This is a genomic window from Paracoccus alkenifer, from assembly GCF_900108405.1.
GTDB classification, from domain to species: Bacteria; Pseudomonadota; Alphaproteobacteria; order Rhodobacterales; family Rhodobacteraceae; genus Paracoccus; species Paracoccus alkenifer.
This window is the reverse complement of sequence record NZ_FNXG01000006.1, coordinates 56,930-110,567: the sequence shown is the minus strand read 5'-3', so window position 1 is coordinate 110,567 and position 53,638 is coordinate 56,930. Positions and strand designations below refer to the sequence as shown.

General features: G+C 65.4%; 62 protein-coding genes and 1 tRNA gene (2 of these 63 cut by a window edge). 20 read left to right on the top strand and 43 right to left on the bottom strand.

Going from position 1 to position 53,638, the window contains the following annotated elements; translation table 11 throughout:
* On the bottom strand, positions 1–1,112 hold the beginning of the coding sequence (gene rbbA / locus BLW83_RS13750) for a ribosome-associated ATPase/putative transporter RbbA (RefSeq protein WP_090848813.1). 1,660 nt of this gene lie to the left of the window's left edge; the window shows 1,112 of its 2,772 coding nt (coding positions 1–1,112); it begins with the start codon at positions 1,110–1,112; its stop codon lies off the left edge, out of view.
* Positions 1,109–2,170, bottom strand: a complete 1,062-nt coding sequence (locus tag BLW83_RS13745; RefSeq protein ID WP_090848850.1) for an HlyD family secretion protein — start codon at positions 2,168–2,170, stop codon at positions 1,109–1,111. Before BLW83_RS13745 ends, rbbA begins: the two co-directional genes overlap by 4 nt.
* 154 nt (positions 2,171–2,324) lie before the next feature.
* Here BLW83_RS13745 and BLW83_RS13740 point away from each other — a divergent pair, with 154 nt between their 5' ends.
* Together BLW83_RS13740 and BLW83_RS13735 are read left to right on the top strand one after the other, a co-directional pair.
* Complete coding sequence (locus tag BLW83_RS13740) at positions 2,325–2,789, top strand: GNAT family N-acetyltransferase (protein WP_090848812.1); 465 nt, start codon at positions 2,325–2,327, stop codon at positions 2,787–2,789.
* A gap of 178 nt (positions 2,790–2,967) precedes the next feature.
* Positions 2,968–3,044, top strand: a tRNA-Arg gene (locus tag BLW83_RS13735).
* Between the two features lie 167 nt (positions 3,045–3,211).
* Here the strand turns inward: BLW83_RS13735 and BLW83_RS15970 are convergent.
* From BLW83_RS15970 to BLW83_RS13720, 3 genes are all read right to left on the bottom strand, one after another.
* A complete protein-coding gene (locus BLW83_RS15970; protein ID WP_245728890.1) occupies positions 3,212–3,733 on the bottom strand; it encodes a hypothetical protein in 522 nt (173 codons plus the stop codon).
* A gap of 130 nt (positions 3,734–3,863) precedes the next feature.
* The gene (locus tag BLW83_RS13725; RefSeq protein ID WP_090848811.1) at positions 3,864–4,607 is read right to left on the bottom strand and encodes a Bax inhibitor-1/YccA family protein; all 744 of its coding nucleotides are present in this window, start codon (positions 4,605–4,607) and stop codon (positions 3,864–3,866) included.
* Between the two features lie 199 nt (positions 4,608–4,806).
* Positions 4,807–5,802 (bottom strand): NADPH:quinone oxidoreductase family protein, encoded by a 996-nt coding sequence (locus BLW83_RS13720; protein ID WP_090848810.1) that lies wholly within the window; start codon positions 5,800–5,802, stop codon positions 4,807–4,809.
* Positions 5,803–5,971: 169 nt separating this feature from the next.
* Between BLW83_RS13720 and BLW83_RS13715 the strand changes: the two genes are divergently transcribed.
* From BLW83_RS13715 to BLW83_RS13680, 8 genes are all read left to right on the top strand, one after another.
* A complete protein-coding gene (locus BLW83_RS13715) occupies positions 5,972–6,325 on the top strand; it encodes a helix-turn-helix domain-containing protein (RefSeq protein ID WP_090848809.1) in 354 nt (117 codons plus the stop codon).
* Between the two features lie 108 nt (positions 6,326–6,433).
* Entirely contained in the window at positions 6,434–7,270 is an 837-nt protein-coding gene (locus BLW83_RS13710) for an inositol monophosphatase family protein (RefSeq protein WP_090848808.1), read from the top strand.
* A 130-nt stretch (positions 7,271–7,400) separates the two neighbouring features.
* Positions 7,401–8,783 carry a magnesium transporter gene (gene mgtE, locus BLW83_RS13705; protein ID WP_090848807.1) on the top strand — a complete coding sequence of 461 codons (1,383 nt, stop codon included), beginning with the start codon at positions 7,401–7,403 and terminating at the stop codon, positions 8,781–8,783.
* Positions 8,780–9,370 carry a 5-formyltetrahydrofolate cyclo-ligase gene (locus BLW83_RS13700; protein ID WP_245728889.1) on the top strand — a complete coding sequence of 197 codons (591 nt, stop codon included), beginning with the start codon at positions 8,780–8,782 and terminating at the stop codon, positions 9,368–9,370. The genes mgtE and BLW83_RS13700 overlap by 4 nt, the downstream gene beginning before the upstream one ends.
* Positions 9,371–9,797: 427 nt before the next feature.
* Positions 9,798–13,442, top strand: coding sequence for a vitamin B12-dependent ribonucleotide reductase (locus BLW83_RS13695; protein WP_090848805.1), 3,645 nt, complete (start codon positions 9,798–9,800; stop codon positions 13,440–13,442).
* A gap of 218 nt (positions 13,443–13,660) precedes the next feature.
* On the top strand, positions 13,661–15,322 hold the full coding sequence (locus BLW83_RS13690; RefSeq protein WP_090848804.1) for a formate--tetrahydrofolate ligase: 1,662 nt from the start codon (positions 13,661–13,663) through the stop codon (positions 15,320–15,322).
* Positions 15,323–15,325: 3 nt separating this feature from the next.
* Complete coding sequence (locus BLW83_RS13685) at positions 15,326–15,682, top strand: YigZ family protein (protein WP_090848803.1); 357 nt, start codon at positions 15,326–15,328, stop codon at positions 15,680–15,682.
* A gap of 140 nt (positions 15,683–15,822) precedes the next feature.
* Complete coding sequence (locus BLW83_RS13680; protein ID WP_090848802.1) at positions 15,823–16,596, top strand: hypothetical protein; 774 nt, start codon at positions 15,823–15,825, stop codon at positions 16,594–16,596.
* Positions 16,597–16,827: 231 nt separating this feature from the next.
* Here the strand turns inward: BLW83_RS13680 and BLW83_RS13675 are convergent, their stop codons facing one another.
* From BLW83_RS13675 to BLW83_RS13640, 8 genes are all read right to left on the bottom strand, one after another.
* Positions 16,828–17,304, bottom strand: a complete 477-nt coding sequence (locus tag BLW83_RS13675; RefSeq protein WP_143042856.1) for a hypothetical protein — start codon at positions 17,302–17,304, stop codon at positions 16,828–16,830.
* 276 nt (positions 17,305–17,580) lie between these two features.
* Positions 17,581–19,203, bottom strand: coding sequence for an anti-phage dCTP deaminase (locus BLW83_RS13670; protein WP_090848800.1), 1,623 nt, complete (start codon positions 19,201–19,203; stop codon positions 17,581–17,583).
* A 1,060-nt stretch (positions 19,204–20,263) separates the two neighbouring features.
* The gene (locus tag BLW83_RS13665; RefSeq protein WP_090848799.1) at positions 20,264–20,677 is read right to left on the bottom strand and encodes a hypothetical protein; all 414 of its coding nucleotides are present in this window, start codon (positions 20,675–20,677) and stop codon (positions 20,264–20,266) included.
* Position 20,678: 1 nt separating this feature from the next.
* The gene (locus BLW83_RS13660; RefSeq protein ID WP_090848798.1) at positions 20,679–21,356 is read right to left on the bottom strand and encodes a lysozyme family protein; all 678 of its coding nucleotides are present in this window, start codon (positions 21,354–21,356) and stop codon (positions 20,679–20,681) included.
* Between the two features lie 66 nt (positions 21,357–21,422).
* Positions 21,423–21,695: a hypothetical protein gene (locus BLW83_RS15770; RefSeq protein ID WP_090848797.1), complete on the bottom strand. Its 273-nt coding sequence runs from the start codon at positions 21,693–21,695 to the stop codon at positions 21,423–21,425.
* Positions 21,695–21,994 carry a hypothetical protein gene (locus BLW83_RS13650; protein ID WP_090848796.1) on the bottom strand — a complete coding sequence of 100 codons (300 nt, stop codon included), beginning with the start codon at positions 21,992–21,994 and terminating at the stop codon, positions 21,695–21,697. The genes BLW83_RS15770 and BLW83_RS13650 overlap by 1 nt, the downstream gene beginning before the upstream one ends.
* 1 nt (position 21,995) lies before the next feature.
* On the bottom strand, positions 21,996–23,831 hold the full coding sequence (locus tag BLW83_RS13645) for a hypothetical protein (RefSeq protein ID WP_090848795.1): 1,836 nt from the start codon (positions 23,829–23,831) through the stop codon (positions 21,996–21,998).
* A 4-nt stretch (positions 23,832–23,835) separates the two neighbouring features.
* Positions 23,836–24,201, bottom strand: a complete 366-nt coding sequence (locus tag BLW83_RS13640) for a hypothetical protein (protein WP_090848794.1) — start codon at positions 24,199–24,201, stop codon at positions 23,836–23,838.
* Between the two features lie 128 nt (positions 24,202–24,329).
* Here BLW83_RS13640 and BLW83_RS13635 point away from each other — a divergent pair, with 128 nt between their 5' ends.
* Positions 24,330–24,512 (top strand): type II toxin-antitoxin system HicA family toxin, encoded by a 183-nt coding sequence (locus BLW83_RS13635; RefSeq protein ID WP_090848793.1) that lies wholly within the window; start codon positions 24,330–24,332, stop codon positions 24,510–24,512.
* Between the two features lie 49 nt (positions 24,513–24,561).
* Positions 24,562–24,960, top strand: a complete 399-nt coding sequence (locus BLW83_RS13630) for a type II toxin-antitoxin system HicB family antitoxin (protein WP_090848848.1) — start codon at positions 24,562–24,564, stop codon at positions 24,958–24,960.
* Between the two features lie 17 nt (positions 24,961–24,977).
* On the opposite strand, the gene BLW83_RS13625 is transcribed toward BLW83_RS13630, so the two are convergent.
* From BLW83_RS13625 to BLW83_RS13585, 10 genes are all read right to left on the bottom strand, one after another.
* Positions 24,978–25,205, bottom strand: a complete 228-nt coding sequence (locus BLW83_RS13625) for a hypothetical protein (protein WP_090848792.1) — start codon at positions 25,203–25,205, stop codon at positions 24,978–24,980.
* Positions 25,205–25,360: a hypothetical protein gene (locus BLW83_RS15765; RefSeq protein ID WP_177172576.1), complete on the bottom strand. Its 156-nt coding sequence runs from the start codon at positions 25,358–25,360 to the stop codon at positions 25,205–25,207. Before BLW83_RS15765 ends, BLW83_RS13625 begins: the two co-directional genes overlap by 1 nt.
* 126 nt (positions 25,361–25,486) lie before the next feature.
* Positions 25,487–26,170: a hypothetical protein gene (locus BLW83_RS15560; protein ID WP_143042854.1), complete on the bottom strand. Its 684-nt coding sequence runs from the start codon at positions 26,168–26,170 to the stop codon at positions 25,487–25,489.
* A complete protein-coding gene (locus BLW83_RS13615; RefSeq protein WP_090848790.1) occupies positions 26,167–26,466 on the bottom strand; it encodes a hypothetical protein in 300 nt (99 codons plus the stop codon). Before BLW83_RS13615 ends, BLW83_RS15560 begins: the two co-directional genes overlap by 4 nt.
* Positions 26,463–29,417 (bottom strand): phage head spike fiber domain-containing protein, encoded by a 2,955-nt coding sequence (locus BLW83_RS13610; RefSeq protein WP_090848789.1) that lies wholly within the window; start codon positions 29,415–29,417, stop codon positions 26,463–26,465. The genes BLW83_RS13615 and BLW83_RS13610 overlap by 4 nt, the downstream gene beginning before the upstream one ends.
* A 2-nt stretch (positions 29,418–29,419) precedes the next feature.
* Positions 29,420–29,851 (bottom strand): DUF6950 family protein, encoded by a 432-nt coding sequence (locus tag BLW83_RS13605; protein ID WP_090848788.1) that lies wholly within the window; start codon positions 29,849–29,851, stop codon positions 29,420–29,422.
* Positions 29,836–30,450 carry a hypothetical protein gene (locus BLW83_RS13600; RefSeq protein WP_090848787.1) on the bottom strand — a complete coding sequence of 205 codons (615 nt, stop codon included), beginning with the start codon at positions 30,448–30,450 and terminating at the stop codon, positions 29,836–29,838. The genes BLW83_RS13605 and BLW83_RS13600 overlap by 16 nt, the downstream gene beginning before the upstream one ends.
* Positions 30,447–31,091 (bottom strand): hypothetical protein, encoded by a 645-nt coding sequence (locus BLW83_RS13595; protein ID WP_143042853.1) that lies wholly within the window; start codon positions 31,089–31,091, stop codon positions 30,447–30,449. Before BLW83_RS13595 ends, BLW83_RS13600 begins: the two co-directional genes overlap by 4 nt.
* A 355-nt stretch (positions 31,092–31,446) precedes the next feature.
* Complete coding sequence (locus tag BLW83_RS13590) at positions 31,447–31,776, bottom strand: hypothetical protein (protein ID WP_090848785.1); 330 nt, start codon at positions 31,774–31,776, stop codon at positions 31,447–31,449.
* Complete coding sequence (locus BLW83_RS13585; protein ID WP_143042852.1) at positions 31,773–34,271, bottom strand: tape measure protein; 2,499 nt, start codon at positions 34,269–34,271, stop codon at positions 31,773–31,775. Before BLW83_RS13585 ends, BLW83_RS13590 begins: the two co-directional genes overlap by 4 nt.
* Before the next feature lie 26 nt (positions 34,272–34,297).
* Between BLW83_RS13585 and BLW83_RS13580 the strand changes: the two genes are divergently transcribed.
* Positions 34,298–34,771, top strand: coding sequence for a hypothetical protein (locus BLW83_RS13580; RefSeq protein WP_090848783.1), 474 nt, complete (start codon positions 34,298–34,300; stop codon positions 34,769–34,771).
* Positions 34,772–35,082: 311 nt separating this feature from the next.
* On the opposite strand, the gene BLW83_RS13570 is transcribed toward BLW83_RS13580, so the two are convergent.
* The 15 genes from BLW83_RS13570 to BLW83_RS13500 form a co-directional block, all read right to left on the bottom strand.
* Entirely contained in the window at positions 35,083–35,436 is a 354-nt protein-coding gene (locus tag BLW83_RS13570; protein ID WP_090848781.1) for a gene transfer agent family protein, read from the bottom strand.
* The gene (locus BLW83_RS13565) at positions 35,436–36,128 is read right to left on the bottom strand and encodes a phage tail tube protein (RefSeq protein WP_143042851.1); all 693 of its coding nucleotides are present in this window, start codon (positions 36,126–36,128) and stop codon (positions 35,436–35,438) included. The genes BLW83_RS13570 and BLW83_RS13565 overlap by 1 nt, the downstream gene beginning before the upstream one ends.
* Positions 36,129–36,167: 39 nt before the next feature.
* Positions 36,168–36,590 carry a hypothetical protein gene (locus BLW83_RS13560; RefSeq protein WP_090848779.1) on the bottom strand — a complete coding sequence of 141 codons (423 nt, stop codon included), beginning with the start codon at positions 36,588–36,590 and terminating at the stop codon, positions 36,168–36,170.
* The gene (locus tag BLW83_RS13555; protein WP_090848778.1) at positions 36,590–36,922 is read right to left on the bottom strand and encodes a head-tail joining protein; all 333 of its coding nucleotides are present in this window, start codon (positions 36,920–36,922) and stop codon (positions 36,590–36,592) included. The genes BLW83_RS13560 and BLW83_RS13555 overlap by 1 nt, the downstream gene beginning before the upstream one ends.
* Complete coding sequence (locus BLW83_RS13550; protein ID WP_090848777.1) at positions 36,922–37,272, bottom strand: DUF2190 family protein; 351 nt, start codon at positions 37,270–37,272, stop codon at positions 36,922–36,924. Before BLW83_RS13550 ends, BLW83_RS13555 begins: the two co-directional genes overlap by 1 nt.
* A 78-nt stretch (positions 37,273–37,350) precedes the next feature.
* Positions 37,351–39,450 carry a head maturation protease, ClpP-related gene (locus BLW83_RS13545; RefSeq protein WP_090848776.1) on the bottom strand — a complete coding sequence of 700 codons (2,100 nt, stop codon included), beginning with the start codon at positions 39,448–39,450 and terminating at the stop codon, positions 37,351–37,353.
* Positions 39,447–40,997 carry a phage portal protein gene (locus tag BLW83_RS13540; RefSeq protein ID WP_090848775.1) on the bottom strand — a complete coding sequence of 517 codons (1,551 nt, stop codon included), beginning with the start codon at positions 40,995–40,997 and terminating at the stop codon, positions 39,447–39,449. Before BLW83_RS13540 ends, BLW83_RS13545 begins: the two co-directional genes overlap by 4 nt.
* 4 nt (positions 40,998–41,001) lie before the next feature.
* Positions 41,002–41,202, bottom strand: a complete 201-nt coding sequence (locus BLW83_RS13535) for a phage head-tail joining protein (RefSeq protein WP_090848774.1) — start codon at positions 41,200–41,202, stop codon at positions 41,002–41,004.
* Entirely contained in the window at positions 41,199–43,232 is a 2,034-nt protein-coding gene (locus tag BLW83_RS13530; protein WP_090848773.1) for a phage terminase large subunit family protein, read from the bottom strand. The genes BLW83_RS13535 and BLW83_RS13530 overlap by 4 nt, the downstream gene beginning before the upstream one ends.
* Positions 43,232–43,864 carry a hypothetical protein gene (locus BLW83_RS13525; protein ID WP_090848772.1) on the bottom strand — a complete coding sequence of 211 codons (633 nt, stop codon included), beginning with the start codon at positions 43,862–43,864 and terminating at the stop codon, positions 43,232–43,234. The genes BLW83_RS13530 and BLW83_RS13525 overlap by 1 nt, the downstream gene beginning before the upstream one ends.
* Before the next feature lie 119 nt (positions 43,865–43,983).
* Complete coding sequence (locus BLW83_RS13520) at positions 43,984–44,703, bottom strand: hypothetical protein (protein WP_090848771.1); 720 nt, start codon at positions 44,701–44,703, stop codon at positions 43,984–43,986.
* 98 nt (positions 44,704–44,801) lie between these two features.
* The gene (locus tag BLW83_RS13515) at positions 44,802–45,548 is read right to left on the bottom strand and encodes a hypothetical protein (RefSeq protein ID WP_090848770.1); all 747 of its coding nucleotides are present in this window, start codon (positions 45,546–45,548) and stop codon (positions 44,802–44,804) included.
* Positions 45,545–46,108, bottom strand: a complete 564-nt coding sequence (locus BLW83_RS13510) for a hypothetical protein (protein ID WP_143042850.1) — start codon at positions 46,106–46,108, stop codon at positions 45,545–45,547. Before BLW83_RS13510 ends, BLW83_RS13515 begins: the two co-directional genes overlap by 4 nt.
* Before the next feature lie 255 nt (positions 46,109–46,363).
* Positions 46,364–46,990: a hypothetical protein gene (locus BLW83_RS13505; RefSeq protein WP_143042849.1), complete on the bottom strand. Its 627-nt coding sequence runs from the start codon at positions 46,988–46,990 to the stop codon at positions 46,364–46,366.
* Positions 46,987–47,271 carry a DUF6378 domain-containing protein gene (locus tag BLW83_RS13500; protein ID WP_090848767.1) on the bottom strand — a complete coding sequence of 95 codons (285 nt, stop codon included), beginning with the start codon at positions 47,269–47,271 and terminating at the stop codon, positions 46,987–46,989. Before BLW83_RS13500 ends, BLW83_RS13505 begins: the two co-directional genes overlap by 4 nt.
* 215 nt (positions 47,272–47,486) lie before the next feature.
* Here BLW83_RS13500 and BLW83_RS13495 point away from each other — a divergent pair, with 215 nt between their 5' ends.
* Complete coding sequence (locus BLW83_RS13495; RefSeq protein ID WP_245728888.1) at positions 47,487–47,720, top strand: hypothetical protein; 234 nt, start codon at positions 47,487–47,489, stop codon at positions 47,718–47,720.
* A gap of 188 nt (positions 47,721–47,908) precedes the next feature.
* Here BLW83_RS13495 and BLW83_RS13490 read toward each other — a convergent pair whose 3' ends face one another.
* Positions 47,909–48,421, bottom strand: a complete 513-nt coding sequence (locus BLW83_RS13490; protein ID WP_090848766.1) for an NUMOD1 domain-containing DNA-binding protein — start codon at positions 48,419–48,421, stop codon at positions 47,909–47,911.
* A gap of 365 nt (positions 48,422–48,786) precedes the next feature.
* Between BLW83_RS13490 and BLW83_RS15555 the strand changes: the two genes are divergently transcribed.
* A complete protein-coding gene (locus BLW83_RS15555; RefSeq protein WP_143042847.1) occupies positions 48,787–49,011 on the top strand; it encodes a hypothetical protein in 225 nt (74 codons plus the stop codon).
* A gap of 287 nt (positions 49,012–49,298) precedes the next feature.
* Here BLW83_RS15555 and BLW83_RS13485 read toward each other — a convergent pair whose 3' ends face one another.
* Both BLW83_RS13485 and BLW83_RS13480 read right to left on the bottom strand, forming a co-directional pair.
* Positions 49,299–49,616 (bottom strand): hypothetical protein, encoded by a 318-nt coding sequence (locus tag BLW83_RS13485; protein WP_090848765.1) that lies wholly within the window; start codon positions 49,614–49,616, stop codon positions 49,299–49,301.
* On the bottom strand, positions 49,606–49,860 hold the full coding sequence (locus BLW83_RS13480; RefSeq protein WP_177172575.1) for a hypothetical protein: 255 nt from the start codon (positions 49,858–49,860) through the stop codon (positions 49,606–49,608). Before BLW83_RS13480 ends, BLW83_RS13485 begins: the two co-directional genes overlap by 11 nt.
* An 86-nt stretch (positions 49,861–49,946) precedes the next feature.
* Here BLW83_RS13480 and BLW83_RS13475 point away from each other — a divergent pair, with 86 nt between their 5' ends.
* Positions 49,947–50,321, top strand: coding sequence for a hypothetical protein (locus BLW83_RS13475; protein ID WP_090848764.1), 375 nt, complete (start codon positions 49,947–49,949; stop codon positions 50,319–50,321).
* Positions 50,322–50,676: 355 nt separating this feature from the next.
* On the opposite strand, the gene BLW83_RS13470 is transcribed toward BLW83_RS13475, so the two are convergent.
* Together BLW83_RS13470 and BLW83_RS13465 are read right to left on the bottom strand one after the other, a co-directional pair.
* A complete protein-coding gene (locus BLW83_RS13470; protein ID WP_090848763.1) occupies positions 50,677–51,282 on the bottom strand; it encodes a hypothetical protein in 606 nt (201 codons plus the stop codon).
* A 113-nt stretch (positions 51,283–51,395) separates the two neighbouring features.
* On the bottom strand, positions 51,396–51,848 hold the full coding sequence (locus tag BLW83_RS13465) for a DUF2513 domain-containing protein (RefSeq protein WP_090848762.1): 453 nt from the start codon (positions 51,846–51,848) through the stop codon (positions 51,396–51,398).
* Between the two features lie 199 nt (positions 51,849–52,047).
* Here BLW83_RS13465 and BLW83_RS13460 point away from each other — a divergent pair, with 199 nt between their 5' ends.
* The 4 genes from BLW83_RS13460 to BLW83_RS13445 all read left to right on the top strand — a co-directional run.
* The gene (locus BLW83_RS13460) at positions 52,048–52,374 is read left to right on the top strand and encodes a hypothetical protein (RefSeq protein ID WP_143042846.1); all 327 of its coding nucleotides are present in this window, start codon (positions 52,048–52,050) and stop codon (positions 52,372–52,374) included.
* Between the two features lie 112 nt (positions 52,375–52,486).
* Positions 52,487–52,675, top strand: a complete 189-nt coding sequence (locus BLW83_RS13455; protein ID WP_245728885.1) for a hypothetical protein — start codon at positions 52,487–52,489, stop codon at positions 52,673–52,675.
* 3 nt (positions 52,676–52,678) lie between these two features.
* Positions 52,679–53,005 carry a hypothetical protein gene (locus tag BLW83_RS13450; RefSeq protein ID WP_090848759.1) on the top strand — a complete coding sequence of 109 codons (327 nt, stop codon included), beginning with the start codon at positions 52,679–52,681 and terminating at the stop codon, positions 53,003–53,005.
* A gap of 25 nt (positions 53,006–53,030) precedes the next feature.
* On the top strand, positions 53,031–53,638 hold the 5' portion of the coding sequence (locus BLW83_RS13445) for a DUF2303 family protein (protein ID WP_090848758.1). Its footprint extends 244 nt past the window's final position; 608 of the gene's 852 nt are visible here — the first part of the coding sequence; the start codon lies at positions 53,031–53,033; its stop codon lies beyond the right edge, outside the window.

The following is a 53,638-nucleotide window of genomic DNA, read 5'->3' as shown; positions in this document are numbered from 1 at the left end:
TGGCGCACCGTCAGTTCGGAATACAGCGAGAACGACTGGCTCATGAAGCCCACGCGCCGGCGCAGCGCCATGTCGTCGTGGTCGAGTTCCTGCCCGAACAGCCGTGCCGTGCCCTCGCTGGGTTCCAGCAGCCCGGTCAGCATCTTCATCACCGTGGTCTTGCCGCAGCCGTTCGAGCCGAGAAACCCGAAGATCTCGCCCTTGCCGATGCGAAAGCTGACGTCGTGGACGGCGGTGAAATCGCCAAAGCGCTTGGTCAGGTGCTGCGCCTCGATGGCGATTTCGGCGCTGACGGGGCGCGGCGGGATCGCCACCGGCTGATGGCCGCGGCGCGCGGTGTCCGGCAGCAGCGCGACAAAGGCCGCGTCAAGGTCGGGGGCAACGGTGCGCGCCAGCAGCTGGGCGGGGGTGCCGGTCGCCAGCACGCGCCCGGCCTCCATCGCGACCAGCCAGTCAAAGCCGGCGGCTTCCTCCATATAGGCGGTGGCGGTGATCACGCTCATCCCCGGACGGTCGCGGCGGATGCGGTCGATCAGTTCCCAGAACTGGCGGCGCGACAGCGGGTCGACGCCGGTGGTCGGCTCGTCGAGGATCAGCAGTTCGGGGTCGTGGATCAGCGCGCAGCACAGCCCCAGCTTCTGCTTCATCCCGCCCGACAGCTTCGCGGCCGGGCGGTCGCGGAACGGCGACATGCCCGTGGCCGCCAGCAGCGTGTCGATGCGGCGCTCGCGTTCGGCCGTGCCGTGGCCGAACAGCCGGCCGAAGAAATGCAGGTTTTCCGCCACCGACAGCGTGGGATAAAGGTTCCGCCCCAGCCCCTGCGGCATATAGGCGATCTGCGGGCAGACACGCGCCCGGTGCGCAGCCGCGCCCATGTCGCCGCCCAGCACCGCGACGCGCCCGGTCTGCAACCGCCGCGCGCCGGCGATCAGCGACAGCAGCGTGGATTTGCCCACCCCGTCCGGGCCGATCAGCCCCACCATCCGCCCGGCCGGAATTTCCAGCGAGACCCCGGCCAGCGCCTCGGTCCGGCCATAGCGCTGCGAGACCGCCTCGATCCGCGCGACCGGAGCAAGGTCGGGGCGGGGGCGATCCTGCGTCGTCTCGCTCATTGCACCAGATTCGACAGCGATTCCGGCCAGTCGACCGCGGGGTCGATGCGGACATGGGCCACGCCCGGCAGCCCGGTCTTGACGTAACTGGCGTATTTCTGCAGCAGCGCCGCATCGACGCGGGCGCGCACCCGGAACATCAGTTTTTCGCGTTCCTCGGCGGTTTCCACGGTGCGCGGGGTGAATTGCGCCACATCGGCGACATAGGACACCTGCGCCGGGATCACATGGTCGGGGGCGGCGTCCATCACCAGCCGCACCTCGGTCCCGACCTCGACCAGCCCGGCCTGCGAGGTGGGCAGGAAAAACGTCATGTAGACATCGCCCAGATCGACCAGATTCAGGATCCGCCCGCCGGGGGCCACGATCTCGCCTTCTTGCGCGATGCGGTATTGCACCCGCCCGTCGCGGGGCGAACTCAGCGTGGCATCTGCGATCATCACCTCGATCAGGTCGATGGCAGCACCGGCGGCGTCCACCGCGGCTTCGGCATCGACCACCTGCGCCCGGGCGGTGCCGATCGCGGCTGCCGCCGCCGCCAGCCCCGCCTCGGCCGAGGCCAGGGCTGCCTGCGTCTCGCGCGCGGCGGCGCGCACATCGTCCAGCACCTGCTGCGAGGCGACGTTGCTGCGCGCAAGGCTTTCAGTGCGCCCCAACCGCGCCTCGGCCGCATCCGCGCCGGCGCGGGCCTGTTCGACCATGGCGGCGGCGGCCTTGTGCTGGGCCTCGGCCTGCACGACCATGCTTTCGGCGGTCTCGACCCCGATCCGCGCCCGGCGCAGCTGCGCCTCGGCCTGCAGCTTCTGCGCGTCGAGCTGGCGCAGGTCCATCTGCACCAGCGGCTGCCCTCTGGTCACGAATTCGCCCTCGGCCACGCGGATGCTGGCGATGCGCCCGGCAGAAAGCGCCGAGATGTCCACCTCGGTCGCCTCGATCCGCCCGTTGCCCGAGGCGATCCCCGCCGCCTGCCCGTCGCCCGCCAGATTCTGCACCGCAAGGATGCCGACAATGGCCAGCATCGCCAGCGCCGCCGCCACGCCCCACCAGGACCGGGTCATCTTCATGCAACCTCCGAATCGTAATGCGCGATGATTCTAGCCGCTGCGGCGGCGGAATACCCGCTGCATAACGCCACGGGACAGGGGGTTGTCCCTTGACCCCACCTGCGCAGGCCGCGATGAGACAGGCCGCAACCAGCCCCGCGGACCCATCATGACCCTGACCGTCGCCCTCGAAAGCCCCCTTGGCCCCGATCTGGACCTGCTGTTCGCCCGCCATGTCGAGGCGATGCATTCCGACACGCCCCCCGAATCGATCCACATGCTGCCGCGCGAGGATCTGGCCGTGCCGGGCATCGACTTTCTGGTGCTGCGCGACGGGCAGGGGACCGCGGTTGCCATGGGTGCGATCAAGCGCATCGACGCCACCCATGCAGAGCTGAAGTCCATGCATGTGCTGGCCGAGCGCCGGGGTGAGGGGCTGTCGCGCGCGATGCTGTCGGCACTGGTCGCGCAGGCGCGGACACGGGGGTTCGCGCGGCTGTCGCTGGAAACCGGCGTGCAGGACAGTTTCCGGGCGGCGCGGGCGCTTTACGCGGGCTGGGGCTTCACCGAATGCGGCCCGTTTCAGGGCTACGGCCCCGACCCCAACAGCCTGTTCATGACGCTGGCGCTATAGGTTGCCGCTTTGCCGCATGACTGCCGCGACATGCCACGGCGGCGGCCCGGCAGCTCGACCGGATAGGGCAGGAATTCCGAACCAAGGGTCTGGGGCTGAAAATAGCAGCGGAAACAAGCGGGTAGGAAAACGGGAAACACTTGCGAACCGGTTTCCGAACCGTTATCAGAAGGATCATGGCCCCGTAGCTCAACTGGATAGAGCACCTGACTTCTAATCAGGATGTTGGGCGTTCGAGTCGTCCCGGGGTCGCCAATAAATCAATTGCTTGACGGGATCGTCAGACCTTTGCTCCTTGCGCGCTGATCCGGTTCAGTCCGCTCGCAACGGCAGAGGAGGCGCGCGCAGTTCTCGCCCCAACGACAAAACCCCCGCCCTGCATTCGCGACAGGCGGGGGCTTTCCGATTCCCGTGGTCTCGCGTCAGGAGGCCTCGGCGCGCTTCAGCGCCTCCTGACAGGCGGCCTCGTCGCCGGCTTCCAGCGCGGCGCGGGCGTCGCGCAGCGCCGTGGCCCGGTCGTCGGTGCCGCTTTCAGCCTCGGCCTGTCCGGCGGCGGTCGCCCGGCCCTCTTGCTGCGCCTGCGCGTCTTGGCCCGACATTGCCACATCCGCGCCGCTGTCGCCGGCGCTTTCCAGCGGCGCGGTGCTGCCGTCCTTGGCGATCTGGTTGTCACCGCCCGACGAGCCGTCGCCGGTGGCCGTTGTGCCTGGGGTCGTCGTTTCTGCGGTTGTCGCCGCTTCTGGGGTCGTCACGGCTTGCGTCGTCGTATCGACCGACGCCTCGCCCTGCAGCGGCGCCAGCGAGCCGTCCTTTGCGATCCCCTCTGTCGCTGCAGTCGCTGCGCCTGCCTCGAACCGGGCCAGATCGGCGGCGCAATCCGCATGGGCGGCGCCGGCGGCGACCAGTGTCAGGCCCGCGACCAGTAGTTTCAAAGATGCGGTCATGTTGTTTCCTCCCCTGCGCCGGATCGGCGCCAGTTGGTAAACCAGCGCCGACCGGGGATGTTCCAGACGGCAGCGCAAATGAAAAAGGCCGGCGCAACCGCCGGCCTTGTCCATCGCGATGCAGAGCGGGTTATTCCCGCTGCCCCATGAAGCTGAGCAGGAACATGAACAGGTTCAGGAAATCCAGATACAGCGTCAGCGCGCCCATGATCGCCGACTTGCCCAGGAAATCCGGGTCGGAATTGGCCAGTTCCAGATAGGTGTTCTTGATGTTCTGGGTGTCATAGGCGGTCAGCCCGGCAAAGATCAGCACCCCGATCGCCGAAATGGCCAGCTGCACCACCCCCGAGCCGACGAACAGGTTGACGATCATCGCCACGATCAGCCCGACCAGGCCGATCATCAGAAAGCGCCCCATCGCCGACAGGTCGCGGCCGGTGGTGTAGCCGTAAAGCGACAGCGCGGCGAACCCCGCGGCGGTGGCGACAAAGGTCATCGCGATCGAGCCGCCGGTATAGCGCAGGAAGATCGAGCTGATCGAGGCCCCCATCACCGCCGCGAACGCATAGAACAGCATGGTGACCGCCTGCGTCGACAGCCGCTGGATCGCGGCGCCAAAGGCAAAGACCATCACCAGCGGCAGGAACAGGATCACCCAGCGCAGCGGGGTGGTATAGACCACGCGCCCGAATTCGGTCCAGGCGCCGGGGCCGCCGGCCATCTGCGCAAAGCTCCAGGCCACGACGGCGGTGACCAGCATGCCTACGGTCATCAGCCCGTAGACCTTGTTCATATAGGCCCGCAGGCCCTCGTCATAGACCGCAGCACGCTGGGCCGTCGTGGCCGGGCGGCGGATCGTGTTGAAATCGGTCATCGTATTCCCTCTTGGACCGGCCCGCTGCCAGAGGCGGGCTCACATGGTCGGAAATATCGTGGCTTCGGCCCGGATTATCAACCGCTTCGGCCGCGGCAGAGCGCATTTTTTCGACCCGCTGACAGGTTCTTGACCGGCTCGCGCCGCGAGCGGACGCACCCTTGCGGACTATTGCGCGCCCTGCGGCCTGTTGCGCGGCCTATTGCGGCGCCGCAGCCTCGTCGGTCATGGTCAGGATCACCTTGCCCACCGCCTTGCGGCTGCGCAGCAGCGCGTAGGCGTCGGCCGCGCGGTCCAGCGGCAGCACCGCGGCGGCGGTGGGGCGCAGCTTGCCCTCGTCATACATCCGCAACAGCCCGGCCATGCTTTCGTGCAGCGCCGCGGGGTTCAGGCGGCGGTATCCGCCCCAGTAGAAACCGTGGATCGAGATGTTCTTGACCAGCGCGTGGTTCAGCGGCAGCGCCGGCGGCCGCCCGGCGGCAAAGCCGATCAGCAGGTGCCGCCCGCCCGGTTTCAGCGCGCCGAAAGCCGCGGCGCCGGGGGCGTCGCCAAGCGCGTCATAAACCACATCCACCCCGCCCAAGCCGCGCAGGGCGCTGCGCAGGTCGTCGGTGGTGGCGCTGTCGATGGTCTCGGCCGCGCCGGCGGCGCGTGCGGCCGCCAGCTTGTCCTCGCCCCTGGCAACGGCGATCACCCGGGCGCCCAGCGCCGCGCCGATCTCGACCGCGGTCAGCCCGACGCCGCCGCCCGCACCCAGCACCGCCAGCGTCTGACCCGAGGCCAGCCGCGCCGGGCCGGTCAGGGCAAGGTGGCTGGTGCCATAGGCGATCTGGAACCCGGCGGCATCGCGCCACGACATGCGGTCGGGAATGGGGGTGCAGCTGTCGGCCGGGAACAGCCCGCGGTCGGCCAAGGTGCCCTGCGCGGAAACCGCGACCCTCGTGCCGGGGGCCAGCGTGACGCCGGGACCGGCGGCCTCGACCACCCCCGCGCCTTCGAGCCCGGCGACAAAGGGAAAGGGCGGCGTGTCCTGATAGCGCCCCTCGGCCATCAGCAGATCGGCGAAATTCAGCGCCGCGGCGTGCAGGCGGACCCGCAGCTCGCCCGGGCCCGGCGGTGCCAGCGGCTGCGCCTTGGGCCTGTGGGCCAGCCGCGGCCCGGCCGCCGTTTCGTCGATGGAGATGATTCGGTCCATGGTTGTCCTTGTTCTTCGCCTGCCCGCCGCTTGTTCTGCGCCAAATGCCCCACAGCCGTCAATTTGACCTGTCTTTTTGGTCAGAAACGGCTGTTTTAACCATGTTTCTTCTCGCTGATGGTGTGGGGCCGCGCTAATGCCCCGTCAGGTTGTGTGTAAGGGGTTTACGATGAAACATCATGTCGATGTGCACGTCGGGCAACGTATCCGTCAGCGGCGTTGGGCGATCGGCATGACGCAGCAACAGCTGGCCGATGCGGTCGGAATCAAGTTCCAGCAGATCCAGAAATACGAGACCGGGATGAACCGGGTCTCGGCCTCGCGGCTGTGGGATATCGCCGTCGCGATGGAGGTGCCGGTCGCGCATTTCTTCGAGGGGCTGGACGGGCAGGCACAGGCGGCCGAGACCGACCCGCTGGCCGCGAAAGAGGCGTTGCAGCTGGTGCGCGCCTATTACACCATCCCCGAGGCGCAGCGCCGCCAGCTGTTCGAACTGGCCCGCGTGCTGTCCGAGGCCGTCTGACCGGGCCTCATCCGCATCCGCACCCTGCTGCCACCCGCCGCGAACGGCTGGCTCCCCGGTGGCGGCGGCGCTAGTCTGGCCCCAGACGCGTTGCAGCAGGGTCCGACCATGCAGATTTCCCAGCCCGCTTTGCCGGCATCGCCTCAGGGTGCTGCCGCCCCCCCGGACATCGGGGCGATCCGCGCCACCGCTGCGGCGCTGGCCGATGCCGCGCGGGCTGAAACCCTGCGCCATTTCCGTCGCCGCGATCTGCCTGCCGACAACAAGGCCGGCGCGGGTTTCGACCCCGTGACCGAGGCCGACCGCAGCGCCGAACGGATCATGCGCGAGATCCTGGCCCGGCAACGGCCCGACGACGCCATCCTGGGCGAGGAATACGGCCTGCGGCAAGGGCGCAGCGGGCTGACCTGGGTGCTTGACCCGGTGGACGGCACGCGGTCCTTCATGTGCGGTGCGCCGACCTGGGGGGTGCTGATCGGGGTGACGGACGCGCGCGGCCCGATTTACGGGCTGATCGACCAACCCTGGACCGGCGAGCGGTTCGAGGGCGGCGCCGGCCTTGCCCGGCTGAGCGCACCGCAGGGCGACAGCCCGCTTGCGGTGCGCCGCAACCGGCCGCTGGCCGAGGCCACGCTGCTGACCACCTATCCCGATCTGGGCACCGCCCCGGAAACCGCCGCCTTTGGCCGCCTGTCCGCACAGGTGCGGCTGACCCGCTATGGGCTGGACTGCTATGCCTATGCGCTGCTGGCGCTGGGGCAGGTCGATCTGGTGGTCGAGGCGGGGTTGCGGCCCCACGACATCGTGGCCCCGATCGCGGTGATCCGGGCCGCGGGCGGCATCGTCACCGACTGGCAGGGCGGTCCCGCCCATCACGGCGGGCAGGTGATCGCCGCCGCCACGCCCGCGCTGCACCGCGCGGCGCTGGCGCTGCTGGCGGGCTAGGCGGCCGGCCTTGGCGCGGCGGTTGCGCGCTTAACGTCCGCTTGCGGTTGCCGTGTCCCGACGCCGGGCATAATGTCGCGATTCGACAACAAGGTGCCGCAGTGCGGCCGACAAGCAAGGCAGGTGACTCATGTCCGAAATCCGCACCGACCCCGAGGGAACCCAGGACGAATTGGTTCCCGGCCATGGTCTGGTTGCGGAAATCGCCGAAGCGGTCGATGCCGATGACGCGCAGCGGGTGAACGCGCTGCTGGAACCCGTCCACGGTGCCGACATCGCCGACCTGATCGAGCAGCTGACCCCGCAGCGCCGCGCCCGCTTCGTTCGGCTGTATTCCGGGGAATTCGACGCCGAAATCCTGGCCGAGATCGACGAATCGATCCGCGAGCAGGTGATCGAGCAGCTGCCCGCCGAGGTGCTGGCCGAGGCCGTCCGCGACATGGACAGCGACGATGTCGTCGATCTGGTCGAGGATCTCGAAGGCCCGGAACGCGAAGTCGTGCTGGCCGCGCTGGACGAATCGGACCGGATCGCGGTCGAGCAATCGCTGAATTATCCCGAACACTCGGCCGGGCGGCTGATGCAGTCCGAGGTGGTGACCGCCCCCGAACACTGGACCGTGGGCGAGACCATCGACTTTCTGCGCGCCGAGGACTGGCTGCCCGACCAGTTCTATCACGTGGTGCTGGTCGATCCCAAGCGCCATCCGGTCGGCCATGTCACGCTGGGGCGGCTGCTGTCGTCGCAGCGCGAAACAAAGCTGGCCGACATCACCGAGGACAGTTTCCGCACCATCGGCGTGCTCGAGGACGAAGGCGACGTGGCCTATGTCTTCAACCAGTATCACATCATCTCGACCCCGGTGGTGGACGCCGACGGGCGGCTGGTCGGCGTCATCACCATCGACGACGCCATGAACGTGCTGGACGAGGAACACGAAGAGGACGTGCTGCGCCTGGCCGGCGTCGGCGAGGACAGCCACGTCAGCGACACCGCCATGCAGACCGCGCGCCAGCGCCTGCCGTGGCTGGTGGCCAACCTGTTCACCGCCTCGCTGTCGGCCATGGTGATCTCGCTGTTTGAAAACACCATCGCGGCGCTGGTGACGCTGGCGGCGCTGATGCCGATCGTCGCCTCGACCGGGGGCATCGCCGGCACGCAGTCGCTGGCGGTGGCGGTGCGGGGGCTGGCGACGCGCGACCTGAACAAGGGCAACGCGCGCCGCGTGGTGGTGCGCGAGCTGTTTGCCGGGTTGCTGAACGGGCTGGGGCTGGCGGCGCTGCTGTTTGCGGGCGGCTTTGTGCTGTTCGGCGACCCGCTGCTGGGCATGGTGCTGGCCGGGGCCATGATGATGAACCAGATCGTCGCGGCGCTGGCGGGGGTGCTGATCCCGCTGCTGCTGCGCCGGCTGGGGCTGGACCCGGCGCTGGCCTCGGGCACTTTCGTCACCACGCTGACCGATGTGATGGGGTTTTTCGTGTTCCTGGGCCTGGCCACATGGGTGCTGCTGTGAGCGGGTCCGGGTCCGGGTCCGGGTCCGGCTCGTCCGAAACCGAACGCGCCGCCGCCAAGGCCGCGCTGCGGCGCGCGGCGCTGGCGGCGCGGGCGGCGGGCGGCGATCAGGCGGCGCTGGAACGCAACCTGCGGGCGGCGCTGGCCTCGCATGCCGGGCAGGTGCTGGCGGGGTATTGGTCGATGCAGGGCGAACCCGATCCCCGCCCGGCGATGCAGGTCCACGACGGCCCCTTGTGCCTGCCGGTGGTGCCGGGACGCGACGTGCCGCTGATCTTTCGCCGGTGGCGCGGCGAGGCGCTGGCGCCCGGCCCGCTGGGGACCAGCCAGCCCCCCGATTCGCTGCCCGAGATCCTGCCCGAGGTGCTGATCGTGCCGATGCTGGCCTTTGATTCGGGGCTGCACCGGCTGGGCTATGGCGGCGGCTATTACGACCGCACCCTGGAAATGCTGCGCGCCATCGGCCCCGTGACCGCCATCGGCCTGGCCTGGCAGGTCCAGCGCGTCGATTCCCTGCCGGTCGGCCCTTTCGATCAAAGACTGGACCTGCTGGTCACCGATACCGAAATCCTGCGCCCCGCGGTGTGACAAGCCTGCGACAGCGGTCTTGCGGGTCGGGCGGGGCGCAAGGGCGCGCGACTCTGGGGACAGGCTGTGGAAAACCCGTGAGCAGGGCGCCGCAACCGCCCGCCTCCGTTGCAGAATCCAGCCCTGGACCGGGTTTCGTTAACCTTTTTTAAGATGCGGTCGCGGCCTGAGGCCGGATCAACCCGGCTGATTTTGTCAACCGCAAGCTGCGCCGGTCAGAAAAATAAAATGCTTGAAACCGAACCGCGCACGCCGCAGTTAGTGTAAGCCCGGCGGGACGACCACTAGATATGGTGGAACGCCACGGCAACAACCTAAGAACATCGCGCCGGGCAGATCGTTCTGCCCGCCCTCGGGGTGATCCCTCGGGCAATGGCGCACGGGATCGCGGCATTTCGGCCGCAGCAGAAAAAACGGGGCAGGGACCATGAAGATCGAACGGCGCTTCACCACGGCGGAAGACGGGGCCTACGGCGGGATTTCCTTTGCCACCACCACCTCGGAAATCCGCAACCCGGATGGGACCGTGGTGTTCCGCAACGACAACGTGGAAGTCCCCGAAAGCTGGAGCCAGGTCGCATCCGACGTGATCGCGCAGAAATATTTCCGCAAGGCCGGGGTGCCGGCGCGGCTCAAGCCGGTCAAGGAAAAGGGCGTGCCGGAATTCCTGTGGCGCTCGGTCCCCGACGAGGCCGCACTGGCCAAACTGCCCGAGGCCGAGCGTTTCGTGGGCGAGACCTCGGCCCGGCAGGTGTTCGACCGTCTGGCCGGCGCCTGGGCCTATTGGGGCTGGAAGGGCGGCTATTTCACCGCCGAATCCGACGCCAGCGCCTATTTCGACGAAATGCGCCACATGCTGGCCCGGCAGATGGGGGCGCCGAACAGCCCGCAGTGGTTCAACACCGGGCTGCACTGGGCCTACGGCATCGACGGGCCCAGCCAGGGGCATTTCTATGTCGATTACCAGACCGGCAAGCTGGTCAAGTCCGACAGCGCCTATGAACACCCCCAGCCGCACGCGTGCTTCATCCAGTCCGTCGCCGACGATCTGGTGAACGAGGGCGGGATCATGGACCTGTGGGTGCGCGAGGCGCGGCTGTTCAAATACGGCTCGGGCACCGGCACCAATTTTTCCAGCCTGCGGGGCGAGGGCGAAAACCTCTCGGGCGGGGGGCGTTCCAGCGGGCTGATGGGGTTCCTCAAGATCGGCGACCGCGCGGCGGGGTCGATCAAGTCGGGCGGCACCACGCGGCGGGCCGCCAAGATGGTGATCTGCGACATGGATCACCCCGATATCGAGCAGTTCATCAACTGGAAGGTGATCGAGGAACAAAAGGTCGCCAGCCTCGTCGCCGGCTCGAAACAGCACGAAGCCAAGCTGAACGAGATCTTTGCCGCGATCCGGCAGTGGGATGGTCTGGCTGAGGGCGCGACCGACCCCGCGCAGAACCCGGCGCTGAAAACCGCGATCCGCAGCGCCAAGCGCGCGATGATCCCGGAAACCTATATCAACCGGGTTCTGCAATACGCCCGACAAGGCTTTGATTCCATCGAGTTTCCGACCTACGACACCGATTGGGATTCCGAGGCTTACGCCAGCGTCTCGGGTCAGAACTCGAACAACTCGGTCCGTGTCACCGACGCCTTTCTGCGCGCCGTGCGCGAGGATGCCGATTGGGAACTGATCCGCCGCACCGACGGCAAGGTGGCGAAAACCGTCAAGGCGCGCGAGCTGTGGGACCAGATCGGCCACGCCGCATGGGCCTGCGCCGACCCCGGCATCCAGTTCCACGACACGGTGAACGCGTGGCACACCTGCCCGGCGGACGGGCCGATCCGCGGCTCGAACCCGTGTTCGGAATACATGTTCCTGGACGACACCGCCTGCAACCTCGCGTCGATGAACCTGCTGACCTTTCTGTCGGGGGACCGTTTCGATGCGGAATCCTATGTCCACGCCACGCGGCTGTGGACCGTCACGCTGGAAATCAGCGTGCTGATGGCGCAGTTCCCCAGCAAGGAAATCGCGCAGCGGTCCTATGACTTCCGTACGCTGGGACTGGGCTACGCCAATATCGGCGGGCTGCTGATGAACCTGGGCCTGCCCTATGACAGCGACAAGGGCCGGGCGCTGTGCGGGGCGCTGACCGCGCTGATGACCGGCGTCTCCTATGCGACCTCGGCCGAGATGGCGGGCGAGCTGGGGCCGTTCCCCGGCTACGAGCGCAACGCCGACGCCATGCTGCGGGTGATCCGCAACCACCGCGCCGCCGCCCACGGCACCGGCGCATATGAATCGGTGAACGTCGATCCGGTGGCGCTGGATGTGGCGAACTGCCCCGACATCCGCCTTGCGCAGATGGCGCAGGCCGCCTGGGACGAGGCGCTTTCGCTGGGGCAGGACCACGGGTTCCGCAACGCGCAGGTCTCGGTCATCGCGCCGACGGGCACCATCGGGCTGGTGATGGATTGCGACACCACCGGGATCGAACCGGATTTCGCGCTGGTCAAGTTCAAGAAACTGGCGGGTGGCGGCTATTTCAAGATCATCAACCAGTCGGTCCCCGCGGCGTTGGACACGCTGGGTTATTCCAGCAGCCAGATTCAGGAAATCGTCGCTTACGCCGTCGGCCACGCCAGTCTTGGCAACTGCCCCGGCATCAACCACGCAGCGCTGGTCGGCCACGGCTTCGGCCCGCGCGAACTGGAAAAGGTGGATGCGGCGCTGGCCTCGGCCTTTGACATCCGCTTTGTCTTCAACCAGTGGACGCTGGGCGAGGAATTCTGCAAGGGCACGCTGGGCATCCCGGCCGAGAAACTGGCCGATCCCGGTTTCGACCTGCTGCGCCACCTGGGCTTTACCCGCGCCCAGATCGACGCGGCCAACGACCACGTCTGCGGCAGCATGACGCTGGAGGGCGCGCCCTTTCTGCGGCCCGAACATTACGCGGTGTTCGACTGCGCCAATGCCTGCGGGAAAAAAGGCACGCGCTATCTGTCGGTGGAAAGCCATATCCGCATGATGGCGGCGGCGCAGTCGTTCATCTCGGGGGCGATTTCCAAGACGATCAACATGCCGAACTCGGCCTCGATCGCGGAAACGCTGGCGGCCTACGAGCTGTCCTGGTCGCTGGGGATCAAGGCCAACGCGCTGTACCGCGACGGCTCGAAGCTCAGCCAGCCGCTGGCCGCCGCGTTGGTCGAGGACGACGACGAGGCCGCCGAGGTTCTGGAAACCGGCAACACCCATGAAAAAGCCGCGGTGCTGGCCGAAAAGATCGTCGAGCGCATCATCGTCAAAGAGGCCGTGCGCTCGCACCGCGAAAAACTGCCCTCGCGCCGCAAGGGCTATACGCAAAAGGCGCTGATCGGCGGCCACAAGGTCTATCTGCGCACCGGCGAATACGACGACGGGTCTTTGGGCGAGATCTTCATCGACATGCACAAGGAGGGCGCGGGCTTTCGCGCCATGATGAACAATTTCGCCATCGCGGTGTCGGTCGGCCTGCAATACGGCGTCCCGCTGGAGGAATTCGTCGACGCCTTTACCTTTACCCGCTTTGAACCGGCGGGGATGGTGCAGGGCAACGACTCGATCAAGAACGCCACCTCGATCCTCGACTATATCTTCCGCGAGCTGGCGGTGTCCTATCTGGACCGCACCGATCTTGCGCATGTGAAACCCAATGGCGCCAGCTTTGACACGCTGGGCGGGGGCGTGGCCGAGGGCCGGCCCGAACTGTCGCCCGCGCCCGAGGGCGTGGCCTCGAAATCGGTGGAGCTGCTGCGCCAGATCAGCTCGACCGGTTATCTGCGCAAGCGCCTGCCGCAGGAACTGATGGTGCTGCAAGGGGGGGCCTCGACCGTGGCGGTGGCCTCGGGCATGGCGGAAACGCAGGCCAGCTTTGAAATCGGCGTCGCCAGCGCCACCGTGACGCTGGACGCCCGCGCCAAGGCAAGGATGCAGGGATATGAGGGCGACCCCTGCGGCGAATGCGGCAATTACACGCTGGTGCGCAACGGCACCTGCATGAAATGCAACACCTGCGGCGGCACCAGCGGCTGTAGCTGACACTGAAAGCAGGCCGGGCCACGCGCCCGGCCTAGTCGTCTCTGGACCCCGAGGGGCGGGGAAACTGTCGAAGCAGATGATAACGCGCGGTGAAATCGCGGGAAAATCCAGGTAGCCGTCCGGGTTTCCGGGCGGCGACGGCTTTTGCGCCCGCGCGGCTGCGGCTAGGGTCGGGGGGAAAACAGCGACAGGGCCGACAAACCGGCCGGGGGACAGCAATGAACACCGACATCGAGATCGCCCGCGCCGCGCATAAGCGCCCGATTGCGGAAATCGCCGCCAAGCTGGGGATCGGCGCGCAGGACATCCTGCCTTACGGCCATGACAAGGCCAAGATTTCCCGCGACTTCATCGCCGGGCTGGCCGGCCGGCCGCAGGGCAGGCTGATCCTTGTCACCGCGATCAACCCGACCCCGGCGGGCGAGGGCAAGACCACCACCACCGTGGGTCTGGGCGATGCGCTGAACCGTCTGGGGGCAAAGGCCACGATCTGCATCCGCGAGGCCAGCCTTGGTCCCAATTTCGGGATGAAGGGCGGCGCGGCGGGCGGCGGCCGTGCGCAGGTGATCCCGATGGAGGACATGAACCTGCATTTCACCGGCGATTTCCACGCCATCACCAGCGCCCACAACCTGCTGTCGGCGATGCTGGACAATCACCTGCACTGGGGCAACGCGCTGGACATCGACCCGCGCCGGATCACCTGGCGGCGGGTGCTGGACATGAACGACCGGGTGCTGCGCGACGTGGTGCTGGGGCTGGGGCCGGGCAACGGGGTGCCGCGGGAATCGGGTTTCGACATCACCGTCGCGTCCGAGGTGATGGCGATCCTGTGCCTGTCGCGCGATCTGGACGACTTGCAGGACCGGCTGGGCCGCATCGTGGTGGCGCAGACCCGCGACGGCCGCCCCGTCACCGCCCGCGATCTACAGGCTGACGGCGCGATGACCGTGCTGCTGCGCGATGCGTTGCAGCCGAATCTGGTGCAGACGTTGGAAAACAACCCGGCGCTGGTCCACGGCGGCCCGTTTGCCAATATCGCGCATGGCTGCAACTCGGTCATCGCCACCACCACCGCGCTGCACCTGTCTGATTATGTGGTGACCGAGGCCGGTTTCGGCGCTGATCTGGGGGCGGAAAAATTCCTCAACATCAAATGCCGCAAGGCCGGGCTGACGCCCGCCGCGGTGGTGCTGGTGGCGACAGTGCGGGCGCTGAAGATGAACGGAGGCGTGGCGCGTTCCGATCTGGCGGTGGAAAACATCGGCGCGGTGCAGGCGGGGGCGGCGAACCTCAGCCGCCATATCCGCAACCTGCGCAAACACGGGCTGCCGCTGGTGGTCGCGATCAACCATTTCGCCACCGACACGCGGGCCGAAATCGCCGCGATCGAGGCCGCCGCCCGCGCGCTGGGGGTGCAGGCGATCACCGCCCGCCACTGGGAAATGGGCGGGGCAGGGGCCGAGGATCTGGCGCGCGAGGTGATGCGGCTGGCCGCTCAACCCCATGATTTCCGCCTGACCTATCCCGACGACATGCCCCTGCGCGACAAGATCGAAACCATCTGCACCCGCATCTACGGCGCCGAGGGCGCGCAATTCCCGCCCGCCGTGCTGGCCCGGCTGGAGGCATGGCAGGCGGAATACGGCAGTCTTCCGGTCTGCATGGCCAAGACCCAATACAGTTTTTCCGCCAACCCCGACTGGCTCGGCGCGCCCGAGGGGTTCACCATCCCCGTGCGCGAGGTGCGGCTGGCCGCGGGCGCCGGCTTTGTCGTGGCGATCTGCGGCGACATCATGACCATGCCCGGCCTGCCCCGCGACCCCGCCGCCAACCGCATCCGGCTGGGCGCAGGGGGCCATGTCGAGGGGCTGTTCTAGGCCATGCTGACAACCTTTGATCGCATCATCTCGGACCGCGGCTCGGTCTATGCGGTCTCGGGCGGGCCGGTGGCCGACCGCGCCGCCATCGACGCCGCGCTGGCGCAGCTGAAATCGGCGCGCCGCTTTGCCAAGGCCACCCACAACAGCTGGGCCGCGCTTGTGGCGGGCGAGGGGCTGAAATCCGACGACGGCGAATCCGGCGCGGGCGCAATCATCCTGCGGATGCTGGAAACCGAAGCGCTGGACAACCACCTGATCGTGGTCACCCGCTGGTATGGCGGCAAGCACCTGGGCGGCGACCGCTTTCGCCACGTCATCGGCGCGGTGCGCCATTATCTGGCGCATCGCCCGGGCTGACCGCCCGCCGGTCCCGCCGAGTTCCCGCACGCCGCGCATATCGCTCTGGACCTTGCAGTGCTTGTGGCCGCAGTATCGCCCGACAACAAGCGCGGCCTTGCGGTTTTCAGCACCGGCTGCGGTAACCAAGATGGACTCTGATGCGCTTTCTGGATTTTTCAAGCTGGCAGACCATCCTGACCTCGATCCTCGGCATCCTGCTGTTCAGCCTGATCGCCATGGGCATCAGGGTCATGATGATGCTGACCATCCAGCAGCGCCAGCAGCGGATGAACCGCCAGATCAACGAGCGCCTGCGTGTCCTGATCGCCGCCTACAAGGTGCTGGGCGGCTCGTTCACCGGGCGGCTGACCGTCGATCCCGCTCATCTGGGGCGCAGCCGCCGCCGCGCTGACCCCGACCCCGACGCTGCCTCGGCCGCCGCTGGTGACGTCCCGCAGGGGGAACCCGCGCCCGAAGACCTTGCCCTGATCGCGGTAGAGACCGGGGGCGGCACGGACCCCTCGGCGCCCCCGACCTTTGTTCTGGAACGCCGCGTGCAGATCCGCGACGCGGTCGAGGCCGCGCTGGCCGACATCCTGCTACTGGGCACCGAAACCCAGGTCGAGCTTGCCGCGCGGGCGGCCTCTGACATGGCTGCCGGAAGACCCATCCACACCGCCGAGCTGGTCGCGTCGCTGCGCGACTATATCCGCAAGGCGCTCGATCTGGAAAAAATCCCCGCGCGGGTCGCGATTCCCGCGCAAGGCCCGACACGGCCGGGATCCTCGGGCGGCCGCGGCGCGCGCAGCACCGGCGCAGGCGCCAGCAGCAGGGGCGCAGGCGGCGCAGGCGGCGGAGCGGGCATGGGAATGGGCATGGGCATGGGCATGGGGGCCGGACGCCGCCCCGACGATCCCCCTCCCTCGGCCTGAAACCGGGCATCCCCGCAAACCCGCCATCTATCACCGAAATTCCCGGATGATCGCGCGGTTCTGGTAGGCCCGGAGGGTGTGCGGTAGTCGAGGAATATCAGCAGCTTGCGCGGTAAACCGGCACTTGGGTGGTTTGAGTGTTTTCAATGGGTTACAGCCGGAATTGTAAACGCCGCCACCCCCCTTATCAGCCACGGCTGCACCGATGACATTGATGGACGTAGGACGAGATTAGCTGATTCCGAGATGGTGCTTTTGTGCCTCTCGCACCGTATCGACAAACACCTCCACAGCCTGAAGCAGCGCCTCCACAGCCTCAGCCAACTCAACTGGGCTGACGCTCCCAGAGATTATCGCGTCCCGATGTCGATAGATCAGCCCCCCAAGGATGATCGAGAGATCCCGCGCGGCCTGTCGTTCAACATCCGGGGCGTAGAGGTGGATTTTCTGGTAGAGCAGCCTAGCCTCTGCGGCCAGCGGGTGCGTCCGCCACATATCCACCTCATGCTCTTTCACCGTCGCGGCCTGCACATGCTCGGACAGATGCAAAACGACGCGCACAAAGTTCGCGTATGTTTCGCGCAAATATCTCCGGTGCTCGGTTTGCCGGTCCTCGCGCTTTTGCCGACGACTGAATGAGGTGGCGACAAGGATTGCCGTCAGCGCCGCCACAATCGACGGACCAATGGATTTCGCTAGATCCAGCATCGAGGTTCCTTAAACAACTTAAAATACCCACCTTTTATGCCCCAGAGCTTGGCAGTCAATCCTCGCCGATCACGTCACACCGCCGCGATGCAGAGGTCGGCGAGGCAAGTGATCATTGCGGCCACTGTAACAGGGGAACGCTAAAGTTGAAAATGGATGAATGCCGCCACAATAACCACGCAGAATAATAGCATAGTTCATGGGTTTTATCCAGTTTGAATAGCTGTGATGGCGTAAGAGCGTGTGTAAAGGCGATAGATGCGGAAAACAGCTGCGCTAGCTTATGATGTCATCTTCTTCTTCTGGAAAACAGCTGCTTATCGCGTGGCGCTCTGTTAGCCAGTAGTTATGAACTAGTGGCCCCACTCTCGGAATGCATTTTTCCTGGTACCATTCGTGCACTTCCCCGGACTTGTCCCGCCTTCTTCCTTTCTCAAAAATGTCTCTATACCTGCGAGGCGAAATGCCCTCAAAGTGATGAAGCTCAACTTTTTTAGTGCCGTCTTCGTTCCTGGCGCCTATGGCGTCAGGGTACAGAAGCTCTGCTCGACTCTTTGGGTATGGTTCAATAAAAACAATTCTGTTTATTCCAGATGAAATTATGTGCTTGGCGCAGTTGTGGCAAGGATATGTGGTGACAAATAACGTTGCGCCCTTCACGCTACGGCCTAGGCGTGCTGCATCTGTTATGGCGGCCATTTCTGCGTGAACCATTCTCCCATACTCTGTAATTTCTCCAATTAAAGATTTCAGGATTGCATTCTTTGTATCAGGGTCTGCTAATATATTTTCAGGTGTCAGGCCTTCCCGGAGGGCGCCTTCTCTTTTAAGAGTGCGTAGGAAGTCGAATATTATTCTGTTGGTCTCTTCCTTATTAGCCTCGCCTTTGCGGTCGATGTCGCGACTCTTTTGGGCGTCCTCATCCCAGTAAATTCCGCCCTCAGGTTTCGGGACATCGTTGCACCCTACAGAAATGATGTCTCCCTCCTTTGTTAGGAGAGCTGCGCCTACCTGCCGAGACAGGTCCACAGATCGAAGAGACGCCGCTTTCGCCATATATGTACCAAACTCGTCCTTCGTCGGGGAAATATTGTTTTTCCCGAACAGCGCGTCAATAAATCTATGACACATGGCCACGGCAGAGTTCTCACTTTCGGAGTTTATAAATACATCTCCAAGGTGAAATATTTCCGTTAGTTTTTGCCCGTAATCATTGTCGCCTTGTTCGTGAGAAGGCAGGGCGTCTTGTTCATTTTCGTCAATTTGAATTAGCTGCCGTGCCTCTGCTTCACACTCGTCGTTTGATTTTCCATGAATTTCGCGGCGAATGCGGTCGGCTAATAATTTAAGGCGACCTGCCCTGCTGTGGGTAATTGAAATTTGAATAAATAGATGCCCATAGGTTTTGCGCAAAAGTTCTACTTCTTCCGGCCTCTTTAGTTGTCTGACAATATATGCGGTCCCATCGACAGGGACTTCATACACACCGCCATCAACAGGGGTTTCTTCCGGCGCTGCAATGTTTTCCGAGGTTTTGCTGGTTACATTTTTTCGATGTTGCCTTATTTGCCTAATAATCTCACCGGCAAATACTGAATTATTTCCATAAAGCTTGCGAACTGAGTTCCCCGCCTCGATTTTTTCTTGAAGCGAAGTGGGGGCGGTAATTGACTTGCCCTTCAGTTCAAGAAGCGCTGGCATTGCATCGGAAACACGGATGTTCACAGGTTGGTAGTCAACCCTTTTCAGTGCTCGTGAAAGCGCATTCTCTACGGCGATTATATCGCAGCCAATGGGGCCAACTAGGCCAAAAATCAACTCGGGCTTTAATGGACTCGATGTTGGCAAAGCGGGCCTCGCTAGTGTAGGAAGCGCGTCGAATCGCCGACCGGGACACATGTGACTTGCTTCGATTCAGCAGTTGATTCACAGTAACATAAACTCTAGCGGAGGATTGACGATGGAGGGTGATGTGGTCAAGACCGTCCAGCAGGCGCCACAGCAGGTGTCGACGAGGGTGGCGAACGAGCAAGATATCAAGCAGCAGCTAAGATTGGTTCGCGAGAGCATCCGGAACGAACCTAAAGGTACAAGTGCGTACCTTGCGGGGCACTTTATCCACGCAAGATGATGGACTTATCGCCTTAATTTGATTTGGTGTCGCGGGTTAAGCAGTTCGCTCATATACATCACTCACAACCCGCGCGAAGCTGATCCAGCACCAGCAGCCCCGCCCGCTGCGCCTGCGGGCCGCCATCGGTCGGCAGCGCGGCAGCCAGCCCAGCCATGGACTTCGAGTCCCCACACAGCCACAAGTGATTTGCCCGAACGGAAGCCGGGCCGTGCCGTTGCAGGAATCCCTTTGACCGCTCAGCGCCGCCACGCTTTGAACCAGACTGTCAGGGTGCTCTTCACCCTGCTGTTGGTGCTTGGCTTCACGCTCTGCAGCGCTCATCGACCAGTAGATGGCTTCCTGGACGGCCCGCGCTCGATCTCTGCGTTCAGTTACAGCAGCCCGGCAGGATTGCGGAACCAGGCCGAAGCGCCAGCATCGGCGCACCCCCAGGATATAGGGCTGCCGCCCGGACAGCGGCACGCGATCGCTCGCCCCTCGGCAGCCGCCCAGGTGCTGGTCGCGACGGTTTGGACGCCGCCTGGATCTGAGCGCCACCATAGCAACCGACAGGCGCGCGGACCGCCGCTGCTCTGACCATGGAAGCCTCTGCACGTCTCGCGACATCGCGAGCGTCGTGAAATCTTTCATCTCAGGGACACGACATGAAGCCTGACGAAGATCAGCCGCCTCGGGGCGCGCGAAAGAGTGATTCCAAGAAGGTCCTCCTGAACTGGATCGCCTTGATAGCTGGAATACTGGCCGTAGCTGGCCTTGCCGCGCTGCTTTAAGCAGACCGGCATCTGCCGTCGTCGAGGTCGGCAACCCGACCTCGACTGCCGACGGCTATCCCTGCACGGTGACCGCCTCCAGCCCCAGTCGGCGCAGCTCCTCAGCCAGCCGATCCCGACCGAGTGCCGCGTCCAGCCGCTCTTGGAGCCGGGCGCGGATCATGTCCTCGATGGCGGCCTGCGTTGGCGCCAGGCGTCGGACCACCCCCGGCATCTTGTCCAGCACCCCGCGCGCTGCACCCGAGATAGCCGCATCGGTCACGGCGGCTGCGGGGTTGCGGCGGACAGCGGCGAACAGCAGCGTCGCCACGGTATCGACGGCGTGATAGACCGCCTGCCGGTCCACCGCCTCGACGCGGCGGCGCAGGAAGCCGGGCAGGCCGGAGGCGATGACGCCGATGACCGAGACGACACCCCAAACCAGCAGGTCCACGATGATCGGCTGAAGGATGCTCTGGATGATGGTCATGTCAGCCTCCGAAAAAGATGATTGCGATGATTGCGAGGGCGATCCCAACCGCGACGATGGCGCCTGCGGCGACGGGTTTGGCCGGTGCCGGGGGCTGCCCGGGCGACGGGCGCGGGCCGACGGGGGCGGGGGTGGCGGCCGCATCATGGCGGGCCTTGGCTTGCGCCAGCGCAGCGCGGACCTCTGCCACCGTGGCGTGGGCCTTGTTCAACCCGTCGCCGGCGTAATAGGACTGCCCGGCGAGGATCTGTCGCGACGCGCCCCTCATGGCGCTTGGCACCGGCAGGCTGGCCCATTCCTTGGCCAGCGACAGCACCATCGCATCCTGCGTGATCGCGCCGTCCAGATAGCCCTTGATGCCGCGGCCGCGCAGCAGGTGCATGGCCAGCTCGTCCTGCGTCGCCCGGTCATACAGGCGCGCGGTGTTCATGCGCAGCGCCGAAACCGAGGCCTCGAGCGTCTTGCGAATGATCTGGTATTTCCCCGCGGCCGAGGATGCGGCGCCCGCCGCGACGACCTGCTTTTGCCAGGCGATCACCTGCGCGATGGTCATGGCGGTCAGCTTGACCGGGCGTTGCGCCTTGGGGATGCCGCCATAGACGACATCGTAATCGCCGCGGCTCTCGTATTTGCCGATCAGGTCGAGGATCGGCTGCATGTGATGGATGGTGATGTCCATGTGTCCCTCGAAAATGCAAAAGCCCCGCGCGATGGCGGGGCGAATGTTAGACGGATGTTAGACGGGTCAGCGGCCGGTGCGGGTCTCGCTGACCTCGGCATAGATCCGGTCCAGCGTCAGCTTGATGCCGGATAGCGTCTCGTCGATGCGCGCAAACTGCACCGCGTGCGCGTGCGCGTTGGCCTCGATGTCGCGCAGCCGGGCCTCGTGCCGGTCCAAGTGGGCGCTGTGATCCTTGCTGCGCAGGTCGAGCCATCGCGACCACCAGATGATCGCGACGATGGCCATGATCTGGGTCCAGCCGTTGCGGATCAGCTGGGCCAGGTCGAAATCGGTCATCAGCCCAGATCCTCGGTGATCTGCACCAGCAGATAGCCGGCGTTCGGGAACGTCTCGACTGCGCCGTCCAAGTGGGTCACCTCGAATTCCGCCCGCCGCAGACCAGTGCGGTCCGTGTCACCCGGTTGCCAGTCGTATTGCACCACGGGCGGGCTGGGGCTGATGATCTGCGCCGGCAGTCGCGCGCCGCCGTCCATGACCAGCACCACGCTGGCCCCGGTCAGGTCCACGGTTTCGGGCAGCAGCGCATAGCGCAGGGCCGGGGCGGTATCGCCCCGCTTGATGGTAAATGTCGCCATGTCAGGGCCTCTGGATAGTGCCGGATCGGATGGATGGTGCCAGGGTGCCGCCCTGCGGATCGCCGGGATAGGCGTAGCGCGATGTCTGCGACCACAGCCGCATGATGATGCTGGCCATGTCTGGCGCGTCGCTGGCAGACAGCGTTGCACCGATGCGGACGGCAACCGACAGGCGCGCGCTGTCCGGGGCGTCACCCGCGGCAAGCCCTGCGCGGATCGGCACGGCGGCTTGGATCGCGGCCTGATCCGGCGCGTCCGATGCCGCCACGCGCGCCATGATTGCGGGCCAGCCGGTGCCGGCGATGATCCGGGCGATGTCGGGCGCGTCGCTGGCAGACAGCGTTGCACCGATGCGGACGGCCAGCGACATGGCGGCGGTGTCCGGGGCGTCGGATGCAGCGATGCGGGCCATGATGGCGGGCCAGCCGACGGTTGCCCTGATCGCCGGACGGTCCGGCGCATCCGCCGCGGCGAGGCTCGCCCGGACGGGCACCGTGGCGCTGATGCTGGCGCTGTCTGGCGCATCTGCGGCCGCCATGGACGCAGCGATGGCCGGCCAGCGGACCGAGGCGGTGATGCGCGCGGTATCGGGCGCGTCGGAGGCAGCAAGCGCCATCGTGATCGGCGGATCGCCCTGCGACTGCACCCTTTCGGCCGCATAGACTTCGAGCGCCGCGACCTCCTGTGGCGTAAAATCCGCGCCGATCTTGATCACCACGTCGCGCCAGCGCAGACCGCCGGGCGCCAGATTGCTGCCGCCGCCGATGATGAAATTTGTCCCGGACCGGGCCGCATTGCGACTTGGATCAGTTAACGCTGCGCCGCCCAGATCGACGCCGTTGTGGCGCAGCGAATATCCGGAGATTGCCGTCGTGCCGGCTGCCGCAGTCCAGCAAAATGTCTCTGGCCCGGCCGCTGCCGGAACAGGCCAGGTGGCAGTGCGGGTGGTGTTATTCGTGGTGCGGAACAGGCCGTCGCCGTGGAAGTTGAGGTGCTGATTATCGTTCAGGACAGCCGAGGCAACGCCGTTGTAAATGGCAGTGCCAGCCGGACGCGACCCGTCCGCGAGCACCCAGACAGCAAGCCCGGCCGAGGCCGACCACGCCGAGTGGGTGCCGCTGAGCACGCCCGCCGCGCAGTCCATCCACTCGACACCGGCAACAGTAGCCCTCGCCAGCGCCCCGGTCAGGTCCAGCGGCATCGACAGGCCGTGCGCTGTGTCCACGCCTGCCGTGGTCACATCCTCTTGGCGGTAATGCCAGAAATCTCCGGCGACGAGCGGGAAGCCGCCATTTACCCACGTCGCCAACAGCGCGCGCTCGGCCTCGGTCGGGACGCGGTCGTAAAAGGCCATCCGATGAATGGTCCCGGTCGCCCGATCCATCGGGGTGCCGTCATTGAGGCGATACCCGATGAACAGATGCGAGGATGCGGCAACGTCTTGGTTTGGCAGATCGTTGTTAACAAACCCGAACGGCTGGTGGTCGATAAAATCGGTCCCGGCAGTGCTGAACCAGAACTCCCAGAGGTGGTTGGCCGTTGCGCTGATAGCCGGGGCCTCGCCAATGACCTGATTCGGCCAGCCCGGTGCCGCCATCAGGCCGTAGAGCCCGTCCCAGCGCTCCGCCTGGAACGTGTTTTGCTCGTGGAAATTGTCGTCGGGATTGCCGACCCGGAAAATCACCCCCTCGCTGCCCGCTGTCTGCGCGGACACCACGCAATAAAGCGGTCCCGCTGCCCGAGGCATCGGGATTGCCGGCACAATGGGGCCGGACGCCGCAAAATCAATCGCGACGTCCGTTGACCACAGCAACCCGGCCGTGATGGGCGGCGACATCGGATCAGCCGTCCGTCAGCGTGGCGTTGGAGATAACGATGTCCTGGCCGGCGTTGATGTTGGTGTTTTGCAGCTCGACATCCGCGCCGCTGTCGCCCAGCCCCACGGTCATGCCGGTTGCCACGTCCGCATCGCTGCTGTTGCGGATGCGGGCGGCCGCCGCGGTGCCGCTGGCGGTGGCCGCTGCGGTGGCATTCGTAAACCCCAGCGTCCAGACGCCATCTGCCACGGTGCCCCCGGTCGCCGAAAGCGTATGGCTGGACAGCACGACGCCGCCCGCGTCCAGCAGTTGCAGCGCGCCGCCGGCACAGGCGTCACGGGTGGCGGTCATCCGGGTGGTGCGCAGCGCGCTGGTGTAGTTCACGGCCATGATGGGCCTCCATTGCAAAAAGCCCGGCGGATTGCCGGGCGAGGATGCACATTTATTTGTGCGCTGGTGATTGACGATCAGGATGCTTATGTGTATATAAATACACATACAGCAGAGGGGCGACAGGGTTGGAAACGAATTCCCGAAAGCTCCTGAAGGTTCTGAAAGACGCAGGTTTCGAAGAGGTGTCCAAGCGCGGATCGCACCTCAAGCTTCGGAAAGGGGATCGTGTCGTGATCCTGCCGCACCCGAAAAAAGACCTGCCTGCCGGAACCGTCAGGAGCATCTATCAGCAGGCCGGGCTGCTTTAGCCCGCTCACGCTCGCCTCTCTGCAACCACGTGAAGCCAGGATGTGCATCATGCGTTACTACACCGCAGTCGTTCACAAGGATGAAGACAGCGCCTATGGCCTGACCTTCCCCGATCTTCCCGGCTGCTTTGCCGCAGCCGACAGCTGGAATGACATTCCCGTCGCGGCCGCCGAGGCGCTCGACCTCTGGTTCGAGGATCAGCCGGATGTGGAGCCGTCACCCTTGGATGCCGTCCGCAAACAGCCGGAGGTGGCCGTGGCGATCGGGCAGGGGGCGGTCCTGATGTCGGTGCCGTATATTCCGGCGGATACCGCACTGGCCCGGGTCAACATCTCGATCGAACGCGGGTTGCTGCGCGCGATTGATGAGACCGCGCGCGCCCGGGGCATGACCCGGTCATCGTTCCTCGCCTCGTCCGCCCGTCGGGAGCTGACCGGCAGCGTTTGACACCGGGCTGTTGAGCGTCAGGCGGCGCTGATCTGAATCGTGGTTGCCGACCGCATGCGCGCGGAACAGTCCGGGCAGAAGCAGAGCGGCGACTGCCGCTGCTCGGACAGGCTGACGTCAAGCCAGAGGTGGCCGGTCATCCATCCCGCGACAGCAACGCCATCGGCGCGGTCTGTCGCCTCGGTTACGCCGCAGCGGTCGCAGGCGCAGATGGTCTGATGGGATTCGTTGTCGAGATAGATCATCACGCCCCGCTCGGGCAGAATTGCGCCCAGAATTTGACCAGCTTTTCGGCCTCGATCCGCGACACGCCATAGGGGCCGGATAGCGATTTTCCCCGCATGTCACGATAATGCGCCTCGGACGCCGCCAGGTAATCACAAGCCTGCTGTTCGGTCACTTCCTGCCCGGCATAGGGGTAAAGAGATTTGGTCGGGTATTTGGGCGCATCCGTTCCAGAAGAGCCACAGGCCGCAAGGGCAGCGATTGCAAAAAGTGCGAGAACCTTTCTCACTGACATTGTCCTCTAATTGGAAAAACGTGCGGTCACGATGAAGTTATCCGCAGGCGGAAAGGCCGGCAAGCCATCCTCGGCATAAGGATCGAAAACGCGCTCGCTGAATGTGGCTGACCAGACACCCCCGCTTTGCGACAGCGACACACCGGTTTCGCAGTATCGGCTTGTAATTCCCCCAGCGGGATATTGCGAGGTGCTGCCAACCACCGCGATATGCGTGGCGTCCGCGGGCAGGACCAACGGCTGTGCGCCCTTGGCCTGCGTGTCCACGCTCTTGATTGCCATAAGCGTATCGTCTGCCGTGAAAAGCCGCACCCCGTCTGGTCCGTAAACCTCCATGCCGAACGCCCCCTGCGACGGCGGCGAGACGCCGAACGAGCTGACGCGGTATGCGATATTCGGGCGGGGATCGTTGAACAACATGATAGCCGCCCGACCGTTGCTTGGCACCACGTAGGTTTTCAGGAACGGAAAGGGCTCCAATGCAACGAATACGAAGTGCGGACCGATGGCAGGTAACCCAGGAAGTGCATCTGCCCCGAAATATCGCCACAACGTGCTATTCGGGATTGCGTCGGAACCTGCCGCCGCGCGCAGTGTGGTCGTCCCCGATCCGATAAGTTTCATGGGGATGAAATTATCGTCCAGGATCACCTGTCCGACAGAATTGAGAACCTGAAATCCGAAGCTCATGCCTGCCTCGAAAAATAGACCCTGAAGTCCTGCGTGGTCCCGCCGTATCGGACGCCGCCGACAATTATCGGCGGAACGCCGACCCACTGGACCGTTGTCTGGGTCCGCGTGATCGTCGGCGTGTATCCCTGACCGACAGGCAGAAACAGCAGCTTGTCCGTCGGAAGCACCTGCACAGGCAGAGCAACGGACCCGCTCAGTCCCAGACATTCCAGCGCCGCGATCAGGCGCACAGGGTTCGCCGCAGAGATGTCCACGAATCCCTGGGTGGTGTTAAGAGCGATGCCAAAGCTCACGACAGCATCCCTATCTTGACCCGCACCATATTCGCCGCATCGTAAATCAGGAGCTTGTCACTGTGGATCTCCTGCCGCGCCCCGCTCGTCGCGGTCCGCAGGACGCCGATAACTGCCGTGATCGCCGACAACTCGTTGACCGTCATCTTGTCGGTCGTGACCGCACCGGCGGCGATCTTGGATGTGATCACCGCCAGCGCGACCAGCGCGTCCGTGGTGACGGTGTTCGGGCCGACGCCGGCATAGACCTTGGTGGTCCATTCCAACTCAGTCTCGTCCCAGCGATACAGCGTCCCTTGCGGCACCAGCATCACGATCTGGTTGTCAAAATCGCCCTCGGCCGGCAGCACCTCGACCGTCGCGATACCGGCTTCGGCCGCGATGGCCTCGAACTGGTCGAGGATGTCCTGCGACAGATCCTCGATCTGGAAGGTGATATCCAGCGTCGTGACATCGTGCCATGCCGACCAGTCGGACACCGGCGTCAGGTCGGACAGCAGCCGCGCCCGGACCTCATAGGTGGTCAGCGGCAGCACGTCGCGCAGATACCAGCCGTGGGGCGCGGAATAGCGATAGCTCTCGTCGATGACGATGCTCGACACGGGGGTTTCCTCGACCCGCTGATAGGCTGACAGCGGGCCGATTTCGCGCTGGAAACCCCAGACCTCGATACCCCTTGTCGGATCACCTGCAAATGTTGCGGCGACGCCTGCGAACCGGGTCAGGCTCGTGCCCAGATACAGCGTCGATGTTCCCGTCGAGGCCGCAGTGAATGTGCCCCAGACCCGGAACCAGCCGCCGCCCACAGGCTCAATGCCGGCATCGACGACACCCGCACCGATCTGCATTTCCCCGGTGGACAAGTCGAAGCGGACATTCGCGTTCGCCCCCCAGTCGGCGGGGATGCCGCCGAGGAAGACGAAGGGACGACCAGCCTCGCGGACATAAATCGAGACGGTATGCTGCTCGCCCAGCTGGTGGGCGATGTTCTGGCGCAGACCGTGTTCGCCCGTGGCGGTGGTTTCGCGCAGGATCGTGGATGCCGATGATCCGTCCGGCGCCACGCCATAACCGGTGGTGGCGGTCAGGTTGACCTTGTTCCACGCCGCATTTTCAAAGCCCTCGGACCAGCGCAGCAGATTCCGGCGCTCGCCGCCGCCCTTGATCCGCGCCTGCACATGGATAGCGGTGACGCCGACCTCACCGGGATCACACTCGACCAGGATCGCCGCCCGGCGCGGCTGGCCGGCGCCGTCGCGGACGCTGGTCGCAGACACCGCAAATCCGGGCACGGGCTGGACATAGGGCAACGGGTTGACCGGCGGGGTAATCGTCACCGGGAATTCAAAGCCGCTATCCCAGTCGTAATCCCCCGGATCGGCCTCGCGCAGGCTGACCAGCACGTTCATGCCGCGGGTCTTGGCCACGCTTTCCACCAGGAACAGCTTGGCGGCATAGCCGTTGCGGGCGCTGGTCCAGGATACCATGTCCACGCCCGGCTCAAGCGCATAGGCATCGGGCGGCAGGTGGAACTGGTGCCGGCGCATCCGGCGATAATCCTGCAACTGCGAGCGTTGCAGCCGCTGCACCTGCTGCGCGTAGGGGGCGGCGGGATAGCTGATACCGGTCGGCAGATAGCGCCCGCCGTCCTCGGCCGTGGCCGCGGCGTCGATATATTCCGGGCTGTCCTTGGTGGCCCATTTCTCGGCCGGCTCGGGATAGGTGGCGCTGATCGCGTTATAGGTTTCCGCGACCGGCGCGAAGGGGCGGAACGACTGCCCCTCGGTGATGATGATGTCGTCGTCGGTCAGGGAAAACACCGCGGCGCCGGGCAGCCCGACGATGGGCTTGATCTGACCGCCGACCTCGGCAAAGCGCATGTTGGCCGCGCGACCGATTTCCTCGAGCACGTCGGCCGCGGCCATGTCCACACTGATCTCGATCCCGCAGCGCCATGCCGGCTCGGTGCCGCCGCCGGCCAGCGTCACCGGCGCATCGCACTCATTGGCCGCAGCGATCCATTCGGCCGAGGGCAGCCGCCAGGCCGGCAGGTTGCGTCCGCCGAACACCCATTCGCTGCCGAAATATACTCCCCGGATCAGGTTATAGGCGATCACCGCCGGGTTGCGCGAAGGCTGCCAGGTCGCGGGATTGTCCCACCGCTGCGGCCCGCTGCCGCCGTTGGTGCTGTCCAGCCGCAGGTCATACATGGCCAGCGGCGCGGGCTTGAGCAGATAGGCCGGATAGCTCTGCAAGGTGTCGCTGTCGTAGCGGGTGGTGATGACCGCATAGCTCTTGCCGCGCCCGACCATGGCCGAGCTCCAGGGATAATCCGCGTCACCGCCGAAGATCCGCACCAGGAACGGATCGGCGTCCAGCTGGGCCCCGTCCACCCACTTGACGTAGATGCGGTTACCGTCATCCCTGTAGTTCCGCAGCGGCCGCCCGACCAGCAGCCAGGTGGGGTTGCTGCCCGGCGCCATCTCCACCTGATCGGACACCGACCCCGGCGCAGCGGACGGGTTCAGCTTCCAGACCCGATCGTGGCTGTGAAATTCACCCGGCTCGTCATCGACCCACAGCCCCTCGAATCCCTGCGGCAGCGCGGACACCTCGATCACCTCGGTGATGTAACGGGTGTTTTTGCCCCATGAGCCCAGATATTTGCGCTTGCCCGCGGTGACGTAATCTCCGACCACGAACGACAACGGGTGATCATCGCCCAGTTGGACCTCGAACTGGACGTTGATCTCGGGTCGGCGCGGCTTGCCGGCGATGGCCTGGGCCAGCAGCGACAGCCCGGTGCTGACCGCCATCTGGACGACAAACCCCAACGCACCGCCGGCTGCAATGGTGCTGCCCACCCATGCGACCACGGCCGCGACAGGGCCGGCATGTGCGGGACCAGCCGCCAGCGCGAGCGCGGCGGCGATAGCGACGATTCTGTGCAAGGCTACTCTCCGACCCGGAATGCGCGGATCATGTCGGCGCGCGGGCGCCGGCCGTGACCGAGATCGGTCATCACGATCAGGCTGCTGGCGTCCACCACGCAGAATGCCTGCGCCAGCGGGCCGTCAGCTGACATCACACCCACGTCGCCGATCCGGGCCATGGCAGGCGGAATCTCGGGCAGGATGGTCGCCGCGAAATCGCCGGGCGTCTCGCAGCCAGCATCGCGCAGGATGCGCAGCGCCGCCGCCTGGCCGCGGTATTTGCCGCGATAACCGCGCGCCAGATCGACGCCCGTGATCGCCTCGATGGCGCCGGTGACCAGCCCCAGCGCGCAATCATGGCGGCCCCAAGCAAACGCCTCGCGCCGCTGGCGGTCCATTTCGGCCGCAAAGCGCGCGCGCCAGTTCGGCAGTCGGGTCAGCCTTTGAACCACTGGACTTTCCTCGAATGGATGATCGACGCGTATTCGGAAAACCGGTCCCCGGGCTGGCGCCGCTTCTGGTGGGCGTCCGAGGATTTTGCGGGATTGATCGCGGTCAGCATGGACATCAGCTCGGACCGAACGGACAGGGCGATGCCGCCGTCGCTGCCGACCGACGGCGTGGCGACCGGGGCCTCGTCCACGATCCCGACCCAGTCCAGGTCGGGCGGGCTGGTCAGGGCGCCGCCGATCAGGGTGGTCGAATGCAGCTCGCAATAGGCCAGCCGCACGTCGCGGACGCGCACCAGCTGCTGCACCGGGGCGGCGATCTGGCTCATGCTGACGGTGATCGGGTTGTCCGTCAGGTCAGCCACATACTGGATCCCGTCGACCGACAGATTGCAGCCGCCCAGATAAAGCCGCGAGGACGTGCCGCCCGCAGGGGTTTGGACGCTGACCGTGATGTCCTCGTCGCCGGTCCACAGCCCCAGCGGCTGCGCGCTGCCGTTGTCGCGGTCCCGAGCCTCGATCCAGAAGAACCACACCGGCCTGATCCCGCCATCCCGCGCGGCCTGCCGGGACAGCGCAAGGTTAGGGTGCTGGATCTTCATGGCTTTTGCAGGATCGAGAGGGATGCGCCCACCGCGATCTCGCCGTGGGGCAGGACGTAATTAAAGGGCTTGTAGCCGCCCGGCGGGATGAATGCCTTGAACCGTGGCCGCGCCAACTCGACCGCCGCGCCCGCGGTGATCGTCATCGGCAGGTGGGGGCGGATTTCGCGCTGCGCGATTGCGCCGGACCCGTTGGCCACGGCGCCCTCGGCGAACCGACCGAAATAGACCCGGCCGGGGCCATAGTCGATCGACAGGAAATCACCCGCCGTGATCACGAACCCTGCCGGCAGACCGGCGAGGGCGACCGCCCCTCGATCCGCGCTGATGCCCGACAGCGTGACGGCCGTCAGGCCGGCCGATCCGCCCGCCGGCCCCCTATAGGACGGGTCCGAAAACAGGAATGTCCCGGACGATCCGTTCAGCCCGTCGATCCGCGCATCGAGTTCGCGTGCCAGCGGTGCCGGCCGCGCAGCCAGCGCCACCTCGGCCGACCATAGCGGCGGCGCCAGCTCGGCGGTCCAGAACCTGCCGTCGCCACCGCCCGACTGCTCATCATGGCGCCGCAGCGTCATCACGACGCTGATCGCCCGCAGTCCGTCGCAGAAATCCGCCAGCGGGTAGGGATAGGTCAGGGCCATCAGCGCCTCCGAAGGATTAAGAACGCCGGGACTCGACATGAGCCCCGGCGCGGCCATCATCAGGTCACCACAACCAGAGATGATGGAGATTCGATTTGTTCCCAGATCCCGATCGGAAACTGAGCGCCACGCCAAACAGCCTCGTATCCATATCGCTCACCCCGGATGAGCAGAAAAATCCGGACCTGACGGGCCCTATAATGGCCGCGCTCGCATTGGCCGCAACGCTTTCAGCAGAGCGCTGCGATCAGGCTCTGAACTCGTCGGATTGGCGCGTTGAGGTTTACAAGCAGATTTGCGGGATGCTGATGAACAGCCCTGTAGAGGGGACAGGCGATGCTCGCGAGATTGGCACTCACCGCGCCTTGGCCGTCGCCGCACAGGCGCTTGGGATCAAGTCCTCGTAAAACGCCCACCCGTCACCGGCAAAAAACCTGCTGCCGGGTGGGCCGACCACTACCCGTATCGGGGTGCTGAAAGGCTGCACCACTTTCTTGTAGGCAGCGCGGCTCTCTATGGCGGATTGGATGGACAAAATCTCGGCGCTCAGGCGCGCGGCCAAGTTGCGATCATGGCCGGTATCCGACAACAGCCCGGCAAGACAAAGCCGAGCAGCCTGGACATCTGCCATCATTGCGTCAAATGCCTCCGCGGTCAGCGGGGGCTGTTCCCTCCTGTCGCTCATGGCCTTCTCCTTGGATTCGCGTTGATCTGCTGGACGCGGGCAGGCAGCGCCCGGTTGATTTCGGCCCCCATGCTGGCGGCCTCTCTCTGGGCGACTTCCTTGACGTAGAGGTTCCCGGTTTCATCAAAAGACGCCGTTATATGGATGCCCATGGCGCCACCCCCACCACCGCCGGCGAGCATCTGCTGCGTCTGCGCGGCCGTGAAATACCGGGCCGGGCCGGTTGCCTCGAGTTCGGGGCCGCGCTCGCCCACGATCCGCAGCCCGCCGACGTGATGGCCGCCTGTGGCAAATCGGGGCGTGCCGGACAGCGCGCCGCGCAGCGCCGTCGACAGCGAATCCATGCCCCGGACCGGGCTGAACATGCTGCCGAAAAACGATGCCAGCCCGCTGGACATCAGCTTTGAGGCCATGTCCTGCAGCATGCTGGCAAATGCCTGCTTGATCGAGGTGGTGCCGGCAATCACCCCCATCACCGCGTCGGTCACCTGGTCGGCCCATTCCTTTGCCTGGCGCTGCGCGTTCTTAGCCTCGTCCGCCAGTCCGCGCATGCCCTTGGCGGCTTTGTCCAGCGCCGAGGCTGCGCGACCGCCGGACCCACCGCCCTTTCCGGACCCCGAGCCGCCGACGCCTTCAAGCGCACCCGACAGATCGGCCACGTCATCAGCAGTTGAGGACGCGGCATTGCCCAGCCCCGCGACCAGCTCCTTGACTGCGCCCCAGGCCTCGTTCGGTTGAGCGCCAATACCCGACCACACCCCGGCGATGCCTTTCCAGACATCCGCGCTTTCGCGGTATTCGTCAGCCATATCGCGCAGGCTGCCCGCGACGCCGTCCGCGCTGAATATGTCAGTCTCAAACCCTTCCTTGAAGGCACCTGCAGCAGCCTCACCGACCTTTTTCATGCCGCCCACATATACGTTGGTCAGGCCCCTGAAATTGATCGACCCGGCGATGTTCGTCCCGCTCAAACCCAGCTTTTCACCCAGGGCCGAACCGGCAATAGAATTTGTGAATTTATCGATCAGCCCGGCGGCGCCCTTGAGCATCGCCTCGATCCCTTTGATCGTCGCGTTCGCGGCCTGATAGACAAGATCCCCGATCGCGTCGGGAAGGATACCCCAGATCGCCTTGATCGCCTCGAGCGCGCCGCGATAGGCGCCAACATAGCGGTTGACGCCCCAGACCACCCTTTCCACGGTCACCGCCATAGCATCCGCGATCGACGCCTTGATCCCGTCGCCAAAGGCCCGGAACTCTGCACCGGCGGCCTGCAGCTTGGCGGACCAGCGCGCCCATTCTTCCTTGGCTGCCGCCATCACCAGCGAAAACGCATTCCCGAAACCGCCGGCGGCGCGCGATAGGTCCAGGAACTTGCCGACAGCCATCCCGACGCCCACCACTAGCGCCGGGATGCCCAGCGACATCACCGCACCGCGCAGCACCCCCAGAGCGCCGGCGAGCGCCTTGCTGGCCGCACCAGCCAGCGCGCTGGCCCGCGAAGTCGCACCAAGCGCCATCTCAAGCGCCATCGCCTGCGAGATAGCCTGGCGCATGGCCGTAACCGCGGTGGTGCCGACTGAAACCGCATAGCGGGTGGCAAACACGGCGGCGGCCGCGGATGCGACCCCGACCATCTGGTTCATCACGCTGATGATCGTATCGCCGTTCTTCGAAATCCACGTCGTCGCAACGTCGAGACCATCGGCGACCCCAACCAAGGCCGTCGCCAGCACGCCGGAAGCGCCGGTTGTCAGGTCGAAAGTCCCGACCAGCGCCACCATGCTGTTGCGAATCAGCGTCACCCCGTCGCTGATTGTCGCTGGCATCTCTTCGGCCTCGTCACGCAATTCCTGCATGCGGACCAGAAGCGCGCGGGCAATCACATCCCCCGTGATCTTGCCCTGCTTGCCCAGATCGCGCAGGCCGCTGACGTTGGTGCCCAGCTCATCGGCCAGCGCCTGCGCCACCCGGCCGCCACGGGCCAGCACGGTGTTCAGGCCATCGCCCGAAAGCTTATTCGTCGCCATTGCCTTGGACAGCACATCCTGCACCTGCGCGGCGTGCTGGCCCTTGGCGCCGCCGATCACCAGCGCGTTGTTCAGCGCCTCGGTGTAATCCAACTGCTGCTGGGTGTCATACCCAAGGTCTTTCAATGCCTGGCTATTAGCAGCAAACGCATCTGTGGTCAGCGACAGCTCCGAATAGGATTGGCGCGCCATCTGCTGGATCCGTTGCATCACCTCGGGCGCACGGTCCATCGAACCGACTGCGTTCCCGACCCGCGACGACAGGTCCGACCACTGGTCTGCTGCCTGTCCGATGGCGCGGGCAGTGAAGGCCGCACCCAAGGTCGCACCCAGTCCCGCGGCCATCTTGGTCAGGCGACCGCTGAACCCGACAAGCGCCTTTTCTGATTTGCTCAGTCCACCTTGGAATTTCGAACCGTCAAGCCCGAGGTTGACCCGCAGGGCACCGATCACAGATGATGTCACTCAGCCCTCCAAACCAAGGATGCACAATGAGTTGGTTGATTATCGGCAGCAAGATTTTCGGAGGTCTGGCTGCATTATTCCTCGCCGCGACCATCTTCTCATCGAAGGGCCGCGGGCAGAATTTCAAAGCATCGCTCACTTCGGGCCTGCTGGCCTTGATGCTGGTTCTCGGTGGAGCGCTTTCCGACGCCGACAACGAGACCGGCGCAAGAGCGACGGCAGAGCGCAAGGACCGCTGCGGCGGCGACGATCTGATGGCGCTCCAGATGTCCACGCATTTTGTCAAAAAGCGGCTGCGTAGCCCATCAACCGCGAAATTCCCCGGGGCGAGCGCCCAAGGCGTGACAGTTGTCGAAATGGGCGATTGCCGGTTTCAGGTCGTCAGCTATGTCGACGCCCAGAACGGCTTTGGCGCGACAATCCGAAGCCGGTATTCCGCGATGATGAACTACAACAGCGAAACAAAGATGTGGAGCGCGTCAGACGTTCTGGTCGAATAGGCAGCGGATCGTCTATCGGCCCCGCTGCTTGCTCTCGGAATAAGCCCGCCACGCGGCCAGCTGTTCTTGCCACGGCGTGACAGCCGATCGTTGCCGGGCAGGCGGCGGGACGAACTTGTCCAGGCTGGGCAGCTTCTGCGCGCGCCCCAGCGCCGCGACGTGCCAGACCGCCCAGGCGGTGTCCCGGGCCTCTCGGTCAAGACGACGCCTCGCGCCCTCCATGTGGATGGCGTAAAGACTTGGCGTCAGGCCCCAGAACGCAGCCGGATCGAACCCGGCCGCGATGTAGTGTTCCAGCAGTTCGGGGACCGTTACGGCCCCGACGCCTTCCCCTTGCCGTTTCCCCGCGCACCCTTTGCCGCCGGCGCGGATTTTTCCGGCGGCAGGGCGGCGGCCGCTGCGCGAATAACCGCGTCCGAATTCGAGCTGAGCACGGCGCCGGCTTGGGGCAGGGTGATGTCAGGGTGATGCGACCGCAGCCCCGCCCAGACCATTGTGCGCAGCTCGGTGGCGCGAATGGCCCCGCTGTCCAGGCGTTCGAAAAAGCCGTTCCAACTGTCGCCGGTGGCATCCTCGTATTCGCACAGCGCGTTAAAATCCAGGACCATGGTATAGTCTTGGCCGTCATGGGTCAGGGTGACCTCGCCGCGAAACGAATTGGCCATCACGCCGCCACCACATTTGCCGTCGGGCCGGAAATCGCGGTGTCGGACCCTTGCGAGTTGGTGGACGTGACCGCGACGGTGACCGGTTCGCCGATATGCGAGACCAGCGGGGTGAAGGTCGGGCCGGTGGCCCCCGAGACGGGCGAGCCGTCCACGCGCCACTGATAGGTGATGTCGCCCAAGGCGGACCAGAGACCCGGCCACACGGACAGCACCTGCCCGACCTGCGCCACGCCCGAGATATGCGGCGGCACGTCGTTGGTCGGTGCGACCGGGTTGGCGATAAGGATTTCGCCGGTAACCGACAGCGAGACGGCGGCAGTCATGCGATCATCGACCGGGACCGCGGGCGTGTATTCCTCGACAAAGCCGTCGAAGGTCACGGTGACCCCGTTCGGATAGGTGATGCGCATCGACAGCACCTCGCCGGACGCGCGCAGCGCCTCAATCCGCAGGTCGCTGGGGCTGCCCGGAACAAAGTTCATGTTCAGGCTGGCCGCGCCGTTTTCGGTCAGGCCCGGGATGAATTCGCGCCGGCGGCCGGGCGACTTGAAGCTGGTCACGTCCACCTTGGAAATCGTGCTCGCAGGTGGCGTGATCTCATACACCTCTTCGAGCTCGACATAAATGCCGGCGCCCGGGGCGGTCTCGATTTCAAAGCGGGTATCATACCCGATCATGGCGTCAGACATTTCGATCTCCTGATCAATTGAGCCTGTGTGCGGGGCCGGTCACCGGCCGGCGGGAATGTTTCGGAAAGTCGTCACGCGGAAACTCATCACCAGCGTGCCGACGTTGCTGTAGCCGTCGGTGTTCGCGACCACTGTCAGATCCTCGAGAAAACAGCCCTGGCGCGCGCGAAGGAACGCTGCGGTGACTGCGGCCTCGATTTCCTCGCTGTCCTCGTCAAGCTCGTCCTCGACCGTGCTGGACCCGCGGCGCCGAACCACCACCTGCAACAGGGTCCGGCAGGTCACCGATGCCCGGCTGGGTTGTTCGCGCCGCTCTTGCGGGGTCAGCACCCCAAGGACCGGCAGGGTTTCCGCGTCCAGCACCCCCGGCCAGACCGCGGGAACCGTGAAGCCCACAAACCGGGGCAGGCCGGCTAGCGATTCGCGAGCCGTGCGGCGGATATCGGCGCGGTAATGGGCCATCAGGGAACCTCGACCAGCTGGCATTCGCAGATGAAGAACGCGTCGGGCGCGGGCGAGCCGGTGGGGTGGACAACCATGATCTCGTAGACCTGCCCGCGCTGCAGCGTGATCCGGTCGCCGCGGCGGACGCGCGGCGCTTGGTCGCGCGGAACCCGCCAGGTCGGCGTCTCGATCCGGACAATCTGACCGTCCGCACCCTCGACCTCGATCGGCGCCTCTCGGAAGATCGACGGGACCACCCGCGACCAGCCCTCGCGCGCCGAGGAATAGATGACCGAGCCGCCGAACACATCGGTGAACAGCCCGGTCATCCCGTCGAAGATGCTGGCCATCAGGCCTCGGCGGCGGCGGGCGCCGCGCCATTCAGGCGGACAACGCCGGTGGCGGACGGGTTCGCCGCCACTTCGAGCGCCACACCGATCAGCACGTTCCCGGTGGTCGCGGCTGTGGTGGCCAGACCCGCCGCGGTGGCATAGACCGCCGCGCCGACGGTCCACGCCTGCGCCGAGGTCTTTGCGACCTCGTGGACGCCCTCGAGCGCGATCTCGACCGGATCACCCGAGCCGGCATCGAACTGCGCGACCCCGGTCAGGACCCCGACAGTCACCAGATCACCGCTGGACACAGCGGCGGGCGCCGGAACCGTCACGACGTGCCCCGGCTGAACGAAATTCTTCGCCATGAGATTTCCCCTTCATGAAGCGTGAATGACGAAGGGCGCCCGCAGGCGCCCTTTCGTCAGATTGATGTCGCCGCCGGCTCAGGCGCCGGCGTTCTTGTAGCCCCCGCGGAAATCGGTGGCGCCGCAGCCGAAATCCAGCTCGACTGAATAGGCAACGCCCTGCTGGCCGAACGGCTCGTCAGTGCGCAGCCTCGGCCCTTCCTCGCCCTGCAGGTAGCCGTACATGAAGACCGGCACCTCGGCGGGGTCGGCGAACATATACCAGGCATTCCCAGCGACATAGGGCGTTGTGGCCGGGGTCAGCTTGCCGACATAGGGGTTCACGTTCGACGCCTGCGCAGCCTGGATCGGGGCCAGCAGCTGCATGGCCTCGAATTCCTTGGCGGGTCCGGTCAGCAGGATGCGAGGCTCGACCGCGAGGAAGGATTCGCCCGAGACGCCCTTGCGGTTGCGCATCGCCTCATAGCCCTTGGCGATGCCCGCCGGATTGACCGCCGAGGCGGTGCCCGCCTTGGTGCCATCGGTGGCATTGAACACCTGCCGGGTGGTTTCCTGCAGCGTCGGGCCGTCGGAATTGGACCCCGACAGCATCATCGAAAAGAACGTCGCATCTTCGAAAGCCGCGATGGCACGGCCGCGGGTGTTGATGATCCGGTCGATGGCGCCAAGATCATCGTTGACCATCATCTGCCGAGTGATCCGGAAGGCGCGGGCATAGGCGACCAGCGCCACGCTTTCTTTCTTGTCGCTGACGGTGCCGTATTTGATTTCACCCGATTCCTCGACCGGCAGCAGCGTCGGCCAGTCGCCCACCTGGGCGATCGGGTGGGGGCGGAAATCGGTGAAGTCGATCCGTTCGGCGATCGCGCGATAGACCGGCTGGGCCGCGGCATAGGCATTGGCCAGCCGCTTGTTCAGCGCATTCTCGAACACCGCCGGAAAATCGCTGGTGGTGTGCGACGAAAACGCCATTTCGATGGCGCGCTGTTCGCCGCCACCGCGGGCGACGCGTTCGCGACGACCCATGCCGGCCATGGCCATTTCGGCCAGGGTCATCGACATGTAATCGCGCGCAGGACCGCCGACCTCACGGTCACGGTTCATGCGGGCGATGATCGCGCCCTCGATCCCGGCGCGGCGGGTGTCCCGCTCGTCGCGCATGATGCGGGCACTGGGACCGCGACCGTCAATCTTCACCTTCTTGCCCCCTTTGCTGGTCAGCTCGGCATAAGCCTGTTTCGGCGTCAGCCCGCGGTTGACGAAATCAGCCGCGCGGTCCGGCGCGCCGTGCATCGCGCACATGTTCACCACCGCAACGATCTGCGAGGCGCTGGCCGACGGCTCGTCGTCCTCGTCGTCGTCGCTGGCCTCGATTTCCTGGTCGTCCTCGGCGCGGGCGTCGGGATCATCCTGGCCGTCCTCGGCGCGCATCTCGGGATCTTCTTCCTCGAGGGCGTCGACGTCCTCTTCGTCAGCGGCCGTGGCCGCGGTCACCTGGGATTTCGGCATTGTGTGTCCCTTTCTGCCGCTGATGTTGAGAGGCCTCGCCATCATGGCGAGGACCTGCGATCTGGAACGCGCGCGCGTCAGGCCGGCCGATGCAGCGCGCAACCGCTCCGGCGCGCGGCGGTAAAGCCGGTAATCGAAGGCGACCGGATCAATCTCGTCGCCATCGTCATCGACCGCCGTGGCGAAACCGGCCTCGAGCGCCGCGTGGCCGTCGAAATAGGTCTCGTCTTTCATGATGGCCCGGGCGGCGTCGATGGAAATCCCGGCGCGCTTGGCGTAGATCCCGGCATAGGCATTGGCCAGAACGCCCAGGCCTTTCGCGGCGTGCAGATGGTCATCCTCAGTGCCGCGGCCATCGGTCCACATCATCGCCGGATCGTGGATCATCATCACCGATCCCAGCGACATGGTGATGCTGTCGCCCGCCATCGCAACCAGGCTGGCAGCGGATGCGGCGATTCCCTCGATCACGATGCTGACCGGCCCGGCGTGGGCGCGCAGTGCGGTGTAGATCGCCTGTCCCTCGGTGGCGATGCCGCCGCCCGAGTTGATGCGCACGGTCACCGGGCCGCTGATCCCTGCCAGCGCCTCGCGGACCTGCCGCGCGGTGAAATATTCCTCGTCCCAGAAGGACGATCCGACCGTGCCATACAGCAGGATTTCGTTCATCTTATGCTCCTGACTTTCCCTTCGGCCTGTCCCGCGCGAGCCCGCGCCTGCATTTCCTCAAGCACATCATCCACCCCCACGCCGGCAGAGGTCCGGCGCGACACGTCGGCCCGCGGATCGCTGTCAAAGGGCAGCTTCAGCCGGTCGGCCTCGTCCCGGTCCTGCACGATTTCCTCAAGCAACCGCTCGGGATCGATCCCGAGCTGGCGAACCACCTGCTGGCGCGAGGCAAACCCGGACCGCACCGCCTCGCGCAGCGCCGAAAACTCGCGTGCGGGGTCCACGATGATCTTGCGCGGCGGCACCCACGACAGGCCGAGATAGTCCCAGACATCACCGGGCAGCCCGGCCTCGTTCAGTTCCTGCCCATCGACCGACTGCCAGGCGCGAACAAACAGCGCGGCCAGCGGTTGCAGCAGCTGCGGGATCAGCATCAGGTGCTGCCAGCCGCTGATGTTCTGATCCATTTCCAGACGGCCCATCCGTGCCGAGCTGAAATTGACCTGGCTAAGGTCGCCCGTCAGCGCCTCGTAGGAAATCCCCATATCAGCCGCGACCGAACGCAACAGGCCTCGGGTAAATTCGTCGTAGCCATCGACGCCCGGCGGCTCTGCAAAGCGGACTTCTTCGGCATCGCCCAGGTCATAGATCAGGCCGGGCGACAGTTCGGTGAATTCCGACGCCTTGCTGCCATCCCCGCCGATCCGAAACGCCGCGAAACAGGCGGAAATCTTTTGCCGCATCAGCTGCGCATCGCCATAGTCGCCCAGGTCCTGCAGGCGCATCATGACCGGTGCAAACCATGTCACGCCACGATTCTGCCCTGGTCGATCCACGCGGTAGATGTGCCAGACCTCGTCGGCCGGAACCCGCTCTGACACGCCGGACCGCGTCCGGGGCGACCAGTCGGCGCCCGGATGCTCGGGAAACAGCCAATAGGCCACCCGACGGCCCTCGGCGTCATATTCGATACCCTCGCGGATCTCGGCCCCGTTGGGCAACCAGCCGTAACGGCCGGCGTCCAGATAATCCGGCTCGAGCACCTCAAGCTGGAACGGCAGCCCACCCGGAACGTCGCCATCATGCAGGCGGATCAGCGCCTCGCCGGATTCGATCACCGTCTTCATGGCCAGCTGCTGCAGGCCATACAGGTTCATCCGTCCCGTGCGATCGACCTTGCAACTGTCCAGGTGCTGTTCGATCCGACGCAAGCCCAGCTGGCGGACGCGATGGATTGCATCGGCGTTCAGGTCGGGGTGGGCGCAGGTGACCTTGGGAATGATCCCGTCACCGACAACCGCCCCGGCAATGACCGACTGCGCACGGGCCGCGAACGGGGTGTTGCGCACCATGTCCCGCCCGAATGCCGCCATCCTGTCCCGGCCGTGCGCTGCGCCGTCAGCGTCCGCGCGCGAGGCCCGCAGGCTGGACTTGCGACGGCCGACCTTGGCCGCGTCATAATGGGCGGTGATCGCCAGCCGGGCGCGGGCACGGCGCAGCCCCCACTGCGGCGCAACCGCCGCAATGGTCTTGTCGATCATGTTCATCGGATCATCCCTTCCGGAAGGCCGGGTATTGCTGGCGGGGCACCGCGACCAGCCCCAGATCACGCTCCATCATCGCCTTGATGCGCATCATCTCGTTCAGGCTGCGGTAGGTGACCTTTTCGCCATTGACCTCAAGACTGGTCACGCCCTTGGCGATCATCTTCACCAGCGTCTGGTATTGCTCGATCGTCCACGGTGCGCTCACAACCACTTCCCCCTGCGATTGCCGAGCCAGCCAGAGGGCTGCGGCTTGTGTTCCTGCGCTTCCGGCGCGGGTTCGGGGCGCGGCGGCTTCGGCATCGCCCTTTCCGACAACGGCACCACGGGCATCGCCGCGTCGAACAGATCCGCCTGGTCCTCGGGGGCGGCAATGCTGCGCGCGGCCTCAAGGATATCCCACTGCCCGTCCGTCATGGCCGTCCAGCCTTTCTTTCGGGCCGCGGCCTCGGCATAACCCATCGTGTCCAGGCACTCGTTGCGCCGCGACGGCTCGACCAGCTCCCACCGTGACACCATCACCCCCGATGGCGCGCGCTTCAGGACGCGGACTTCGGACGTGATCTGGCGGTAATATTCATCGCCAAGCCCCTGTGCGAAGGCGACGTATCCCCGTTCGTCGGGGTCTTCTTTCGCCAGCCAGCCGTAGAAATCGGCCTTGATCTGGCTGACGTTCAGCATCCAGCCGCGTTTCTGCCGCCGGATGATCCGGCCGTTCGCCTTGCGGTCCGACTGCGGGCGCAGCAGCGGGCCGTTGGCGGTTGAGGATCCCTTGATCAGGATCACCCGCGTCCACGGGTGCCGCTTGGCCCAGTCTCGGACATCCTCGGTAAATCCGCCCTCGTCGGCGGCCAGCATGTCCAGCGGCAGGCGCAGCCCCAGCTGCGTCCGCCAGGTCGCTTTCAGCAGTGCGTCCAGCGCCGCGCGGCCGTCGTCATCGCCGATGTGATGCGGTATGACCACATGGTCGACCACCCAGCGGCGATAGTTTCGACCGAACGCGCAGACCGTGACCTCGATCCGGTCGGCCTGAAAGTCTACACCGGCGGTCAGCAGCACCCCGCAGGCCGGCACGATGCCGCGCGGCAGGAACTGCCCCGGCTCCGCCTTTTCGACCCGGTCGCGCAATGCTTCCCAATCCGGCCCCTTGGTGGCCTGCTCATAAGGCAGGCCCAGCACGTCGTTCCAGAACGTCTGCTCGGTCTCGGCCTCGACCGTCTTGCGGATCTCGTCTTCGCTGGCCTGCGTCAGCGTCATCCCGGTCCAGCCCATCACCTGGGCATATTCCACCGCGATTGAGGCCCAGTCCCGCTGCGGGACATAGGCCCGCCACAGATGGAAGCCCGGATGGTCACCGCGCGGGTTGCTCGGCACCCAGCGGCCGGCCGCGACCATCTGGGCCTTGTGGCTGTGGTTGATCACGCAGCCGCAGGAATCGCAGGTGAAATGCGCGGCATGCAGCCGCTCGGGGTCGATTGAGCGGCGGAAGTTTTCCCAGGTCAGCGGGGCAAAATCACCGCAGTGCGGGCAGGGCACATGGTAATAGCGCTGGTCGCTGCGGTCGAAGGCACGTGTGATCCGGCAGGTGCCGGCGATCTGCGGCGTCGATATCCGCACGATCTTGGCATCTTCGAATCCCGACGCCCGGCTGGCTGCAAGCTGTTCCGGGTCGCCCTTGGGCGTCATCTCGAACTTGGCCGCGTCATCCATGATGACCAGGCGGCGGGTGGTGCCGGCCAGATCATCCGGGGACCCGGCGCTGACCACCTTCAGCGATCCGTCGCGGCGCATCGTCTCCTGGTTGAACAGCGTATCGGTCTGTTCCCCGCGCCCCTCGCCGAAGATGGCCCGCAGGCTGGGCGCCTGCCGACGCATCGGCATCCACTTGTTGCGGACCCACTCGGTCGCGGACGAGCTGGTCGGATGCACCACCAGGCTGTCGAGCGGCCCGTATTCATGCCACGCCGCAACGGTGGGGTTCAGCAGCGACACGGTCTTTCCCCACTGCGCGCTGCCGCGCACCGTCACCTCGCGCGAGGGGTGTTCCGGCGACAGCACCTCGTGGATCTCGCGAAGGAACGGGAACCGCTCGATCCGGAACGGACCGGGGATCGGCGAGCGGTCATCGAAGACGATGTTCTGTTCGCACCAGCGCGTGATGTCCGGGGGCGGCGGCGGGACCATGGCAAAGGCCAGGCCTCGCAGGACCGCTGCCTCGGCCGACGACAGAAACCCCATCAGGCGTCCGCCTCATCCTCAGCCTGGGTCATCTCCGCTCCCTCGGCCAGCGCCGTCAATACCTGCACCCGATCGGCGCGATAGGCCCGCCATTTGTCCATCAGCACCTTGCGGACCGCGCGCGCGTCCAGCCCGAAATCGTCTGCAACCGCGCGGGCGGCGTCGCGCAGCAGGGTTTCAAACTGCGCGACCTCCTGTGCCAGCGCGCGCGAACTGCGGCGCTCGACCTCTTCGGCCAAGACCCAGGTCCCTTCCTCGGCCATGTTCTGGCGGCGCAGCCGGCGGGCCTCTTCCTCGGCCTTGAGGGTCCGCGCCATTTCGTAGCGGTCGCTGTCAGCCACCGGCAATTGCCCGTCGAACCTTGACCCGGTCGAGGCAAGGGGCGGGGCGGCAGGCGCATCATCGCCGCCGATCCGGCGCAGCGCATCGCGCGTGGCGGCCCCGTTGCCCATCATCTGCCCCGGATGCAGCGTCCGACCCAGGGCGTGGGCGACCTTGTCGAGATCGAAGCGGCGCGCGCGGCCATCCCCGATATAGCAGCCTTCAAGTTTCCCCTCGCTGACATACTGGCTGACCCGCGCCTTCGACACGGCCAGCCGCGCCGCAAGCTCTGTCGTGTTCAGCCCAGCCATTCCTTTTCCGTTTCCATTGTTAACCGGGGGTTTAGGCTTTCCCGGACGTTAAGCCCGCCAGAACCGACGCGGCGCGAATTACCCCCGTGGTTTTTGGGTCCGGAAGGACCCGCCGAAAATCACGGGCGAGTATCCAGCCGGGCGACCATTTTCCCGATCGTCCGACGCAGATGCAGCGGCAGGTTGCGCTGCCACACATCCTCGGCCCCATCGAAAAACCCGAGGCGCTTCTGATAGGCGGGCGCCACGCTGGTGAAATGCAGCACCTTCTGGATCGAGCCGTCGGCACTGCGCTTCCAGATGCCCGGCGACAACCGCGATCCCGCCTTCGGCACAAAGAATCCGGACCGACGCCGGCGGCGTTTGCCCGATCCCGAGGCTGAAGCGCGCGTTCCACCGGGCGACTTCACCGCGGCCAGCGCCTGGTTGCGTTCGGCCGTCGACCAGTTGCCATGCGCATCCAGTCGCGCGCCCTCGGCCGGGGCGGCGGCGGTGATTCCGCCCGTAGCAGACAGGCGGGAACCCAGCATCCCCTCGAGGCCAGTGCGACCCCGGCTGCCGCCGAATTCCTGCACCTTGAGGTAATGACGACTGCCGACCGACGGCCGCTCAGTGACCTGCGCCTCAAGATTGCCGGGGCGGGCGAACCGGACCATGAAGGCGTTTTTCGTGAACCGCGTTGGACGGTCGAACACCTCGCCCATCCGCGCCTGCACATGGGCCAGCACGTCGCTGGCCGTATCGTTCAGCGCCCAGCTTGACGCAGTCCGAATGTCGCGGTCCCGCAACTGGCGCATGTTTGCCCGCAGGGTGGCATCATCGACCGTGATCGAAATCATCGCACCACCTCCGCAACGAGAAGCGCCCGCGAGGGATGATCCCTGCGGGCGCAATTCTGGATGATGAGAAGATTGATAGGCCCGTGAGGGATAAGCCGTCAAGATCTTTTGCGCATCGGTCGGACGGAATGACCCTGCATCCGGTCCAGACAGCCGCAGAGCGCCACCAGCAGCGCCTTGACGTGCTTCCCGTCCGGCGACCACCCATGATCGGACAGCACCGCCCGGAACGACGATCCTCGCAGGCAGATCGCATCGACCAGATCGCGGTCCCGGATGGTCCGGGCCAGGGCGCCGCCGCGAGCCGAGGGGCGCACCCGGCGCACCGACATCGCAGCACCGGCGCCGATCTGCTGGCGCAGCCATGCGATCTCCCGGCCCTCGTCGATATAGGCGTCGATGAAACTGCCGCCGCCGGCCGGGCCAGCTGCGGCGCGCACCTCGAGGCTGGCGCATTTGATGCCCGCACCCTCATGCCGTTCGACCAGATCGCGATAGCGGCGCGCCACCGCGACCTGCCCCTTGGAAAACGGCGACTGCCCGGGCCGGCCGTCCTTGTCCTTCCGCAGCGCAGCCCGCCGGGTCAGGTCGTCGAAGATATCCGCTTCGCGCACCGCCGCAAATCCGCGCCAGCCGGTGCGCTCGATCTTGTAGCCGGTCTCGGATTTCTCGTCGGGCAGCACCATATGCGGGATCTCGACCACCTGTGGGCCACGTGCGGGCGCGACGGGAATGGCCGGACCGCAGCCCTCGATCGGCGTCGAGCGCGCCAGCAGCCTTGCCACCCGCCGGCGCTCGGCCTCAAGCCGCTTGCGCCCCGCCTCGATATCCACCGCCACCGTCATGCCGCATCCCCGTCCTGCGCGACCGACTGGATCGCATCCACCTCGGCCAGATCGGCGTGATAGGCCGCGAGCCACGCCCGGTCCTGCTCGCCGGCCCGGCCGGCCTCGATGTTCTCGCGGATCACCAGCCGACGGCGGCGATTGGTGGCGGCCTCGTCCCGCAGCTTGCCGATGATATACCGGCCCGGCGGCGGTCCGAGCCGTTTCGCGACCTGATAAAGCTCGACCGCCCAGCCTTCCTCGCGCGCCTGCCGCCCCATGGCCGAGCGGATCAGGCTGCGGGCATAGTCGCATTCGCGTGGCGGCGGCAGCTGCAAGTCATAGGCCCACGATTTGATCAACGCCTCGGCCGGCCAGACGCCCTTGCCGGCATGGCGCAGGATCAGGTCGTGTATCCCGCGCAGATTGTCGTCCGACATATAGGCCAGGCGCTCGGCCAGTCGGCCCAGCATCCTGTCGTGGTCTTCGGCACTGGTCCCTCGCCTGCGCGACAGCCCCGCCAAGGGCTCGATCAGCAGCGCCGCCACCCGCGCTTCCCTTTCCGCCTTTGTCCCGTTCATCGCCATACCCGTTCCCCAGCCCCTTCCAACTTATCCACAGGCTCCGCTTTGCAGTTTGGTCCCCATTCTTTCTTTTCTTTTCTTTCTCTTCTCTTTTCAGAGCGGATTCTTTCGGAGCGAAAATGGACAGGATCAGGCGCAAATCGGCGCAAACTGGCCCAGTTCCTTCCGGTTTCCTTCCAACTTCCTTCCGAGTTCCTTCCGTGGAACTTCCGAGTTCGTTCCGGCGGAACAAACCGGAATGATCCGGAGCGATCAGCCGGAGAGCGCCGCGCCCTCCATGTCCATCTGTTCCATGGCCTGCCGGACCACGTCAGGCCGGCGCTGCCGGGTGCCGAAGTGATCGAGCAGATACTGGTCGAGCCGGGCGACATAGATGTCATCCTCGGACATCCCGCGGCTGCCGCCGGCGCGGATGATCTGGTCGGGCAGCTTGCCGAGCCGCTTGCGCTCGCGATCTGCCGCAAGCTTTTCCTCGTGGTCGCCGCGCAGCCCCAGCGCCGCCTGCGCGACCTCGAGGACCACGGGGTGATACAGGCGCACCTGCCCATCGTCGCAGACGCAGCGGTGCCAGTTGTGCAGCGGCGACACTTCGCGCGCCGCCAGCTGCCGCCAGACCTCCAGGGACACGTCCACCACGCTGGCAAGCAGGCGCTCGTCCGTGGGGATCGTGCCCACCGGGGATTGCTCTTGCGCCGCGCAGAACAGGTCGATGGCGACTGCCCGCACTTCCCGGTCAGCCAGGTTGCGGAAATCGCTGTTCATCCAGCGGCGATAGTTGAACATCATGAAAAAATGGCTGTCGAGACGGACAGCCGACGGGATGGGATAATCGATCAATTCACTCGATCCCACGACTTCGAACTTGTGCAACGCCGTCATGGCTCGCTCTCCGATGCAATCTCGCCGCCAAGCGCGGCGTAGCCGGCGATGTCGATCCAGTTGTCGAGATGGCGGGGGTTGGTCGAGGCGCGCACCAGCTTGACCACGATCATCGCCAAGGCATGATCCTCGGCCCCGCGCGGGCGCGCGCCGCGCACCACGTCCAGCGCGTCCATGATCCGCGCGATGGCGGCAAAACCGACAAGCGCATCGCCGTGCTGGGCGGCACGATCGCCGCCGATCAGCTCGGCCGCGGCTTCGCAGATGTCACGGCGGTTCATAGCAGCGCCCCCGCTCCCACATATTGTGTCAACTCGCCATATCCAGGCGGATTCCACTCAACAATTATGGTTTCTGTGGTAAGAATGTTGTGGGGAACGAATCGGTTACACGACCGTCCCCCACCGTGAAGCCGCCGCATATTGCCATACGGTGGCACCACTGCGACCGAAGGGACTGCAACCCCAAGGCCGCTCGATGCCAGGAAAGGAGTCCTATGGCACCGATGAAGCACCCCATTACGGGGATTGATGTGAACCCGATCTTGGTCGAGCGTGTTCAGCTCGACTTCGACGCTGCTGTCACTGCGTGGGTTCTTAAGCTGCAAGGCGCGAAGTTTAACATCATTGCCCAGACACTTGGGACCAATCCCATGCGTATTGGCGAGGTGTTCCGGGGAGACAAATTCCCCGAGGCGCGCGCTGAAGCAGCCCGCCGGCTGTCGCACTGATGCCCGGGGGCAGCTTTTGCTGCCAAAAGAACGGATCGGGCGGTGAACATGGGGGTGACCCGGCCGATCCACAGGCGGACAAGCGCTCATTTCCGCCCGCGTCCCAACGGCAGCGCAAACCGCGTCGAGGCGCCGATCCAGCGCCCGGATCACGACCTGATACGCGCCCTTGCCCTGGACGGCCTCGATCATGCCGCATCCCCCCGAGCAGCCTGCCGGGCATCGGCTTCCATCAGCCGGCGCAGCAGATAGTCGGAATAGGTCGCGGTGAACCCCGCCTTCGCGCAGCGAGACAGATAGCTTGAGCAGACGCCCAGATACCGCGCCGCCGCGACCCGGGACGGGAACTCGCGGCCATGGATCGTGATCGGCAGGATGTTGTTCAGGGCCTGGCGCCGGGGCGGCCGCGACCCTTGGCCCGCAAGCTCAAGGCAGCCGTATTTTCTAAGCCGGTGGCTCAGCGACGGGGCCGTCACCCCAAGGGCAGCCGCCGCGGCCGAGATCGAGGGATAGTCCACGTTGCCCAGCCGGACCGGAACGCAGACCCCGCCTTTGCGATGCCTGACCAGCCCCTGCTTGTGCCGCGCCCGAAACTCACGCTGGCGCTGAACCTCGGCCTCGCGGCAGATGTCGCACCGGCACTTGAGGTTGCAATAGGCGTAAATCGTGCCGTGCCTGATCGGCCTGCGGGGCAGGGGCATCGCCCCACCCCCTTGCCCCGCAGGATCACCGACAGGGGGAGAAGCTGCCCGCCGGTGAATTTTCGCCCCGCCGCCATTCGGGCGGCTCTCGGCCGGGCCAGCCATGTCGCTGTTTATCGAGGCGCAACGGACGGTGTTCATTGCATCCATCCATCGGAATTTGTGGCGCGCGAACCCGCCAGACGATCCACACCAGATGTTGTGTCAAGCACCAAGCGACAAGCAAGAACCCTGTGGAAAAAAATGAACGCTCTGCTAGGTGTAGTGGTGAGGGGAGCGATTCGTTTGCGCGATCGCTCCCCCGAGTGAAGCCGTCGCACTCCCAGCAACGACGGCACCACAGCAGCCATAGTGGAGGTAAACCCATGGCTACTTTTCGTCACCCCGTGACGGGGGTGCTTCTGAACGAGATCAGCGTCGTTCGACCTCGCAAGCTCAGCGAGATGGAAGCTGAAACCGCCCGTCTTCTGCGCCAGCAAGGACTGAAACTTCAGGACATCACTGCGATGCTCGGCACCAATCAAGGCCGAGTGGCCGATGTATTGTGGCCCGGCCGGCGTGGCAACGGCGATCAGCCGGTCCTGATCTGATCTGAGACCGGGCGGCGGAGAGTGGAGGATGGTATCTTCCGGCCGGTCACAACCGAACCCTTCTTGCATCTCGGACAACACGAAGAGAGCGACACTGCGGTGAATTTTCGCCCCGCCGCCATTCGGGCGGCTCTCGGCCGGGCCAGCCGCAGGTTCCACGATTTCCGCTGTCGTCTTGCCCGACGCGGGGCGGATCGTGGCGGGTGATCCGGCAAGACCACCGGCGGACAGGTGCTGCGCCCCGCCCGTATCCACCCGCACCGGGCAACCTGAGACCCCGATCTGCATCACGCCCCCATGACCCTCGCGTAATCGGGCAGGGTGCGAATGGCGAAATCGACCACGTCGCCATAGGGACGATGGGTCGCCTCGCGCCAGTTGCAGGCCGTCTGCCGCGTCACCCCGAAATGCCGGCCGCAAGCCCCGGCGCTGGGGAAGCTGACGATCATCAGCATCGACCAGCGCCGCATGAACCCGTCGGGGTCGGGCCGCACATGTCGGTGCGCCCGCCGCATCGCCCGGATCGAGCGCCCGCGGCCGCCCCGCGGCGGGATGAAGGACATTTGCGCGCCCACGCGCGCAAGCTGGCCACGATCAGCAGCCATCAGAGGTTTCGACATGGTTTTGCTCTTGGGTTTGGGCCGCCGAAGCGGCGGGTTGAGGGAAGTTCTGATCGAACCACCTCATTGCAGCATTGAACCGTCCGACGGTGATGTCGGCGCCTTGGCGCAATGCCGCCAGCTTTTTGCTGTCCCGGAAGACGCGATGCGAGACGGTGCTGTCTTCGGAGATTCCAGCTGCCTGCTTGTACGCATCCGCGCGAGAAATGAGGGTGTTGATATCGATCATGCACCCGATGTGCGGTTTAATTACCGCGTTGTCAACGGTTTTCTAACCGCTGTCCGGTCAGGCCGAGGCGCGGTAATTTTCCCGCTATGAATATCACCGATGTCCTGATCAGGATCGACGAGCGACTGGCAGAGATGAAGGTTGACGGTCGCGGCATGTCCGACCGAAGCCTTTCACTTGAGGCGACCGGGTCCACAGACACCATTCGGAACTGGCGCCGGCAGGCGACGGGCGCGAAGCCAACGGCCGGCGCCAACATCGCAACAATTGCCAAGGTCGCCAGAGCCCTCAACGTGTCGGCGGATTGGCTCCTGACCGGAGAGGGTGAGCGCAGCCTCCCACAGAGCCAGATAATATCCGATATAATACAGGCTCTTCCCGAACTAACGCCCGTAGAGCTTGAGACTGTGCGAGCTGCTGTACTCGGGCTTCGCGATCGGCACCCGCCGGAAGAGCAATGACTGCCCGCAGGTCAAAAAGCACTCTCTCGGCATCAGTCATCCGCGGCCCCCTTTCGAGAACGTTAAGCGAACATCCGCCGGCCAATCAACCCCGAAGAGGGTCTGCGCGGCAAGCTGGCGCAGGCATCTCGAAGCAGCAAAAACTAACCAACCACGCTTAGCAAGCAAAGGAGATCAGCCTTGACATCGACAAAAAATGGCGGCGGAGGAATTCAAAAAGGATCCTCGCCGCGCACCATTACTGAGGGATCGAGCCCGCGGTTGCCGACGGGGCGCGGGCCCACGGGGAGCGTGACGAGTGGCGCGACTCCAGTCACCTTTACGACCACCGTGAAGCCGCCGCCGAAGAAGTAAGTTACTTCATTCGAATATTTACCCGCGCCACTTCACCCGCCGGAATATATGTCAGGCGGGTGCCCCACGCCTCGTCTCTTACCCCTTGCCTGACCTCTTCCGTCCCGTTGGGAAGCTCTTCCTCCTCGACAGCCATGATGATGGAGCCATCTCCGCCCAAATATAATCCATCCCAAGGTGAGCCGTGGAACTTCGTTCGATCGTTGAGGTAGAGGGTGCGGCCGTTCTTCAGGCCGACTGAAACCTGCCCCACGCCCCTGCCGCTCTGGACGATGCAGTCCCACCCGTGGTGAACCCCATCCTCCCTGTGGACCCGCGCAGTCGCCATCAGCCAGCACCAAAAGGGCCTGCCGGCTACACGCCACATGCAGGCAGAGATCAGGCTGCCCACAAAGGCCGCGCCAAAAGCGAGAACTGGACCATGGCAGGGTTCGATAGCGCCAAAGCAAAGCAGGGCGATAGCCGAGAATACCAGGGAGATGAACAGCGTATCCTCTGCCTTATGGCTGCGCCTGTAACCGGCGTACGCGGTAGCGTAACCCAGATATCCAGCCGCAATGGCGGCCTGGAGTGACAGGGACAGATTGAAGAAGTCCGAGTTGATCATGGGAACCTCCTGAGCCGCCCACCTGTATCACATCAGGCACGGCGTTGCGCGCCATGCTTGCGCATAGACCGCCTTCCGCCGGGCGGTTTCGTCCGCCACCGCCCGGCGCCGGCTCAATCCAGCGGGACACCAAGATCGGACAGCTTCTTGCGCAGAAACGCCATACTGATGTCCCTCAGCAGGGACAGGCCCACCCCTGACACGCTTGCCGCAGCGGCTTTCGTCCGTGCCCAGGCAGCGTCGTCCCGGATGGCTGCGCAGAAATCATGCCCCGCGTTGGTCATCCGAAAGATGCCGCCACGGCTGCCCGATTCCTCCAGCAGCCCGGCGTCAGCCAGCAGTTTCAAGTGATAATACTTCAGCCGTTCCTCGTGCGGGCTTTGGTTGTGCGGCGTGCAAACCAGAAGAAACTCTTGGCTGGCCTCGAAATCCAGCATCAAACGCCTGATCAGATCATCGTCCCGGCGCATCGGCATCCCCCACAGATAGACATAGGGGCAGGCCCCCATCTCCATCAGCAGGTACTCCATCTGAGCCGCTTGTCCCATAACCGCCACCCGATCCATACCCCGCCCCGACGGGCTTTTTCATGCGCCGCCGCCCGGCGCTGGCCGTGACACCTTCGCACAGGCGAATCATGCCCGCAATAAAATGCGGTATTTTTACCTTATAAATGTTGACTACGGTTAAATTACCGCACATAGATGATCCCATCCCCGCCGAAGACGCCACCGGCAGATCGCGGGCCCCAGGATGGAGATCGTCATGCCGGCCACAAGCACCCCCCGCATCCACGCCCCCGGTCTGCACCGGGACGAAACCGGCGCCCCGGTCCTGATCCCCGAGGCGGTCGAGCACTACCAACCCGCGGGCTCCGGCTCTTATCGCTATCCCGAACCTGACCGGGGCCAGAGCCTGCCCATGATCGGCGTGGTCCTGACCGCGCTGATCGCGCTGCTGCTGCTGGCGCTGGCCTCGGCCGCTGCCTGGATCGTCATCAGCGCCGACTGGCCCGCCATCCTCGACCAGATCGCCCCCACCACCCGCATGACGCTGGAGGACGGCGTGCGCCTGATCGAGAGCAGGGGCTGACCGAACAGCGGGCGCGCTGCCTCACACTGCCCCGCGCCCGCTCAACTGCCCCCGGTCCTGCCAGATCGGGGGCGCATTTCCCCAACAACTGAGGTCCACCATGAACAGGCTCTTGAAATGGCTGCGCCACGATCACCTTCCGCCGCATCTGCAAGATGTGGTCAAGCCGATCGATGCGCTCGCCCGGTCGCTGGATGCCACCCTGGCCGAAGGCCCGGAAAAGACCGCCGGCATGCGAAAGCTGATCGAGGCCAAGGATTGCTTTGTCCGCGCCCGGATCGAGCAGGACGAGGAGGCCTGACCGATGCAGCGCCACGAACTCAACTTCCTCGAATTCATCCAGAACTTTCGCCGCGGCGAATTGCTGGAAGTCGGCGACCAGAAGCTGTCCGAGCTGATCGAGGCGATCCAGCAAACCGGGCAGGGCGGCAGCCTGACGCTCAAGGTCAGCTTCAAGGTCAACAAGGCCGGGCAGCTGGAAACCGTGCCGGACATCACCATCAAGAAACCGACCCGATCCATGGGCACCGGAATCTATTTCGCGACCGACGACGGGCGCCTGACCCGTCGCGACCCCCATCAGATGGACATCGAGGACGAGATCGAGCGCCGCCGCTCGATGGAAGCCTGATCACCCCGCCAGAAAAGGAACCACCATGGCACAATCCCAAACCCCTTCGTCAATCGTGCTCGAGGCCGATCCGCGCAGCGCCCTTGATGCTGCGATGGAGGCTGCGCGCATCGCGTCGCCGGTCATCGACGGCCCTGACGGCCGCACCCATGTCGCCCTGCCGGATCGCATCCGCCTGCACGACATCAGCGACCCGAACCGCCTGCCGTCCCGCGTGCGCCAGGCTGTCACGGTCGATGACCGCGCGTCTCTGTCGGCCTATGCCAACCGCTTCAAGTCGGACCGGTCGATCATCGTGGCCGATTTCGATGCGCTGACCATCTCGGCCCGGCTGGACTGGCACGAGCATAACCAGTCGGACAGCTTCCCGAACCCCAGCCACAACGCCCACGCCGTGACGCTGGCCCTGCGCCCCTCCGAAGAGTTCTCACGCTGGGACGAGATGGAAGGCAAGATCCATCCGCAGGCGGATTTCGCGCGGTTCCTCGAAGAAAACAGCGTCGATATCTGCACGCCCGAGGCCGCGACCATGATCGAGATCAGCCGGGATTTCGAGGCAACGGTGGGGCAGGTCTACAAATCTGCCGTCCGTCTCGACAACGGCGACCGCAAGCTGGTGTTCGAATCCGACAC

What these genes read in the sequence shown, in the direction of transcription:
- BLW83_RS13745 (WP_090848850.1), bottom strand. Translation starts at nt 2,170, where the DNA reads ATGACCCGGTCCTGGTGGGGCGTGGCGGCGGCGCTGGCGATGCTGGCC.
- BLW83_RS13740 (WP_090848812.1), top strand. Translation starts at nt 2,325, where the DNA reads ATGACCCTGACCGTCGCCCTCGAAAGCCCCCTTGGCCCCGATCTGGAC.
- BLW83_RS15970 (WP_245728890.1), bottom strand. Translation starts at nt 3,733, where the DNA reads ATGACCGCATCTTTGAAACTACTGGTCGCGGGCCTGACACTGGTCGCC.
- BLW83_RS13725 (WP_090848811.1), bottom strand. Translation starts at nt 4,607, where the DNA reads ATGACCGATTTCAACACGATCCGCCGCCCGGCCACGACGGCCCAGCGT.
- BLW83_RS13720 (WP_090848810.1), bottom strand. Translation starts at nt 5,802, where the DNA reads ATGGACCGAATCATCTCCATCGACGAAACGGCGGCCGGGCCGCGGCTG.
- BLW83_RS13715 (WP_090848809.1), top strand. Translation starts at nt 5,972, where the DNA reads ATGAAACATCATGTCGATGTGCACGTCGGGCAACGTATCCGTCAGCGG.
- BLW83_RS13710 (WP_090848808.1), top strand. Translation starts at nt 6,434, where the DNA reads ATGCAGATTTCCCAGCCCGCTTTGCCGGCATCGCCTCAGGGTGCTGCC.
- mgtE (WP_090848807.1), top strand. Translation starts at nt 7,401, where the DNA reads ATGTCCGAAATCCGCACCGACCCCGAGGGAACCCAGGACGAATTGGTT.
- BLW83_RS13695 (WP_090848805.1), top strand. Translation starts at nt 9,798, where the DNA reads ATGAAGATCGAACGGCGCTTCACCACGGCGGAAGACGGGGCCTACGGC.
- BLW83_RS13690 (WP_090848804.1), top strand. Translation starts at nt 13,661, where the DNA reads ATGAACACCGACATCGAGATCGCCCGCGCCGCGCATAAGCGCCCGATT.
- BLW83_RS13685 (WP_090848803.1), top strand. Translation starts at nt 15,326, where the DNA reads ATGCTGACAACCTTTGATCGCATCATCTCGGACCGCGGCTCGGTCTAT.
- BLW83_RS13680 (WP_090848802.1), top strand. Translation starts at nt 15,823, where the DNA reads ATGCGCTTTCTGGATTTTTCAAGCTGGCAGACCATCCTGACCTCGATC.
- BLW83_RS13675 (WP_143042856.1), bottom strand. Translation starts at nt 17,304, where the DNA reads ATGCTGGATCTAGCGAAATCCATTGGTCCGTCGATTGTGGCGGCGCTG.
- BLW83_RS13670 (WP_090848800.1), bottom strand. Translation starts at nt 19,203, where the DNA reads ATGTGTCCCGGTCGGCGATTCGACGCGCTTCCTACACTAGCGAGGCCC.
- BLW83_RS13665 (WP_090848799.1), bottom strand. Translation starts at nt 20,677, where the DNA reads ATGACCATCATCCAGAGCATCCTTCAGCCGATCATCGTGGACCTGCTG.
- BLW83_RS13660 (WP_090848798.1), bottom strand. Translation starts at nt 21,356, where the DNA reads ATGGACATCACCATCCATCACATGCAGCCGATCCTCGACCTGATCGGC.
- BLW83_RS15770 (WP_090848797.1), bottom strand. Translation starts at nt 21,695, where the DNA reads ATGACCGATTTCGACCTGGCCCAGCTGATCCGCAACGGCTGGACCCAG.
- BLW83_RS13650 (WP_090848796.1), bottom strand. Translation starts at nt 21,994, where the DNA reads ATGGCGACATTTACCATCAAGCGGGGCGATACCGCCCCGGCCCTGCGC.
- BLW83_RS13645 (WP_090848795.1), bottom strand. Translation starts at nt 23,831, where the DNA reads ATGTCGCCGCCCATCACGGCCGGGTTGCTGTGGTCAACGGACGTCGCG.
- BLW83_RS13640 (WP_090848794.1), bottom strand. Translation starts at nt 24,201, where the DNA reads ATGGCCGTGAACTACACCAGCGCGCTGCGCACCACCCGGATGACCGCC.
- BLW83_RS13630 (WP_090848848.1), top strand. Translation starts at nt 24,562, where the DNA reads ATGCGTTACTACACCGCAGTCGTTCACAAGGATGAAGACAGCGCCTAT.
- BLW83_RS13625 (WP_090848792.1), bottom strand. Translation starts at nt 25,205, where the DNA reads ATGATCTATCTCGACAACGAATCCCATCAGACCATCTGCGCCTGCGAC.
- BLW83_RS15560 (WP_143042854.1), bottom strand. Translation starts at nt 26,170, where the DNA reads ATGAGCTTCGGATTTCAGGTTCTCAATTCTGTCGGACAGGTGATCCTG.
- BLW83_RS13600 (WP_090848787.1), bottom strand. Translation starts at nt 30,450, where the DNA reads ATGAAGATCCAGCACCCTAACCTTGCGCTGTCCCGGCAGGCCGCGCGG.
- BLW83_RS13595 (WP_143042853.1), bottom strand. Translation starts at nt 31,091, where the DNA reads ATGGCCCTGACCTATCCCTACCCGCTGGCGGATTTCTGCGACGGACTG.
- BLW83_RS13590 (WP_090848785.1), bottom strand. Translation starts at nt 31,776, where the DNA reads ATGAGCGACAGGAGGGAACAGCCCCCGCTGACCGCGGAGGCATTTGAC.
- BLW83_RS13580 (WP_090848783.1), top strand. Translation starts at nt 34,298, where the DNA reads ATGAGTTGGTTGATTATCGGCAGCAAGATTTTCGGAGGTCTGGCTGCA.
- BLW83_RS13570 (WP_090848781.1), bottom strand. Translation starts at nt 35,436, where the DNA reads ATGGCCAATTCGTTTCGCGGCGAGGTCACCCTGACCCATGACGGCCAA.
- BLW83_RS13565 (WP_143042851.1), bottom strand. Translation starts at nt 36,128, where the DNA reads ATGTCTGACGCCATGATCGGGTATGATACCCGCTTTGAAATCGAGACC.
- BLW83_RS13560 (WP_090848779.1), bottom strand. Translation starts at nt 36,590, where the DNA reads ATGGCCCATTACCGCGCCGATATCCGCCGCACGGCTCGCGAATCGCTA.
- BLW83_RS13555 (WP_090848778.1), bottom strand. Translation starts at nt 36,922, where the DNA reads ATGGCCAGCATCTTCGACGGGATGACCGGGCTGTTCACCGATGTGTTC.
- BLW83_RS13550 (WP_090848777.1), bottom strand. Translation starts at nt 37,272, where the DNA reads ATGGCGAAGAATTTCGTTCAGCCGGGGCACGTCGTGACGGTTCCGGCG.
- BLW83_RS13545 (WP_090848776.1), bottom strand. Translation starts at nt 39,450, where the DNA reads ATGAACGAAATCCTGCTGTATGGCACGGTCGGATCGTCCTTCTGGGAC.
- BLW83_RS13540 (WP_090848775.1), bottom strand. Translation starts at nt 40,997, where the DNA reads ATGAACATGATCGACAAGACCATTGCGGCGGTTGCGCCGCAGTGGGGG.
- BLW83_RS13530 (WP_090848773.1), bottom strand. Translation starts at nt 43,232, where the DNA reads ATGGGGTTTCTGTCGTCGGCCGAGGCAGCGGTCCTGCGAGGCCTGGCC.
- BLW83_RS13525 (WP_090848772.1), bottom strand. Translation starts at nt 43,864, where the DNA reads ATGGCTGGGCTGAACACGACAGAGCTTGCGGCGCGGCTGGCCGTGTCG.
- BLW83_RS13520 (WP_090848771.1), bottom strand. Translation starts at nt 44,703, where the DNA reads ATGATTTCGATCACGGTCGATGATGCCACCCTGCGGGCAAACATGCGC.
- BLW83_RS13515 (WP_090848770.1), bottom strand. Translation starts at nt 45,548, where the DNA reads ATGACGGTGGCGGTGGATATCGAGGCGGGGCGCAAGCGGCTTGAGGCC.
- BLW83_RS13510 (WP_143042850.1), bottom strand. Translation starts at nt 46,108, where the DNA reads ATGAACGGGACAAAGGCGGAAAGGGAAGCGCGGGTGGCGGCGCTGCTG.
- BLW83_RS13505 (WP_143042849.1), bottom strand. Translation starts at nt 46,990, where the DNA reads ATGACGGCGTTGCACAAGTTCGAAGTCGTGGGATCGAGTGAATTGATC.
- BLW83_RS13500 (WP_090848767.1), bottom strand. Translation starts at nt 47,271, where the DNA reads ATGAACCGCCGTGACATCTGCGAAGCCGCGGCCGAGCTGATCGGCGGC.
- BLW83_RS13495 (WP_245728888.1), top strand. Translation starts at nt 47,487, where the DNA reads ATGGCACCGATGAAGCACCCCATTACGGGGATTGATGTGAACCCGATC.
- BLW83_RS13490 (WP_090848766.1), bottom strand. Translation starts at nt 48,421, where the DNA reads ATGCCCCTGCCCCGCAGGCCGATCAGGCACGGCACGATTTACGCCTAT.
- BLW83_RS15555 (WP_143042847.1), top strand. Translation starts at nt 48,787, where the DNA reads ATGGCTACTTTTCGTCACCCCGTGACGGGGGTGCTTCTGAACGAGATC.
- BLW83_RS13485 (WP_090848765.1), bottom strand. Translation starts at nt 49,616, where the DNA reads ATGGCTGCTGATCGTGGCCAGCTTGCGCGCGTGGGCGCGCAAATGTCC.
- BLW83_RS13480 (WP_177172575.1), bottom strand. Translation starts at nt 49,860, where the DNA reads ATGATCGATATCAACACCCTCATTTCTCGCGCGGATGCGTACAAGCAG.
- BLW83_RS13475 (WP_090848764.1), top strand. Translation starts at nt 49,947, where the DNA reads ATGAATATCACCGATGTCCTGATCAGGATCGACGAGCGACTGGCAGAG.
- BLW83_RS13470 (WP_090848763.1), bottom strand. Translation starts at nt 51,282, where the DNA reads ATGATCAACTCGGACTTCTTCAATCTGTCCCTGTCACTCCAGGCCGCC.
- BLW83_RS13465 (WP_090848762.1), bottom strand. Translation starts at nt 51,848, where the DNA reads ATGGATCGGGTGGCGGTTATGGGACAAGCGGCTCAGATGGAGTACCTG.
- BLW83_RS13460 (WP_143042846.1), top strand. Translation starts at nt 52,048, where the DNA reads ATGCCGGCCACAAGCACCCCCCGCATCCACGCCCCCGGTCTGCACCGG.
- BLW83_RS13450 (WP_090848759.1), top strand. Translation starts at nt 52,679, where the DNA reads ATGCAGCGCCACGAACTCAACTTCCTCGAATTCATCCAGAACTTTCGC.